The following is a 57,671-nucleotide window of genomic DNA, read 5'->3' as shown; positions in this document are numbered from 1 at the left end:
CGCGTTGGCTACAAAGTGGTTGACGGCAAGAAAGTCCGCGTTTCTAAAAAAACCGGCGAAACTCTAGATAAATAATTAAACGAGAAAGGAGGATCTTATAGATGAACCGCCTAAAAGAAAAATTTGTAAGTGAAATTACACCATCTTTGATGGAAAAATTTAACTATAATTCAGTTATGGAAGTTCCTAAAGTTGAAAAAATCGTCATCAACATGGGTGTTGGTGATGCGGTATCAAACACAAAAAACCTTGATAAAGCTGTTGAAGAATTAGCCTTGATCTCTGGTCAAAAACCAATCATCACAAAAGCTAAAAAATCAATCGCTGGTTTCCGTTTACGTGAAGGAATGCCTATCGGTGCGAAAGTAACACTACGTGGAGAAAGAATGTATGAATTCTTAGACAAATTAGTGACTGTGTCACTTCCCCGTGTACGTGACTTCCACGGAGTAAGCAAGAAATCCTTTGATGGCCGTGGTAACTTTACTTTAGGTGTTAAAGAACAACTGATCTTCCCTGAAGTAGATTATGATTTAGTTGATAAAGTCCGCGGTATGGATATCGTTGTTGTTACAACTGCTAAAACAGACGAAGAATCTCGCGAATTATTAACACAACTTGGAATGCCATTCCAAAAATAATCAAGGAGGCGAAAAAATTGGCTAAAAAATCAATGATTGCTAAAAACAAACGCCCTGCAAAACATTCAACGCAAGAGTATACTCGCTGCGAACGTTGCGGACGTCCACATTCAGTTTATCGTAAATTTCATCTTTGCCGTATTTGCTTCCGCGAACTTGCCTACAAAGGTCAAATTCCCGGCGTGAAGAAAGCTAGCTGGTAAAATAAACTCGCATAAAGGAGGTAAATAGTTCAATGGTCATGACAGATCCAATTGCAGATTTTCTAACTCGTATTCGTAATGCCAACATGGTAAAGCACGATACAGTAGAAGTACCTGCTTCAAAAATCAAACGTGACATCGCGGAAATCCTTAAACGTGAAGGTTTCGTACGTGATGTTGAATATATCGAAGATGACAAACAAGGCATGATCCGTGTTTTCCTTAAATACGGTAAAAATGACGAACGTGTTATCACGAACTTAAAACGTATTTCTAAACCAGGCTTGCGTGCTTATGTCAAAGCTGACGAAGTACCAAAAGTATTAAACGGTTTAGGTATCGCAATCATCTCTACTTCTGAAGGTTTAGTAACCGACAAAGAAGCAAGAGGTAAAAACGTCGGCGGCGAAGTGCTAGCTTACGTTTGGTAAGATCAAACAATCCATGAGGAGGTGTCTATAAGTGAGCCGTATTGGTAATAAATTAGTCGTTTTACCTGCAGGAGTTGAAGTAACTCAAAACGGAAACGACGTTACTGTTAAAGGACCTAAAGGTGAATTAACTCGTACTTTTTCTTCTGATATCAAAATGAGCATCGAAGGAAACGAAGTAACATTTACTCGTCCAAATGACAGCAAAGAAATGAAAACAATCCACGGAACAACTCGTGCAAACTTCAATAACATGGTTGTTGGTGTTTCAGAAGGGTTCCAAAAAGCACTAGAATTAATCGGGGTTGGGTACCGTGCACAATTACAAGGTTCAAAACTTGTATTGAACGTTGGTTACTCACATCCAGTTGAGATCGTAGCACCAGAAGGTATTACAATCGAAGTTCCTGCTAACACTCAAGTAGTTGTTAAAGGATCAAACAAAGAAGTAGTAGGCGAATTAGCTGCGAAAATCCGCGGAACTCGTCCTCCAGAACCTTATAAAGGCAAAGGTATCCGTTATGTTGGCGAATACGTACGTCGTAAAGAAGGTAAAACTGGTAAATAGTAGGTCAAACCTACACGCGGCTTAGGCCAGCTTAATTAAAGAGGTGACAATTGTGATTACAAAACCAGACAAGAATAAAACACGCCAAAAACGCCACATGCGCGTTCGCGGTAAAATTTCTGGTACTGCTGAGTGCCCACGCTTGAACGTTTTCCGTTCTAACAAAAACATCTACGCGCAAGTAATTGATGACGTAGCGGGTGTGACGCTAGCAAGTGCCTCTGCCTTGGATAAAGAAATTTCAGGTGGAACAAAATCTGAACAAGCACAAGCTGTTGGGAAATTAGTAGCAGAACGTGCATCAGAAAAAGGTATTAAGAAAGTAGTCTTTGACCGTGGTGGATACCTTTACCATGGCCGTGTAGCAGCTTTAGCCGAAGCAGCTCGCGAAAATGGACTAGAATTTTAGGAGAAGGAGGAACACCATTCATGGTTTATATCGATCCAAAACATTTGGAATTAGAAGACCGCGTTGTAGCGATCAACCGTGTTACTAAAGTTGTTAAAGGTGGACGTCGTCTACGTTTTGCAGCACTAGTTGTTGTCGGTGACAAAAACGGTCATGTAGGCTTTGGTACCGGTAAAGCTCAAGAAGTACCTGAAGCAATTCGTAAAGCAATCGAAGACGCTAAGAAAAACCTAGTCGAAGTACCAATGGTAGGAACTACGCTTCCTCACGAAGTTATTGGTGTATTCGGTGGCGGACGCATCTTGATGAAACCAGCCGTTGAAGGTTCTGGAGTTGCCGCTGGTGGACCAGTTCGTGCCGTCTTGGAATTAGCTGGGGTTGCCGATGTAACTTCTAAATCTTTAGGTTCAAACACACCAATCAACGTTGTTCGGGCAACTGTTGAAGGTTTAACTCAATTGAAAAAAGCAGAAGATGTTGCTGCATTACGCGGTATCTCTGTTGAAAACTTAGCTAATTAAGGAGGACGAATGAAATGGCTGAATTAAAAATTACTTTAAAACGCAGTATTATCGGACGTCCTCAAAACCAACGCGACACTGTTAAAGCGTTGGGTCTTAAAAAAATGAACAGCACAGTTGTTAAACCTGCCAATGATGCAATCAAAGGTATGGTCAACACAGTGTCTCATTTAGTGGACGTAGAAGAAGTTTAATCAATATTGATAATTTAAATCTAAGGAGGTGCCCAATATAATGAAACTTCATGAATTACAACCTGCTGAAGGTTCTCGTAAAGTTCGCAACCGCGTTGGACGTGGTACTTCATCAGGTAACGGAAAAACAGCTGGACGTGGCCAAAAAGGACAAAAAGCTCGTTCAGGCGGCGGTGTGCGTCTAGGTTTTGAAGGTGGTCAAACTCCTTTATTCCGTCGTTTACCAAAACGCGGATTTACTAACGTGAATCGTAAAGAATATGCTGTAATTAATTTAGATGTCTTAAATCGTTTTGAAGATGGATCTGAAGTAACTCCAGTTGCTTTAGTTGAAGCTGGAATCGTGAAAAACGAAAAAGCTGGGATCAAAGTTCTAGGAAACGGATCATTAGATAAAAAACTAATCGTTAAAGCAGCAAAATTCTCTAAACATGCTCAAGAAACAATTGAAGCTGCCGGTGGTTCAATCGAGGTGATCTAATGTTCAAACTTTTAAAAGATGCATTCAAAGTTAAGAACATCCGATCACGGATTCTATTTACCGTTTTAATGTTATTGGTTTTCCGGTTAGGTGCGCAAATCACCGTACCGGGAGTTGATGCGCGTGGTTTGCAAGGTTTGAGCGAAATGCCGTTTTTCAGAATGTTGAATATGGTGAGCGGCTCAGCCATGCAAAACTTCTCGGTCTTCTCAATGGGAGTTTCCCCATATATCACTGCTTCAATTGTTATTCAGTTGTTGCAGATGGATATCGTTCCTAAATTTGTCGAATGGTCAAAACAAGGGGAAGTCGGTCGTAAGAAGTTGAATCAAGCAACTCGCTATTTAACTTTAGTCTTGGCTTTCATTCAGTCTGTGAGTATCACGGCTGGATTTGACTATTTTGCTCAATTCGGTTTCGTACCAAATCGTAATGTTCAAACATTCGTTACGATCGGTATCATTCTTACAGCGGGTACGATGTTCGTGACTTGGCTGGGAGAACAGATTACTGAAAAAGGAATCGGTAATGGGGTATCGATGATCATCTTTGCGGGGATCGTTTCTGGTTTGCCACAAGGGATCAAAGATATTTACGATGATTATTTTGTAAACATCGATCCAAGTGATCTTTGGAAATCAATTATTTTTGTCGTAATTTTACTGATCGCGATAGTGTTAATCGTGTTCTTTGTAACATTTTTTCAACAAGCGGAAAGAAAAATCCCGATCCAATATACAAAACAAGTCGTTGGCGCTCCAACAAGCAGTTATCTACCATTAAAAGTAAATGCTGCCGGAGTAATTCCAGTTATTTTTGCCAGCTCGTTTATTGCTACACCAAATGCGGTGTTGCAAGCACTAGCTAGCCAATATAGCACGGAAGGCTGGTATGATGTTTTAACAAAATTATTTAGTTATAACACAGTTCCAGGTGCTGCGATCTATACAGTTCTGATCGTTGCCTTCACCTTCTTCTATGCATTTGTTCAGGTCAATCCTGAAAAATTGGCAGAGAACTTACAAAAACAAGGAAGTTACATTCTGCGTGTAAGACCAGGTAAGGGAACTGAAGAATACGTTTCTGCAATTTTGATGCGTTTGAGTGTGGTTGGAGCTATTTTCTTAGGTCTGATCGCATTGATTCCGATTATCGCACAAATGGTTTGGAACTTGCCTCAATCGATTGGTTTGGGGGGTACAAGTCTTTTGATCGTTGTCGGTGTTGCGTTAGAAACTGCGAAACAATTAGAAGGACTTATGCTGAAACGACGTTATGTCGGATTCATGGATGAAGAGTAGATTCGTGTGTTGAGGGATTTCCTCAACGCCGTTCTCACTTTTATGTTTAATGAAATCAGTTGCTAGTCTGGAATGAATAAGTTTTATGAATGAAATGGAATTCTTTTTTTGAATTCTTTGGTACTAATCTAGGAGGGAAAGTAATGAACCTGATCTTAATGGGACTGCCGGGGGCAGGAAAAGGAACACAAGCAGAAAGAATTGTTGCGACGTACAATATTCCGCATATCAGCACGGGGGATATGTTCCGAGAAGCAATCAAAAACGAGACAACACTCGGATTGAAAGCAAAATCTTATATGGATGCAGGGGATTTGGTCCCAGATGAAGTTACTAACGGTATCGTGAAGGAACGTTTAGCCCAAAAAGACACAGATAAAGGGTTTTTATTGGACGGGTTCCCTCGTACTTTAGATCAAGCCAAAGCATTAGCTGAAATGCTAACGGACTTGAACAAAAAGATTGATGCTGTGATTGATATTCAAGTAGCAGAAGAAGTGTTGGTTGATCGTTTGGCAGGACGCTTCATGTGCCGCAATTGCGGTGCAACTTATCATAAAGTCTTCAACCCTACGAAAGTAGAAGGAACTTGTGATCGCTGCGGGGGTCATGAGTTTTACCAACGTGAAGATGATAAGCCAGAAACTGTTAAAAATCGTTTATCTGTTAATGTTAAAAATAGTGAACCTATTTTAGCTTATTATGATGAAGAAGGTCTGTTGTATCCAGTTGATGGAGATCGTGAAATTGATGCCGTATTTGCGGATGTAGAAAAAATTATCAAAAAATAATTTGCCTACCGACTTGAGATGCAGTTTATCTTGCCAAGTTCGATGTTTTATGATAGAATTTGTCAGTCTGACTTCTAGCTTTTTTGGAAGTTAACTTTAGAATTAGGGTGGGAACTGCAGTTTCCGCCATTTTATCGTGTGAAAATGCGAAACAACTACAAGGAGGTACTCTGCGTGGCAAAAGAAGATATGATTGAAATCGAAGGAACAGTCGTCGAAACTTTGCCGAATGCAATGTTTAAAGTCGAGTTGGAAAACGGACACGAAGTTCTTGCGCACGTATCTGGTAAAATCCGGATGTATTATATTCGAATCTTACCTGGAGATAAGGTTACAGTTGAACTTTCTCCTTATGATTTGAGCCGTGGTCGTATTACCTATCGCTTTAAGTAAGTTGTACTCCGTAAAACTTCAGGAGGTATAATCATGAAAGTAAGACCATCAGTAAAACCAATGTGTGAACATTGTAAAGTAATTCGTCGTAATGGACGTGTTATGGTGATTTGCCCAGCAAACCCAAAACATAAACAACGTCAAGGATAATTGGAGGTGTAATTAAGTATGGCTCGTATTGCAGGAGTAGATATTCCTCGTGATAAACGCGTGGTAATTTCACTTACGTATATTTTCGGAATTGGAAATACTACAGCGAAACAAATTTTAGCCGATGCAGGCGTATCTGAAGATGTTCGTGTACGTGACTTAACAAACGAACAAACAGACGCTATCCGTGCTGAAGTTGATAAATTAAAAGTTGAAGGCGATCTTCGTCGTGAAACTAACTTAAACATCAAACGTTTGATGGAAATCGGTTCTTACCGTGGAATCCGTCATCGTCGCGGCTTACCTACACGTGGACAAAACACTAAGAACAACGCTCGTACACGTAAAGGCCCAGCTCGCGCTATTGCCGGCAAGAAAAAATAATTAGTGAAGGAGGTTTAAATCTTCATGGTAGCAAAGAAAGTCAATCGTAAACGTCGTGTGAAGAAGAATATCGAAACAGGTATCGCTCATATTCATTCGACTTTTAACAATACAATCATCATGATTACTGATGCAAGCGGCAACGCTGTCGCATGGTCATCTGCAGGTTCGTTAGGATTCAAAGGTAGTAAAAAATCAACTCCTTTCGCTGCTCAAATGGCTGCTGAAACTGCAACAAAAGCTGCAATGGAACATGGTTTGAAAAGTGTTGAAGTAACTGTTAAAGGACCTGGTTCTGGTCGTGAAGCAGCGATTCGTTCATTGCAAGCAACTGGTTTAGAAGTAACTGCAATTCGTGACGTGACTCCAGTACCTCATAATGGATGCCGCCCTCCAAAACGCCGTCGTGTTTAATGAGTGCCCAACTCTATGAGTTTTACAGGAACGTCATTGAACAAGACACTTTTCGTTTTGAAAGGGGTAAAAGACAAGAATGATTGAATTCGAAAAACCAAGAATCACAAAAATTGATGAAGACAGAGATTATGGCAAGTTCGTTGTTGAACCTCTGGAAAGAGGTTATGGAACTACTTTAGGTAATTCTCTACGTCGTATTCTACTTTCTTCTTTACCGGGCGCTGCCATTACAAATATTCAAATCGATGGGGTGCTACACGAATTTTCAACCATCAAAGGTGTAAGAGAAGACGTTGTACAAATCATTTTGAATATTAAAGGTTTAGCGTTAAAATTATTCGCTGAAGAAGAAAAAACCCTTGAGATCGATATTACTGGACCAGCTACGGTAACTGCCGGCGATATTATCGTTGACAGCGACGTTGAAATCTTAAATAAAGATATGTACATTTGTACTGTTTCTGAAGGTGCGACATTCCATGCCCGCCTAACGGTAAAACCTGGTCGAGGCTATGTTCAAGCAGACGAAAACAAAAAGGAAGATATGCCAATCGGTGTCCTTCCAGTCGATTCCATCTATACACCCGTTCGTAAAGTAAACTACCAAGTTGAAAATACGCGTGTTGGTCGTCGTGATGACTTCGATAAATTAACGATGGAAATTTGGACTGACGGATCGATCATTGCTCAAGAAGCATTGAGTCTGGCAGCGAAAATTTTAACTGAACATTTGGATATTTTTGTAAATCTTACTGATGAAGCGAAAAATGCTGAAATCATGGTCGAAAAAGAAGAAACACAAAAAGAAAAAATGTTAGAAATGACCATCGAAGAACTAGACTTGTCTGTACGCTCGTATAATTGCTTGAAACGTGCTGGAATTAATACGGTTCAAGAATTAACGAATAAGTCTGAACCTGAAATGATCAAAGTACGTAATTTAGGTCGTAAATCTCTTGAAGAAGTTAAGGCTAAATTAAATGATCTTGGTCTAGGACTACGTAAAGACGATTAATATTGTTGACAAAGGAGGGAAACCTACGTGAGTTATCGTAAATTAGGACGCACATCTAGCCAACGTAAGGCAATGTTGCGTGACTTAACAACTGACTTAATTATCAACGAACGTATCGTTACGACTGAAGCTCGTGCGAAAGAAGTTCGTTCAACTACTGAAAAGATGATTACCTTAGGAAAACGCGGGGATCTTCATGCACGTCGCCAAGCTGCAAGCTTTGTACGTAATGAAGTCGCTGATGTTCGCGAAGAAAACGAAGCAATCGTTGTTGAATCTGCATTACAAAAATTATTCAACGACATCGCTCCTCGTTACGCTGAACGCCAAGGTGGATACACTCGTATCTTAAAAACTGAACCTCGTCGTGGCGACAACGCCCCTATGGTTGTTTTAGAACTTGTATAATAATCACTCTTCACTTTATAGATGATTCTTTTAGAGTGTTATGATGTTGGAGATTTTCTCCGAGTCTAGCTCAGCGCCGCTTCCCAGATTGTCTGGGAAGCTGGCACTCATCATAAAGTGTTTTTTTATACCCAAAAATACTGTCAAGACAGGTCGGTATACAAAAGCATTTTATTGAGTATCAACGATTGATAAAACGTGGCTTTTTTGCTAGTCTTAGTACATATTTGCAAAGAAGTGGAAAGGTGTAACCATGGAGCCAATTATTGAGATCAGTCAAATTGAATTTAGTTATCAAGAAGAAGCAGCACCGGCATTAAAAGATGTCAGCTTTTCGATAAAAAAAGGTGAATGGATTGCGATCGTCGGGCATAATGGATCAGGAAAATCAACTTTAGCCAAAACGATCAACGGTCTTCATTTGCCACAAAAAGGAACGGTAACAGTCGGTGGAATGGAATTGTCTGAAGAATCTGTTTGGGATATTCGCCGAATGGTAGGAATGGTCTTTCAAAATCCAGACAATCAATTTGTCGGAGCAACAGTAGAAGACGATGTCGCCTTTGGTTTAGAAAACCAAGGGATTGAACGGAGTGAAATGCAGCGTCGAGTTCAAGACGCATTAGAAAAAGTCAAGATGCAAGATTTTGCGACTCGTGAACCAGCCCGCTTATCCGGCGGACAAAAACAACGGGTGGCGATTGCGGGTGTAGTGGCGTTGCGTCCAGATATTATTATTTTGGATGAGGCAACGAGCATGTTGGATCCTGAAGGACGCGACGATGTCATTTCAACGATCCAAAAGATCAAAGAAGAAAGTGATCTGACGGTTATCTCAATCACGCATGATATCGATGAAGCAGCTAGTGCCAATCGGATCTTTGTGATGCGAGAAGGCGAATTGTATCAAGAAGGAACACCGGAAGAAATTTTTTCTGCCGGGCCGGAGCTGGTCGCGTTAGGATTGGATCTGCCGTTTCCCGAAAAATTAAAAGCGGCGTTAAAAGCGCGCGGTGTGAATGTGCCGACCAACTATTTAGATGAAGAAGGGATGATGGACTGGTTATGGACATCCGTTTTGAAAAAGTAAGTTACGTTTATCAACCAGATACACCCTTTGAACAGCGTGCGCTGTATGATATCGATCTAAATATTCAAGAAGGTTCTTATACTGCTTTAGTCGGTCATACCGGAAGCGGAAAGTCGACTTTACTGCAACATTTAAATGCTTTGCTGAAACCAACGGATGGTCAAGTGATCATTGGGGATCGCCGGATTACACCCACGACTGATAATAAAAATTTGAAACCGGTTCGAAAAAAAGTCGGGATCGTTTTTCAATTTCCTGAGGCACAATTATTTGAAGAAACTGTCGCAAAAGACATTGCCTTTGGTCCGAAAAATTTCGGGATCAGTGATGAGGAAGCCCGAGTATTAGCAAAAGAAAATTTAAAATTAGTTGGTCTGGCTGAAGAATATCTTGAACGTTCGCCTTTTGAGCTTTCCGGCGGTCAAATGCGCCGTGTAGCGATTGCTGGGGTATTAGCCATGGAACCGGAAGTTTTAGTCTTAGATGAGCCGACAGCGGGCTTAGATCCGCTTGGACGTAAAGAAATGATGGAAATGTTTTGGCGGCTGCATCAAGAAAAAAATATGACGATCGTGTTAGTGACGCATTTGATGGATGATGTCGCAAATTTTGCTGATTATGTTTACGTTTTGGAAAAAGGTCATGTGGTAAAAGCTGGTGCTCCTCAAGTAGTCTTTGATGATGTGGCTTGGCTGAAAGAAAAACAATTAGGTGTTCCTCAAGCTAGTGCTTTTGCGGAAGAGATGCAGGCACGTGGAGCGATTTTTGATAAGCTGCCGTTGACCGAAAATGAATTAGCGGATTGGATCGTTAAACAAGCAGGAGGGCCTGCACATGATGAATAAATTGATATTTGGGCGTTTTATTCCCGGTGATTCTTTGATCCATCGACTAGATCCGCGCGCGAAACTAGTCGCTAGTTTCTATTTTATCGGGATCATCTTCTTGGCGAATAATTGGCAAAGTTATTTATTTTTAGCGATATTTACGATGGCTGCAGTTTTACTGTCAAAGATAAGTTTATCGTTTTTCCTAAAAGGAGTCAGACCGTTGATCTGGCTGATTATTTTTACCGTCGCATTGCAAGTGCTCTTTACGCGAGGGGGAACACTGTATTGGTCATGGGGCGTGTTCAGCCTTTCTTCTTATGGAATCCAAAATGGTTTGTTCATCTTTTGCCGATTTGTGTTGATCATTTTTATGTCAACACTGTTAACGTTGACGACACCGCCATTGTCGATGTCAGACGCGATTGAATCTCTGTTGAATCCATTAAAAAAATTACACCTGCCAGTACATGAGATTGCTTTGATGCTGTCGATTGCTTTACGGTTCGTACCAACATTGATGGATGAGACAGAAAAAATCATGAACGCTCAGCGGGCACGCGGCGTTGATTTTAACGATGGAAATTTGATTCAAAAAGTCAAAGCAATCGTGCCTTTGTTGATTCCGTTATTCGTCAGCAGTTTTAATCGAGCGGAAGATCTGGCGACCGCGATGGAAGCACGCGGTTACCGCGGCGGCGAAGGCCGCAGCAAGTATCGGAAATTGCAATGGCTAGCGCGTGACACGAGCGTCATCGGTGTTTTTGCAGCTGCAACAATTGTATTACTCTTTTTACGTAGCTAAGCTTGGAGCGATCCAAGCTTTTTTTGGGCTTAAAATTGATAGAAAAATTTTCTATCAGCAGGGATTACCCGATAGCCAAAGGAGCAAATACTGAATTTCAGTGCGTTGGAATCTGTCAGAAAAGCTGTTATAATGACTCCGGCAGAATTTTGTTGTGTTAAGGAGAAAAGAATGGTTAGATACAAAGCAGTGATTGCTTATGATGGTACAAATTTTAATGGCTTTCAACGGCAGCCGAATGGTCGAACAGTCCAAGCAGAAGTTGAAAAAACGCTGCAAAAAATGAACAATGGGCAAGCGATAACGATTTTTGGATCAGGACGAACAGATGCGGGGGTCCATGCGGTTGGGCAAGTGATCCATTTTGATTATCCGCAGGAACGTCCATTGGAGCGGATGCGTTTTGCGTTAGATACTCAAACACCGGATGATATCGCCGTCTCATCAGTAGAGATCGCAGCAGATGATTTTCATGCTCGTTATCATGTTGTGGAAAAGACGTATCATTTCAAAGTTCAGATCGCCAAACCGCGAAGTCCTTTTAGGCGCTACTATGCTGCCTATTATCCGTATCCGCTCGATTTAGAACTGATCCGCCGCGCGCTGTCGGATTTATTAGGGACGCATGATTTTACTTCATTTTGCGCCACTGGCGGGTCGATCGAGGATAAAGTTCGGACGATCTATCAAGCGGATTTAGAAGTAAATGAAGCAGAAACAGAATTGACCTTTATTTTTCGCGGAAATGGTTTTTTGTATAAAATGATCCGAATCTTAGTGGGAACATTGTTAAAAATCGGAAATGGCCGAATCCCAGCAGATAGTATTCCAGCGATCATTGCAGCGAAAGATCGCAATATCGCTGGACCAACGGCGCATCCAGAAGGTCTTTATTTAGTAGAAGTAAAATATGAATGATGGCAATCAGCTAAGAAAAAATAATCAACGAAAGCAGCGAGTTTATTCAAGTCCGCAGCTTTTCCGTTGATTATTTTTTTGAATAAGAAGAGGAGGTGTGATATTTTGTCACACCTCCTCTTTCTAAATAAAGGTTGTTTCAGTAGATTCTGTGTCAATCTCTTCAGTGGCGATGGCCTTTTCTTGGTTTTAATAGTCGCAAGTAAAGGAGAAACAGGCCGATTGAAAGGACAAATGAGACTGCGCCGATGATAAGGCCTTGCGGCAAGTAGCTAAAAGTTATTTTGTGTTTGCCTTTTGGTACGTGGATACTGATAAAGGCATCTTGGAACGCTTTTGTTTTTACTTTTTTGCCGTCGATCTTAGCAGTCCAGCCTTTATCGTAAGGAATGGTCGTTACCAGTGTCTGAGCTTTTTCAGCAGTGACAGTTCCTTCAGCACTCTGTTTGCCGATCTTCATACCTACGCTGTTCTCTTTGATTTTTTTAACAGCTAATTGATAGGCGACCGTATCTAAAGCCAACACTTGCGGATTTTGGAAACTGATCGATTTTGTTCCATAAAAACTAGCGGTAAAAGTAACGGTCGTGGCTTTTTGATAATAGCCTAAGTCGTAATATTGTCCGCTGATACTGATTTGTGCTTGGCGCGTTTGACCTGCCGCCGTAATAGTCGCTGTTGAGCTTTCGAGTTCTGAAAAATCATAAGGATAAAGACTTAAATACGCCTGTGTATTTGCTGGAACTTGAACTTTCCAAGTAACATCTTTTGAGACGTTGTTTTGTTTTTCTGTAATGGTCGTGATAGTACCGGCATTAGTGACAGTGGCATTTTTTGTCTCAACTTGTGTCATCGGCAAAAACTGGAAGTATTGGAATTGTTCTTGCGACAAGGCGTTGAACAATTGTGTTTGCGTGCCGAGGTTATCATTTGGCAAAGTCTGCAAGTTATCGATACTTGTCGGTGCCAAAAATGCTAGCGGCAACGCGTAATTATTTTCAAACAGATTGTACTCGCCGGAACTGTCGGTCTTCGTAAAGCCGTATTTATTTAAGTTTTTCGCTTTAGCGATGTTATATTTGATTCCGGTGAAGGTATCTGCTAACAGCGTATTGTTTTGATAGCGGATATTCAGGCTGGTTCCTCTTGAACGAAACCCTAATTGATCCATATAACCGGAAGAATGCCGATTACGGATTGAAGAAAACATACTGATCCCATTATAACCATAGTTAAAAGAATCATTAGCCGACACTGGATCTAGATTCTCAAGCCGGTAAAAATAGTCATTATCCGCTTTTGTTTCATCAACTAAAGTTTTGATCGCCGGATAAGGATCGGTATAAAGACTGCGAGAAGCATAGTTCCAATCTTTTAAAATACCACGGACCATGAAGTCACTATTGACTGCAGCTTCCGCACACATCAACAGTAAAAGCAGCAAACTGAGTGTTTTTACCGGGAGCTTGTTGGAATGAAAACCGGTAAAGAGGATCGCATAGATTGCTAAAAAGCCGATGGTAATATAAAGTGAGATCGGTTTGAGATAAGAATAGTCTTTTCCTTTCATGCCCCAAAAAATCGCAAAACAAGCGATCAATAAAAGACAGGCGGCGACTAATTGTAAAACATTTTCGCGGTCCAATTTTTCCCAGCCCCAGGCGGCGAGTGTGATCACTAAAAAGGAAAGCAAGTACGCATAACGGAATAAAAACATATTTGGCGCGTGCATACCATGCCAAAATAAATTCAGCGGCTGGATATAAAAACTAGCGATCAAGATCGCAGCGACTGCTCCGTAAAGAATTTTATTTTTCCAAGGGATCTTCTTGCAAATAAAGAAAAACAGGCACAAGGCCAACGGCAACAGACCGATATAAATAAACGGAATAGAACCGTATTTGGTTGTGTCATAGGAACCGATCAGATTTTTTGCGATAAAATCCCACCAGTCGGTCGCTTCAGTTTTGAAAGTCGTGATCTTGGTCAACTCTTCACCGTTTGTTCGCAAGTCTAACAGCGACGGCAAGATCATGATCATCGAGGCAAAACCAGCTAACAGCGAGGTGATTCCATAGGGGACGATGCTTTTTTTATACGCCTGCCAATTCGTGAGCAAACGCGCGATAAAATACAGTACGGAAAAGACACCAATCATAAAGCCCATATAAAAACTTGTCAAAAACAACATTAAATAGGAAACAAACAAGACAGTCAGCTTTTTAAAATCCATCACTCGGTTGATGCCCCAGATGATCAGCGGCAGATAGACAAAGGCATCCAGCCACATGATGATTTCTGAATGGGCGATAGCAAAGGACATCAACGCATAAGAGACGCTTAGCGCCACGCGCGACCAATCCGGCAGTTTGAAACTGCCTTTCGCATAAAACCAAAAGGCTAGTCCAGCAGATCCAATCTTCAGCAGTGTTAAAAAATACAGCGCATCCGGCATCAGCTGATTTGGAAAGAAAAGGACCAACGGAGTGAAGAAACCGCCGAGATAATAGGAAACCAAGGATAAATAATTCAGGCCCATCGAGGCGCTCCAATTATAAAAAAGTCCTTGTTTGCCTAAAAGCATATTGCGAAAACTTGCGTGGAAATTTGAAAATTGGGAAAAGGCATCACTAGCTAAGATACTGCGGCTCGAGCCGGGATAAATGCCGATTGTCAAATAGACGATCACCATGAGTACTAGCGGCAGAAAAAAACTAGCCAATAAGTACCAACGGTTTTTTTTAAGATAGTTTTTCATATAAAAATCACCAAACTTCTTTCAACAGAATATCCAAATTTTACCATAGATAGCGCAAAATATTGTGAAAGAGCTATGAAACTCAAACGAATATTTAAAAATTTTGTGATGGGAAAAGAGTCGAATAAAGATCCGTAAAATCGGGGTAGTCAGTTATTTTATAGGAAGAAAGCAGCTGGTGATTCGCGGCTGTTTTTATTTTTTGAGGAAGCGGCAATTCAAAAAAGGCAAGCCGGAAAATTCGGCCTGCCTTTTTTGATCAAGATTGTTTTATAAATGCTGCATCGTTTGAGGGCACAAAAAAACCGCTCGTAATCGAACGGTTTGGTTTGATTGGATAATATTAAACGCGCTCAACTTTTCCAGATTTCAAAGCACGAGTTGAGACCCAAACTTTTTTAGGTTTTCCGTCCACTAAAACGCGAACTTTTTGTAAATTAGGTTTTACAGTACGTTTTGTAGCGTTCATAGCGTGAGAACGGTTATTTGCACTTCTTGTTTTACGACCAGTAAAATAGCAAACTTTTGCCATATGATGTTTCCTCCTTTTGCCTTGATATTGGAGCGCTTCTTTGGCTCATACTAAAATAATTTAGCATAGATTAACAAGTTTAGCAAGTGAATTTTTTTAGAAAGATTGACATTCAAAGGATTTGCAGGTAAATTATAGACTGTTAGCGTAAAAATTTTTAACAAAAGTTTTGATGCAGGAAAGTTGGCGGGAATTTGCGGCAAGCAGGGAGCGCCCTATCAGCAAATCGCAACGGAACTTTCTTTTATTTGTCATAGGGCTATGATAAACTATTATAGTAGAAAAAATGGGCGAGTGTGCCTATTTAAGGAGGCTAACAACTATGGCTGTGAAAATTAATACACAGGCTGGTATGATCGAAATTTCAAACGACGTCATCGCGACGGTTGTCGGCGGTGCGGTTACTGACGTGTTTGGTATCGTCGGTATGGCTAGCAAAAATCAAATCAAAGACAATATTACAGAAATTTTAAGAAAAGAAAATTATTCACGCGGCGTTGTTGTACGTCAAGAAGAGAACGGAATCGCAGTCGATGTGTATACGATCATCAGCTACGGCACGAAGATCTCAGAAGTATCGCGCAATGTCCAAGAAAAAGTGAAATACAATTTAGAAACGATGCTTGGGGTTACAGCTAACTCAGTGAATGTCTATGTTCAAGGTGTGCGTGTTCTGCCTGACTAAAGGCAGCGTTCTTAAGGAGGACTAAGTAAGTGAAGGTAACAGAAATCAGCGCGAGTCAATTCCAAGAAATGGTAGAGGCTGGCGCTAAACGTCTGCAAGTCAATGCAGAATATGTCAATTCATTAAATGTATTTCCAGTACCAGATGGTGACACTGGAACCAATATGAACCTATCCATGACCAGCGGCGCGACTGCTGTTGTCAACTCTGCTTCAGAAAAAGTCGGCGAATTAGCGAATGTTTTAGCTAAAGGATTATTGATGGGAGCACGCGGAAATTCTGGCGTTATCTTGTCACAATTATTCCGCGGTTTTTCTAAAGCGATCTTAGAAGTCGATACGTTGAATGCTGAAGATTTAGCCAAAGCATTTGTTCACGGCGTGGAAACTGCTTATAAAGCAGTCATGAAACCAGTAGAAGGAACGATTTTAACCGTGGCGCGGGAATCAGCAAAAGCTGGCGAACGCAAAGCAAAACAAACAGATGATGTGATCGAAGTCATGACGACGGTTGTTCAATACGGGAAAAAAGCATTGGACAAAACACCGGATATGCTGCCTGTTTTGAAAGAAGTCGGCGTTGTCGATAGTGGAGGTCAAGGTTTGTTGTTCATTTATGAAGGCTTTTTAAGTGCATTAAATGGCGAATTTCAAGCGGATGATACGTATGAACCAAGTCCGGCTGAAATGGACGAAATGGTCAATGCTGAGCATCATCGCAGTATCCAAGGCCAATTAGCAACAGCTGATATCAAATTCGGTTACTGTACTGAAATCATGGTCCGCCTTGGTGAAGGTCCAACTGTTGATAGTCAGTTCGATTATGATACTTTCCGCAATTATTTAGATGGAATCGGTGATTCATTATTGGTCGTCAATGATGATGAGATCGTTAAAGTTCATGTGCACACGGAACATCCGGGTGAAGTCATGAATTACGGTCAAAAATTCGGTGCGTTGATCAAAGTCAAAGTCGATAACATGCGTTTGCAACATGAAACGATTTTGGAACACGACGAAAAAGCCGTCGTTGAAAAAACACCTGTCCAACGCAAACCGCAAGCGGTCATTGCAATCGCGGCAGGCGAAGGGGTTCAAGAATTATTCAAGAGTCTAGGGGCTGATTTTGTTATCAGCGGCGGACAAACAATGAATCCAAGTACAGAAGATATTTTAGAAGCAATCAAAGAAGTTCATGCAGAACAAGTCGTTGTTTTACCGAACAATAAAAATATCTTTATGGCTGCCGATCAAGCGGCAGAAGTTGCAGATATTCCTGTAGCAGTCGTACCAAGTAAAACAGTCTCTCAAGGGATGACCGCAATGTTGGCATTCCATGGCGATCAAAGCTTGGAAGACAACAAAACAGCGATGACTGACATGCTTGAATCAGTTGTTAGCGGACAAATCACGAATGCGATCCGTGATACGGCAATCGACGGCGTAGAGATCCACGAAGGCGACTACTTAGGCATGATCGACGGTAAAATCGTTCTTTCAGAAGCGGATAAGTATCAAGCTGCTTTCGATACGTTGAACAAAATGATCAATGACGATATTGAGATCATTACGATCATCATCGGTGAAGAAGGTACACAAGCAGAAGCTGAAAAACTAAGTGCGGCGATCGAAGCAAGCTATCCTGATTTAGAAGTTGAGATCCACGAAGGAAAACAACCAGTATATCCATACTTGCTTTCAGCGGAATAATCCTATAAAGTCGAAGTCGGGAATTCTTTCCCGGCTTTTTTTGCAGCTGCAATCAGAGCAGCAACAGCTCAAACAGCCAAAATTTATTTTTATTATCAAGAATTTTTAGAATTTAAAGAAGAATTTAAATAAAAGCCGAATGCTAAAAAAGTGAAAGGAGGCTAGTGATGGCAACGCAAGAAGCTGTATCGGTCTTGCCTGGTGTAGGACCTAAGCGGGCACAAACGTTAGTTGAATTAGGAATCGTGACGATCGAAGATTTATTGAGCTATTATCCGTTTCGTTACGAAGACATTCAAGAAAAAAATCTATTGGAGATCAACGACCAAGAAAAAGTAACTTTAAAAGGTGTGATCGTCTCAGCACCGGTCGTTAGCCGTTTTGGTTATAAAAAAAGTCGGCTGCAGTTTCGGATGATGCAAGATCACGCAGTTTTCATGGTCTCCTTTTTTAATCAGCCGTACTTGAAAGATAAAATCGAAGTCGGTGAAGAATTAGCCGTCTATGGAAAATGGGATGCGAAACGCAAGTCATTGACCGGGATGAAAATCTTAGGCGGCAAACAGACGGAAGAATACGCACCAATCTATCATGTGACGAAGTCAATCCGGCAAAGTACACTGGTCGATTTGATCAAAACAGCCTTTGATAAATTTGGTGAGCAAGTGACAGAAAATTTGCCGGATTATTTGTTAGAAAAATATCGATTGATGCCGCGCAAACAAGCGATGCGAGCGATGCATTTTCCTAAAAATCCGCAAGAGAGCCAGCAAGCCAAACGGCGAGTGGTCTTTGAAGAATTTTTCTTGTTCCAAATGCAAATGCAAGGGTTGAAAAAAAATGAGCGCAGTGAAAAAAATGGGATCGCGGTCCGTTACGATGTAGAGCGGCTAAAACAATTCACGCAAAAACTGCCCTTTGAATTGACGGATGCACAAAAACGAGTGACCAACGAGATCTGTTACGATCTGCGCAGTAAAAAACATATGCAGCGCTTGCTGCAAGGTGATGTTGGGAGCGGGAAGACAGTCGTTGCAGCAATCGCATTGTATGCGGCGATGACGGCTGGATTCCAAGGGGCGTTGATGGTACCGACCGAAATTTTGGCGCAGCAGCATTTAGAAAGTTTGAATCAGCTGTTTGATTCATTGGAATTGACGACGGCGCTATTGACCGGCTCGACGAAGACAAAAGAACGCCGCGCGATCTTGGCTGGATTGAAAAATGGGGAGATCGATGTGATCATCGGAACTCACGCGTTGATCCAAGACGAGGTCCAGTTTGCTAATTTAGGCTTGGTCATTACTGACGAACAGCATCGTTTTGGTGTGAACCAGCGTAAAGTATTACGCGAAAAAGGGTTGCATCCGGATGTTTTGTTCATGACGGCGACACCGATCCCGCGGACGTTGGCGATCACGGCATATGGCGAGATGGATGTTTCAATCATCGATCAAATGCCGGCGGGACGGATCCCGGTCAAAACTAGTTGGATCAAGCCAAAACAATTGGAGCACACATTGGATTGGGCGAAACAAGAATTGCAAGTCGGCCATCAACTGTACGTGATTTGTCCGTTGATTGAAGAATCCGAAGCACTGGATGTAAAAAACGCGACTGAAATTTATGAACATTTAAAAGAATATTACGCACCAACGTATCAAGTCAGTCTGTTGCATGGAAAAATGAAGAATACAGAAAAAGATGCGATCATGGAAGAGTTTAAAGAGAATCAAAGTCAGATCCTTGTTTCTACCACCGTGATCGAAGTGGGAGTCAATGTTCCGAATGCGACGGTGATGTTCATCATGGATGCGGATCGCTTCGGTTTAGCGCAGCTGCATCAATTACGCGGTCGGGTTGGACGCGGATCAGCTGCCTCGTATTGTATCTTAGTCGCTAGTCCCAAAAATGAAATGGGAAAAGAGCGGATGAAGATCATGACAGAGACGAATAACGGATTTGTGCTAAGTGAAAAAGATTTAGAGTTGCGTGGGCCAGGAGAAGTATTCGGCTTCCGTCAATCGGGGCTGCCGCAATTTTTGATCGCGGATCTTGTCAATGATGCCAATGTCTTAGAAGTTGCGCGTGATGAAGCCAATCAGATCTGGCAGGTGGATAATTGGCAGAGTCAACCAGCTTTTGCCGCGTTAGCAAAGGCATTAAAGCCGACGGAGACTGGCGAAACATACTTTGATTAATATGCTATACTGGAGAAAATCAAAAATGCCGTTTTACTGTTAACGAGTTTTGTTTGAACAGAGCGGTTTTTAGAAAATAAATCAATTGGAAAAAAGGAGAGAAGTTTCTCATGAGAATTGCTGTAGACGCGATGGGTGGCGATTTTGCACCACAAGCGATCGTTGAAGGTGTCATGTTAGCACAAAAAAAACATCCGGATATCGAATTTCAATTATATGGAAAAGAAGACGCGATCCGTCAATATCTTACGAATGAAAACAATATCACGATCATTCATACCGATGAAAAGATCAACAGCGATGATGAACCCGTCAAAGCAATCCGTCGTAAAAAAACGGCGTCGATGGTTTTAGCCGCGCAAGCAGTCAAAGAAGGCAAAGCCGACGCAATTTTTTCAGCGGGAAATACGGGAGCGTTATTAGCAGCTGGTTTATTCGTAGTGGGTCGGATCAAAGGAATTGAACGTCCAGGGCTGATGTCGACATTGCCGGTTTTAACAGGCGACAGCGGTTTTGATATGCTGGATCTTGGCGCGAATGCCGAAAATAAAGCGGAACATCTGCAACAATACGCGATCTTAGGTTCTTTTTATGCAAAACATGTCCGCGGGATAGAAAAACCGCGCGTAGGCTTGTTGAACAACGGAACAGAAGAAACCAAAGGCAGCGAGTTGACAAAAGAAGCTTTCAAACTATTGCAAGCTGAAGAGAGCATCAATTTTATCGGCAATGTGGAAGCACGGGAACTTTTGAATGGCGCTGCGGATGTTGTCGTAACCGATGGCTTTACCGGCAATGCCGTTTTGAAAACGATCGAAGGAACCGCGATGGGCTTGATGAACCTGATCAAAGGCAGCATCAATGACGCCGGCGTCAAAGGCAAATTCGGAGCTTTGATGTTAAAAGAAACATTATATGGACTAAAAGACAAATTGGACTATTCTGCTCATGGCGGGGCGGTATTATTTGGTCTTAAAGCACCAGTGATCAAAACACATGGTTCGACCGGTCCTGAAGCGGTGGCGAACACGATCGATCAGATCCATACGATGTTGGAAACGAATGTTGTTGGACAATTGGTCCAGTTTTTCGAAACACCTAAAGGCGAGTAAGCGCGCAAGCATTTTACCAAAAAAGCTAGACAAAGAAGCCAAACACCAGTAAAATGAGTGGTGACCTTCTGGTAAGACATAGACGAATATTAGTTGATCAAGTGGAGGTGAATGTTGTTGACTCGTGAAGAAGTATTTAGCCAAGTTGCTGAAATAATTTCAAATCACTTTGAAATCGATAAAGATAAAGTGACTCTTGAATTAAGTATCAAAGACGACTTAAATGCAGATTCAATCAGTATCATGGAATTTGTTTTAGAATTAGAAGATGAATTCGGAACAGAAATCTCAGATGAAGATGCTGAAAAGATTGAAACTGTTGGAGCCGCAGTTGATTACATTATGCAAAACAACCAAGCTTAACACAAAAAGTACACCAGCTTTTGCTGGTGTACTTTTTTGTCGCTTAAAGAGAGTGTTTTGGCACTAGCGAATTTTCTTTTTTTACAGCGATTTTTTTAATAAAGGCCAAAATTTCACGGATTCCTTGAAATTTTCTTACTATCACGACTTCTGATTTAAAATTTATAGAAAAAACAGTATAATAGAGCGTGATGGAAATCTCAAAAAAAGGAATGAGCCCATGGATACACAGTTAGTCAACGAATTGAAAGAAAATTACGGCATCGTCTTTCACGATGTCAACTTATTAGAACAGGCGTTTACCCACTCATCATATGTGAATGAACACCGTAACATGAATATTTCAGATAATGAACGGTTAGAATTTTTAGGAGACGCTGTCTTAGAGCTTCAAGTATCGGACTATTTGTATCATTATTATCCCAACTTGCCGGAAGGTCGTTTGACACGGCTGCGCTCGGCGATCGTGCGGGAAGAAAGTTTATCAAAATTTGCGAAAGAATGTCATTTTGATCAATATATTCTATTAGGCAAGGGCGAAGAAAATTCTGGCGGGCGCGCGCGCGCGGCGCTTTTATGTGATTTATTCGAAGCGTTCTTAGGTGCGCTGTATTTGGATCAAGGGTATGAAACAGCATTGCACTTTATCCAAACCGTTGTCTTTCCAAAAATCGAAGCGGGTGTCTTTACTCGTGAAATGGACCATAAAACGCGTTTGCAAGAAGTCTTACAAAAAGGCGGCGATGTGACGATCGATTATCGCTTAGTGGATGAAGAAGGACCAGCACACGAGCGGGTCTTCACGATCGCGGTCTACGCAGACAATCAAGTGATCGGTTCAGGACAAGGGAAATCTAAGAAATTGGCAGAACAAGATGCCGCTGAAAAAGCTTTAGCAAAAATCGCTGCAAAGTAAATCGATTCCCAATATAGTAGGCTGCCGGGGAATATTCCCTGTCAGTTGCTTGTTTGGAAAAGTGAGCGGTGCTGATCAGCCCAGCAGTCAGTCAAACCGCCAAAATTCAGACAGCCTTTTTTATGAAATTTTAGGAGGAACATTTTGTATTTAAAAAGAATTGAGATCGCCGGCTTTAAATCTTTTGCTGACCGGACGAAGATCGAGTTTGAGCAAGGAGTAACAGCGGTCATCGGGCCAAACGGCAGTGGAAAAAGCAACATCACCGAAGCGATTCGCTGGGTCTTGGGCGAGCAGTCGGCCAAAAGTTTACGGGGAGGAAAAATGCCGGATATTATTTTTGCCGGCTCCGACTCGCGAAAACAGCTGAATCTCGCAGAAGTAACGGTAGTATTGGATAATACCGATCACTATTTGCCGTTGGCGTTTAGTGAAGTGAGCGTCACGCGGCGTTATCGCCGATCTGGCGAAAGCGACTTTTTCATCAATAAAAAGGCGTGCCGGTTGAAAGATATCCAAGATCTATTCATGGATTCGGGTTTAGGGAAAGAATCTTTCTCAATTATTTCTCAAGGGAAAGTCGAAGCTATTTTTGCCAGCAAACCAGAAGACCGCCGCGGGATTTTTGAAGAAGCTGCCGGCGTTTTAAAATATAAACAGCGCAAGCGCAAAGCAGAACAGAAACTTTTTGAGACAGAAGACAATCTAAGTCGGGTCCAAGATATTGTTTATGAATTAGAAGATCAGCTGACTCCTTTAGCTGCGCAAAGCAAAGCGGCCAAGGAGTTTTTGACGTTTAAAGAAGAGTTGACCGCAGCCGACGTCAGTTTGACCGTAGCAAAAATCCAACAAACTCGCGAGACTTGGCAAGCAGCCAAGGCTGAATTTGATGAGCTGTCGAAAACCGTTGAAGAAAAAGGCCGTTTTATCCAACAAACCGAAAGTCAGTTGGGCGGATTGCGTGAAAAGCGGACATCGTTAGACGAACAGATTGAGACGGGCCAACAGCAGTTATTGCATTTAGCGGAAGCGTTGAAACAAGCAGAAGGCCAAAAAGAGTTGTTGAGCGAACGTTCAAAAAATACACAAAAGTCCAGTACTGAATATCAAACGATGCTGGCTGAACAGCGGAAGAAAAAAACAGCGGCTCAATTGGATCTGCAAGATGTTCAAGCACAACAAGCCAGCAAACAAACAGAAAAAACCGCATTGGAAGCTGAAATTCAACAGCTGACCGAAAAAGCGGAGAAATACCGAAAATCACCCAAAGAATTATTGGAAGATCTGCGGGGAACATACGTTGAGCTGATGCAGGAATCTGCAAACGTCAGCAATGAATTGAAACATTTGGAGCGTCAATACACACAAGAAACTACGAAAAATCAACGAAGCGTCACACGCTTTGAAGCGTTGCGGGAACAGTTGACTGAATTGACTACTCAGCAAAATACCGCAAAAGCCAAGACACAAGCATTGGAAGTTCGCTTAAAAGAAGAGCAGGAAAATTACCACAGCTTGACCGAAGAAAAAAATGCGGCGCAACAACAGCTGCAAAAAGATCAGCAACAGATGTATGACTTGATGAGCCAAGTCCAGCAAGCTCGCGCACGACAAAAAAGTCTGCAAGAGATCCAAGAAAATTACAGCGGTTTTTATCAAGGGGTGCGAAGCGTCTTACAGCACAAAGAGCAGCTTGATGGCATCGTTGGAGCTGTGGCGGAGTTGATCCAAGTACCGCAAGAATACACGTTAGCGATTGAGACCGCGCTAGGAGCAGCAGCCCAGCACATTATCGTGGAAAACGAAAAAAATGCGCAGCAAGGAATTACTTTCTTGAAACAACAGCGCAGTGGACGCGGCACATTTTTACCATTAACAACGATCAAGCCGCGTAGTTTAGGTGCGCATCAATATCAAGCGATCAAAGATGCGGACGGTTTTTTAGGATTGGCTAGCGAATTAGTCTCCTTTTCAGAAACGGTCGCGCCCGTCATGCAAAATCTATTAGGCGCAATCGTCATCGCGCGGGATTTGACGAGTGCCAATCAACTTGCAAGACAATTGCGTTATCAAGTTCGTGTCGTTTCGTTAGAAGGCGACGTGATGAATGCCGGCGGTTCTATGACCGGCGGTGCAACCAAACAAGGCAATCGCGGGAATTTATTCAATCAAGGTCATGAGTTGGCGGAATGGACGAAGCGCCACGAAGCGATCAATCAAGCTTTGCAAGTAAAAGAACAAACTGTTCGTCAGCTGCAGAAAAAAGTCGCGGAACAAACGGAAGCAATCGAAGTTTTGCGAACACAAGGTGAACAGACGCGTCTTGCTTATCAAGAAGCGCAAAGTAGCGAAGAGCGGGTCAATACAGAATTGACGCGTTTGCAAAAAGAACAAGCGCTGTTCTCTTATGAAGTCAAAGAGTTGGAAAGCTTTTTAACGGACTATCAAGAGCAAAAAGAAACTTTAGAGATCCAACAAGTCGAATTGAAAGTCCAACAAGATAAAATCAATCAAGAAATTCGACAGTTGAATGAAGAAAGTGACCAGTTAGAAGAAAAACGTGCCAGTATCAATACTCAGTTGAGTCGTTTACGTGCCGATCATGCGGTCTTAGACGAACGGCTGATGTATTTGGAGCGGCAGGCGTTGAGTTTTGAAGGGCAGATCAATGAGTTAGACGGTCAGATCACGAGCTTGGAAAATCAACTGTTGGCACTTTCCAGTGATTCGACGGGTCATGAAGAGACAGAAGAAAGTTTGAATCAACGTTTGACCGAGTTGAGTGCCGCGCGTAAACAGCTGCAAGAACAGCTAACGGATTGGAAAGCAACACGCCAAACGTGGCAGCAGCAAATCGACCAAGCAGATCAAGCGTTGACACAAGTCAATCGGGAACAAAAACAATTGTTGGCACGTCAGTCACAAGCAGATGTCCAAAAAAATCGTTATGAACTAAAACTAGACAATGCCTTGACGTATTTGCAAGAAGAGTATAGTTTGACTTTTGAAGGGGCGAAAGCTCAAGCGGACCTTGAGATCGATCAGCAAGCGGTGCAAGCAGAAGTCACTCGCTTGAAAGCAGCAATCGAAAACTTAGGCCCCGTCAATCTCAATGCGATCGAACAATATCAGCAAGTCGAAGAACGGTATGATTTTCTTACGACCCAGCGCGATGATCTATTATCGGCTAAAGAACAGCTGTTTGAAACGATGGGTGAGATGGATGATGAAGTCAAAGCGCGTTTTTATAAGACGTTCCAAGCCATTCGTGAAAAATTCAATCTAGTCTTTCCGAATATGTTCGGCGGCGGTCGGGCGGAATTAGTTTTAACGGATCCTGATGATTTGTTAAATACCGGGATCGAGATCGAGGCGCAGCCGCCAGGTAAAAAATTGCAAAACTTATCACTGCTTTCCGGCGGTGAACGGGCGCTGACGGCGATCGCGTTACTGTTTTCGATCATTCAAGTTCGCCCCGTACCGTTTTGTGTTCTGGATGAAGTCGAAGCGGCGCTGGATGAAGCCAATGTCACACGTTTCGGCCGCTATTTAAGTTCTTTCCAAAATGATACACAGTTTATCGTAGTTACGCACCGAAAGGGTACGATGGAAGCGGCGGATGTACTTTACGGCGTAACAATGCAAGAATCCGGGGTTTCTAAAATGATCTCGGTCCGGCTTGAAGAAGTAAAAGAAGACGGAAAATTCCAAGTAAAAGAAAGGGACTCTATAGAATGATAAAATTAATTGCGATTGATTTAGATGGTACATTGTTGACGGATGCAAAGACAATCTCCGATACAAATAAGAAAATATTAGCAGAAGCAAAAGCACGCGGCGTAAAAATCGTGATCTGTACAGGTCGTCCGTTAGTTGCGATCAAAGATTATTTAGCGGAATTGAATTTACTTGATGCAAATGATTATTCGATCACGTTCAATGGCGGATTGATCCAAACGAATACGGGCGAAATTTTAGGTAAATCAGCGATGCCGCTGGCAGATGTGAAAGATATTTATCAACTACTGACGAAACTTGATTTACCGATGGATGTTTTATCAGACGCGTTGTGTTTCCAATTTGAGACAGCCACAGATCACCCTTCGATCTATCCACGGTTGAACAAGGCATTGACTTTTGTTCCGAAAGCGATCGATGCGTTGGAAGAAGATACGTTGTACAATAAAGTCGTGGCGGCGATCGACGCAGAATATTTGGATCAGCAGATTGCTTTGATCCCAGCTGAAGCTTATGAACGCTATGAAATCTTCAAGACGCGGCCAAATTTATTGGAATTCATGCCTAAAGGTGTAACGAAAGCTTTTGGTTTGTCAGTTTTAGGCAAACATCTTGGAATCGAGACCCACGAAATGATGGCGTTAGGCGATGAAGCCAATGACCTTTCAATGATCGATTATGCCGGCATGGGTGTGGCAATGGGCAATGCGACCGACGGAGTGAAAGTTGCTGCCAACTTTATAACTGGAACGAATCAAGCAGATGGTGTTGCTTATGCTATTCAAAAATTCGTCTTTGATGAATTGAATTAAGGGGGATTTAGATGGGATTATTTGACCGTATAAAAAAAGCCTTTACCGGTGAACAAAAAGAAACTGAAAAGCCAGAAGAAGTCATCGAAGAGCAAGAAGCTGTTGATGCTGATGTTGAAAAACCAAAAGAAGTTATTGAAGACCGAGAATCAACTGATGTCACCGACACTGAAAAAGCAGAACCGACTGAGCTGACCGAACCGACCGAATCAACCGAGAAGTCTGTTGAGCCGAGTGAAGAAGCTGTAGAAACAATTGCTACGCCAGTGGAATCACCGGAACAATCAACCGATCTTCCTTCAGAAGTTTCAGCTGAACCAGAAAGTTTTGAAGTAAAACCGGATGTTTCTGCTGAACAACCAGAAGCAGAAAATAAAAGGGAAGAAGGATTGGAAGAAACACCAGCAGAAACAATTCCAGCAGAGCCGCAAGCAGTCTCGTCTGAATCGGAGAGTCCGGCAGAAGTAACTGTTCAAGAAAAATATGACAAAGGATTAGAAAAGACCCGCAAATCATTTGGCGAACGAATGAATGAATTGTTTGCCCGCTTCCGCCGAGTCGACGAAGACTTTTTCGAAGAATTAGAAGAAACGCTGATTGGTGCCGATGTCGGTTTTGATACGGCGATTAAATTGACGGATTCGCTGCGGCAAGAAGTAAAATTAAAAAATGCTAAAAAGCCGGCTCAAGTTCAAAATGTCATCATCGAAAAATTGGTGGACATCTATGAAGCAGAAGGAATCAACGAAAATAATGCGATTAATTTGCAACCTGGCTTGAGTGTGCTCTTGTTTGTCGGAGTGAATGGCACAGGAAAAACGACCAGTATCGGGAAATTAGCAAAGCAATACAAAGCAGAAGGCAAAAAAGTTCTATTGGCAGCGGCGGATACTTTTCGGGCCGGCGCGATCGATCAGCTAGTCGTTTGGGGCGAGCGCTCTGGCGTGGAAGTAGTCCGCGGCAATGCTGGCGGCGATCCAGCCGCAGTCGTTTTTGATGCGGTGGATAAAGCTAAAAACGAAAATTATGATATTTTGTTGATCGATACAGCGGGACGTTTGCAAAATAAAGTCAACTTGATGAATGAATTGGAAAAAATCAAGCGAGTGATCCAACGAGAATTTCCAACAGCACCACATGAAGTGTTACTAGTTGTTGACGCGACGACCGGACAAAATGCGTTGGTTCAAGCACGTCAGTTTAAAGAAACGACCGATGTCACAGGTTTGGTCTTGACTAAGCTCGACGGAACAGCAAAAGGCGGGATCGTTTTAGCAATCCGCAATGAACTGCATCTGCCGGTGAAATTAGTTGGTTTAGGCGAAGGCATCGACGACCTTGAAGTGTTTGATTCAAATGATTTTGCGATCGGATTGTTCAAAGGATTATTAAAAGAAGAATAGTTGATTCTTTCAAAATTCAGCTACAAAAGGCTGCGGCAGATGTCGCGGTCTTTTTTTCTATTACTTGAGATACAAATGCACAAGGAGTTCTGAGCGAAATCTGCTGGGAGTATTTTTAGTAAGAATCTGCATTAGGAAATTTTCAATTTCTTTTCTAAGCATTTCCGTTCTGTTTCTGGAGGTTCTTCTATATAATGTAGCATGGGAGGCTATGGACAAATGAATACAAAAAATATGATGGTACAAGAAAAGGTCAAACCTTTTTTGCTGCAAGCACGCTATGGAATTGAAAAGGAAAGTCAAAGAGTTTCACTGGAAGGCAATCTAGTACGGACCGATCATCCAGCTTCGGTAGGAAGTCGGAGCTTCCACCCTTACATCCAGACTGACTTTTCTGAAACACAATTAGAATTGATCACACCAGTTACTGAATCAGTGGCTGAAGTGTTAGCAAGTTTAGAAGCAATCCACGATGTAGCTCAACGAAGCATGCCGAAAGATGAAATGATGTGGCCATTTTCGATGCCGCCAGCACTGCCTGAAAAAGAAGAAGACATCCAGATTGCAAAATTAGAAAATCACGCGGATGTTTTGTATCGGCGCTACTTAGCACGGGAGTACGGCAAGCGAAAACAAATGGTGAGCGGAATTCATTTCAATTTTGAATACGGCTTAGATTTAATCAAGCAATTGTTTTTGGCACAGACAGAAGAAGCTTCTATGGAAAACTTCAAGACTCGGATATATATGAAGACTGCCCGTAATTTTTTACGGTATCGCTGGTTGATTACTTATTTATTTGGTGCCAGCCCGCTGAGCGAAGCGCGCTATTTTGATGACGCTGACCGCCCGAAAGAACCGGTGCGCAGTATTCGAACGAGCCGCTACGGGTATGTAAATAAACCCGATGTAAAAGTTTCTTATGAAACGCTGGCACGCTATAGTGAAGAATTGGCGGAAAACGTTGCACAAGGGCGTTTGTCTGAAGAAAAAGAATTTTATGCACCGATTCGGATGCGCGGCGGGAAAAAAGTCGCCGATTTATTCCATACTGGAATCCGTTATATAGAATTGCGAAATATCGACTTGGATCCTTTTGAACGTGTGGGGATCAACTCAGATGAGATCGAATTTCTACATTTATTCATGCTTTATTTGTTGTGGACCGAAGAAAAGTTAGCAGCCGATGAATGGGTAGCTGAAGGCAATCGTATCAGTGATGCTGTTTCATTAGAACGGCCGACAGAGAAGTCTGCATATTCAGCAGAAGGCCATGCCATTTTTGCAGAGATGCTGCAAATGCTCGATGAGTTGGAATTGACGGGTGCCGACTTATTGAAGAAATATCAACGTTGGTTGGATCATCCGGAAGAAACGTTGGCAGCTAGAATCTTAGCTTTAGATGAAGCTAAGGGACAGGCGACAGTTGCGCTGGAACTGGGGCAGCAGTTTTATGAACAAGCTTGGGCACGTCCTTATCAATTGGCTGGTTTCCAAGAAATGGAATTGTCCACGCAGAACTTGTTGTTTGACGCGATCCAAAAAGGTATTGAAACCGAAGTATTGGATCGGCAAGATCAATTTGTAAAATTACAGCATAAAGATCATCAAGAATTAGTTAAAAATGGGAATATGACCAGTAAAGATACGTACATCGCACCTTTGTTGATGGCGAATAAAACAGTGACTAAAATCGTATTGGCGCGGGCCGGTTTCCATGTTCCGCAAGGCGAAACATTCGCTTCGATAGCGGAAGCACAAAAAGCCTATCCACGTTTTGCCCAAAATGCGTTTGTCATTAAACCAAAAACGACGAATTACGGTTTAGGGATCACGATCTTTAAAGGCGAAACCGCACTTGCCGATTACAATGCTGGCTTAGCGATCGCCTTTGCTGAAGATGATGAAGTGATCATTGAAGAATTTTTGGCAGGAACGGAGTATCGTTTCTTTGTAATCGATCACCAAGTGAAGTCAGTTTTATTACGGACACCTGCCAATGTTACCGGCGATGGAAAACGAACGATCGAAGAACTGGTCGCTGAAAAAAATGCAAGTCCGTTGCGGGGGATCAATCACCGGTCGCCGTTGGAAAAAATTCAATTAGGCGAGCTGGAACAATTGATGCTGAAAGAACAAGGACTGCGGATCGACAGCATTCCTGAAAAAGATCAGCAAGTCTTCTTGCGGGAAAATTCAAATGTCTCAACCGGCGGCGATTCGATCGATGTGACTGATGAGATGGATGAAAGCTACAAACAATTAGCAATCGAGGCAGTCGCTGTTTTAGGAGCCAGCATCAGCGGGATCGATTTGATCATCCCGGATAAAGATAAACCTTATGAAACAGCCGCCGATTATGGAATCATCGAAGCAAATTTCAATCCGATGATGCATATGCACATCTATCCATATATTGGCAAAAGCCGCCGTTTGACGACGGATGTCTTGCGCTTTTTATATCCTGAAATGAATATCTAAAAAAGTGTTCTAGTCGCTTCTTTAGGAAATAAGCTGAAATTTCACAAAAGTTCAAGCAGTAATTTCGAAAATCCTTTCTTATTTCTTAAAGCTGTCCACTTCTGGAATAATCTTAAAAAAATGACCCGTGCTTTTGGCACAGGTCATTTTTGGTTGTGCGTATGGATGAAGGCATCGATTTCAATCAAAGAGTTGGAAAACAAAACGAGCTGCCGATCTTTTTTTGATAAAAAGGCTTGTTCGACCATCTGATCAAAAAAAGTTTGCAATAAATCATAATAATTTTTTACATCAAAAAAGATGCAAGGGTTCGCCGTTTGTCCGACCCGCAGCCATGAATAGGCTTCACTGATCTCTTCTAATGTACCGACACCGCCAGGCAGAGCAAGACAAACATCTGCCAGCCGCATCATAGTTTTTTTGCGTTCGTCTAAATCGTTTACAGTGATCAAACGCGTCAATTTAGGATGGACACGTTCCTCGTCGTACAAAAAGCGCGGCATGATCCCGATCACTGTCCCGCCATTAGTCAGCACACTGTCTGCGACTGTTCCCATCAAACCCAGTTTACTGCCGCCGTAGACGAGCTCGTAATTCTGTTCGGCAATCCAGCCGCCCAATTCTTGCGCGGCTTTTTGATAGGCTGGGTCAGTCCCGAGATGCGCTCCGCAATATACAGCGATACGCATTCGATCGCCTCCTGATTCATTCAAGCTCTTGCGTTTCGGATAAATTACTCCGCTAGTTCGATCGTCTGTTTTGTTTCTTCGACAATCAATCCCGTTTTTTCTTCCCACCAAACTTTCATTTCTTTTTCGTGATCATTTGGGAAACGATCGACGGTCTCCATTAACGGCTCGCCTTGGATCTTAGCATGCGGGAAGCTCATTGCCAGATTAAATTTTAATTCTTTCAAGAGACAATAATATTGGAACATCATGTAGTACATTTCCTCGTCGTCGCTGCTGGCTAAAACCAACGGTGCACGATCGAGCATAAAGCCTAAACTGCGCATCATGAATAAAAATCCCGGCAGTTCTTCTTTTTCAATATCATCGACTTCTTTTAAGATATCGATGTGTAAATCAAGCGCTTGCAATAAATCGGTTTGCAAATTTTGATAAGTGACCATCAAAGTTCCCTCCTTAAATATCTGTTAATTAAGTATAGCACATCTGTAAAAATCCTTGCCGTCAGATCAGCATTTGATTCGCATTATTCCAACGATTTGTGTACAGTAAACGAGAAGGAGACGGTTAAAATGGGAAATTTAGCTGTGATGACAGATTTACATGCAGATATCAATCATTTCAACGAACAAGAGTTGGAAATGCTTCTTAGTGTGCTGAACGAACAACAGGCGACCCGTCTGCATTTTGCGGGCGATACGGCCAATCAGATCACGCAAACATTGGCGGTCAATCAATTTTTCCGTCGTCGCGGCTTACCGACAACGTTTAATCTAGGCAATCATGAGATGGGTAGGCTCAAAGGTGAGCAGATGATCGAACATTATCCAGACAGTCATTTTTTAAATCTGCGTTACTTGCCGCTGAATCCGCGTACGGTTTTGCTAGGTTTTAACGGCTGGTATGATTATAGTTTTTCTGAATCGAAAGATCCGCAGAAGAACCGTTCAATCAAAAATATTTATTGGTTTGATCGGATCATTGAGCGTTTTTCGGATGATCAGACAGTCAATCAAGTGATCTTGCGGCAACTGCGTGAAGTGTTAGATGATTTGGCGCGTAAAAATTATCAAGTGATCTTAGCGACACATTTTGTTCCTAAAACAGAATTTGTGATTCGTCAAAGCGGTAGCTACCAAGTCTGGAACAAATTAAATGCTTTTTTAGGTTCACAAGCGTTAGGAGAATTATTGGATCAATACCCCAATATTCGGCAAGTTGTCTTTGGGCATACACATCGCCGTTTTGAAGATCAAACATTTCACGACACGATCTACAGCTGTCGGCCGTTAGGTTATTATTATGAATGGAAAATCACACGAGATTTTGTTTTAGCGAATCAACTGGCAGAAGTGTATCTTCCTATGAAGATGCGCAGTTTGCTAAAAAAACACCAAGCAGAATTTGCCGCGTATAAAGAGCAGCACTTGATTGAAGAATTTCGCCAAGCAGTCACGCTGATTCCTTATTAGAAAAACAGAATCGCATTGGCTACAATAAAATTTTTTTCGCCGAACAATTCAGGAAGTTTTCGCTAACCAATTGATTGACCACAACTAACAAATGCTTAAATTTTTTGCCAGTATCGCTTGCAACCTGTTGAGATCCTTGCAACAATGAAGAGAGAAAAAGTCTCAAACAAGGAAGTGAGACTTGGTTAAGTGGAGAGGTTGATAAACATATGCGTTTGATCATTGATGGTGATGGTTCGCCAGTAAAAGATACGACGATCGCCGTCGCTGGAAAATATAAACTGCCAGTAGTGATCGTCACGAGTATCGATCATTATTCAAAAAAAGAATACCCCGATTTTGTGACATTTATTTATGTCGATCCCGGTTCAGATTCGGCTGATTTTAGAATCGTATCAGTTATTCAGCCAGAAGATATTTTAGTCACGCAAGACTATGGATTGGCATCTTTGACATTAGCCAAAGCGGCGCATGTTTTACATCAGAGCGGGCTGGAATATACTCAAATGAATATCGACGCGTTATTGACTCAGCGCTTTATCGGTAGCAAGATGCGGCAAGCCAAGCAGCGCACAAAAGGCCCTAAACCCTTCACAAACGACGACCGCGAGCATTTTAAAGAAGTTTTAGAAAGTCTGATTCGACGGTCTTTAATGTAATCAAAATGATAAGCTTTGTAATACTTGTGAAATTTCTTTTTGGGGATTTTGATTTTTGTGCTAAAATATTAAGGATTAGAAAGTAACGGAGGATATTCATTTGAAAATTATTTTACTTTATGGTGGGAAAAGTCCAGAACATGATGTTGCGATTTTGTCGGCCTTTTCAGTTATTTCTGCGGTTTATTTTGACTATTATCAAGTACAACTTATTTATATCGATAAAACCGGTCAATGGGTCCAAGGCCCATTATTAACGGAAGCACCAGAAACAGACGAAGTATTGCGTTTGACTTGGGATACAGCCGGTCATGAAGTCGAAGGATTCAGCGGCAAGGTCATTGCTCCTGGCGATATCAAAGAAGACAACGCGATTGTTTTCCCAGTTTTACATGGTCCTAACGGCGAAGATGGAACAATCCAAGGATTCTTAGAAACATTGGATATGCCGTATGTTGGTGCCGGTGTGATGACTAGTGCTTGCGCGATGGATAAGATCATGACTAAATATATTTTGCAAGCTGCTGGAATTCCGCAAGTCCCTTATGTGCCGGTATTGAGAAATCAATGGAAAGAAAATCCAAAACAAATTTTCGATAAATGCGAAGGAACTTTGTTATACCCAATGTTTGTCAAACCAGCCAACATGGGCTCAAGTGTCGGCATCACCCGAGCAGAAAATCGCGAAGAATTACAAAATGCACTGCAAGAAGCGTATCGTTATGATTCGCGGGCACTGGTAGAACAAGGAATCGACGCGCGTGAGATCGAAGTTGCTGTGTTAGGCAACGATGATGTACGGACGACGCTGCCTGGCGAAGTTGTAAAAGAAGTCGCTTTTTACGATTACAATGCCAAGTATATCGACAACACGATTCAAATGGCGATACCAGCAGAAGTACCGGAAGACGTCATGCAAAAAGCGCGTGATTTTGCGAAACTAGCATATACGATGTTAGGCGGATCAGGACTCAGCCGCTGCGACTTTTTCTTGACTAACAAAAACGAATTATTCTTGAATGAATTAAATACAATGCCTGGCTTTACAGAATTCAGTATGTACCCATTATTATGGGAAAACATGGGGCTGAAGTACGGCGACTTGATTGAAGAATTGATTCAATTAGGACTGAAACGTTACGAACAGCAAGCTGCTTTTGAATAATCAGACAGCTTAATCACAGGACTTGAGACATGATTCTGGATGAATGATGCCTCAAGTTTCTTTTAATGGATCAAACAAGCTGACTGCTTGATTAAAAATTCGCGCGTTTGCGTGGTCTTTTTAAAGTCAGAAACCAAAAAATGGGAGGAACACCATGAATTTTACAACGACAATCATCGGCAAGGCCGTTCAAGGTGAAGTATTGACGGAAAATGAGGTGACCGTTACTGGTGTCGAATTCGATTCACGAAAAATTGAAGCAGGCGATTTGTTCATCCCGTTGCAAGGGACAAATGACGGCCATGATTTTGTAGCAAAAGCGATCGAAAATGGCGCAACGGCAACACTTTGGAGCCAAGCTGCTGAAACGGCGCCTGAAGGAATCGCAGTGATCTTAGTCAAAGATACGTTGTTGGCTTTTCAAGCGTTAGCGAGCTATTATTTGTTGGAAGAAAATCCAGATGTGATCGCGATCACGGGCTCAAATGGTAAGACTACGACCAAAGATATGACGGAAGCGGTTCTTAATCAAAAATTCCGAACTTATAAAACCCAAGGCAATTACAATAATGATATCGGCTTGCCTTACACGATCTTGCATATGCCGGAAGGAACCGAAAAATTGATTTTAGAAATGGGCATGGATCATGCCGGTGAAATCAGTGTATTATCCGAATTAGCTGAACCGGATGTTGCCGCGATCACGATCGTTGGGGAAGCCCATATCGAAAACTTAGGCTCGCGAGAAAAAATCGCGGATGCCAAAATGGAGATCACAACTGGACTGGCAGCAGATGGTCTGTTGATCATTCCAGCAGATGAACCATTATTAGCAGAACGCACGCGGTCATTATCGCAAACAGTCAAAACAGTCGGCATCCAAAGCGGCGAACTGTCTGCTACGATCTTGAATGAAAGCAAAGGCGCGACTGTTTTTTCTGTAGAAGACAACGGTTATCAAATTCCTTTGCCAGGCAGCTACAATGTTCAAAATGCATTGATCGCAATGGCAATCGGCCGCTGGTTTGAGTTGAGCAATGACGAGATCTTCCAAGGCTTGGCGTATGTGCAAGTTACTCAAAATCGGACACAGTGGTTGAAAGCGGCGAACGGCGCGGATATTTTGAGTGATGTTTACAATGCCAACCCAACAGCGATGGGGTTAGTATTGGATACATTTGCAAAATTACCGACAGAAGGACGTCGGTTAGCAGTCTTAGCAGATATGTTAGAGTTAGGCGCAGATTCTTTTTCATTACACACCAGCATGGTAAATCATATCAATGAGCAAGATTTTCAAGAGATCTTTTTATATGGTGAAGACATGAAGGGATTGAAAGTCGCTTTGGCAGATCGTTACCCGACATTAGCCGTTCACTATTTCAATAAAGCAGAAAAACAGCAAATGATGGAAACTGTAAAAAATAGTTTGCAAGCAGACGACAGCGTTGTTTTAAAGGGCAGCAATGGAATGGGCTTATTAGAAGTTGTTGAGTTTTTACAGAAGTAGTGAAAAGTTGCAGAAAATGAAATGATGTGCTAGAATGAGCCATTGCCGAGAAATGAAGTAATGATTGAATGAGTCATCCAATAAATTAAAGATTCGCTAGCGAATAGTTCGCTGGCTTACCAATTATTTTTGAGAAGCGGTTGGGGCATTTTTCAATTGAACGATGTCTCAACCACTTTTTGTGAGAGATGATCCTTCCGCCTGACTTCGCGGAGCGGTTTTTCGGTAGTATCGCTAAGGACGGCAACTAAGGGACAGTTGCAGACCAAACGCAGATACCAGACCATACGCTCTAAATGATAAGGTCAACAGACATTAGGAGGATATCATTTGAAATTCAAAGAACTAAAATTATCACCAGAACTATTGCTCGCGGTTGAACGCGCAGGTTTTGAAGAAGCGACACCGATCCAAGCACAAACAATTCCTTTAGCTTTAGATGGAAGAGATGTTATTGGACAAGCACAAACAGGTACCGGTAAAACCGCAGCTTTTGGGTTGCCGATGTTAGACAAGATCGACACAACGAACAATGCGTTACAAGGATTAGTCATCTCACCAACTCGTGAACTTGCGATCCAAACACAAGAAGAATTGTATCGTTTAGGCCGCGACAAAAAAGTTCGCGTTCAAGCTGTTTACGGCGGTGCCGATATCGGTCGCCAAATTCGCGGACTGAAAGATCGTCCACATATCGTTGTTGGAACACCCGGTCGGATGCTCGACCATATCAATCGTCACACGTTGAAACTAGAAACAGTGGAAACATTAGTCTTAGATGAAGCAGACGAAATGTTGAACATGGGCTTTTTAGAAGATATCGAAAAAATTATCAGTAAAGTCCCTGCAGAACGCCAAACATTGTTGTTCTCAGCTACAATGCCTGATGCAATCAAAAAAATTGGCGTTAAATTTATGAACAATCCCGAACACGTGAAAATCAAGACTAAAGCAATGACAGCTGATTTGATCGATCAATATTATGTTCGCGGAAAAGATTATGAAAAATTCGATATCATGACTCGTTTGTTTGATGTGCAAACACCAGACTTGGCGATCGTCTTTGGTCGTACTAAACGTCGTGTAGACGAATTGGCTCGCGGACTTGAAGCTCGCGGTTATAAAGCTGAAGGAATCCATGGTGATTTGTCACAACAAAAACGAATGAGCGTTTTGCGTTCATTCAAACGCGGAGATCTTGACATCTTAGTAGCGACAGACGTTGCCGCTCGCGGATTAGATATCTCAGGTGTTACCCACGTGTATAACTACGATATTCCACAAGATCCAGAGAGCTACGTTCACCGGATCGGTCGGACGGGTCGTGCGGGTAAAGGCGGGATGTCCGTTACATTCGTTACACCAAATGAAATGGGCTACTTGCATGTCATTGAAAACTTGACGAAGAAACGGATGGAACCACTGCGTCCACCAACCGAAAAAGAAGCATTCAAAGGGCAATTAGGCGCAGCGATGGAACAAATCCAAAGCCAAATGGAAGAAAATTCCGATAGCCTAGAAAAATACACCGAATCAGCAAAAGAATTATTAGCAACTTATTCGCCGGAAGAATTAGCAGCGATGCTGTTGAAGACGACTGCAAAAGATCCTGCTGATTCAGTACCCGTAAAAATCACGCCAGAACGTCCATTGCCTTCAAATAAAAAAGGTGGCTTCAATCGTGGTAACGGCGGCAAACGCGGAGGCGGCAACAATCGCAGCGGTGGCAACAACAACCGTGGCGGCGGCCGTGGCAAAGACAACTATCGTAAAGATCGTGACCGCAACAGCAGCACCAACAAAAATAAAAACTACGGCGGAAGCAAACAACACACTAACAACAAAAACACAAACCGCAGCAATGATAAAAAACGCGGTTTTGTGATCCGTACGAACTCGAACGATTAATTTATCAGCAAAGCCATCGATCTTTTTGATTGATGGCTTTTTGTATGGGTAGAGAGATTTTTTGGAAGAATTCTTTTAAAAAAACATAGCATTTAAATAAGTCTTTGGTAAAATAAAGATGTTGCGGAAAGGGTTGAGAGCATGATCAAAGGAATCGGGATCGACGCGACGGAGCTGAAACGAGTCGCAAAAATTATTGAACGACGACCGCATTTTGTCGAACGAATATTAACTCCAGCAGAACAGACCCTTTTTGCTAGTCATTCTCCGCATCGTCAGGTAGAATTTTTAGCAGGACGGTATGCATGCAAAGAAGCTTTTTCTAAAGCCTGGGGAACCGGCATCGGAAAAGTCAGCTTTCAAGATTTAGAGATTTTACGAAATGACAATGGTGCCCCCGCCTTTACAAAATCACCTCACCAGGGAAAAGTTTTTGTCAGCTTGACTCACACAGAGGAACTAGCAATTGCGCAAGTATTGCTGGAGGAATAGAAAGAAGGACACTTAGTTTATGGTTGTAACCTATCATCGACCAACGAGAGCTATCATACATAGGAAAGCAATGAGCGAAAATATTAAAAATGAGGTGGCGCGTTTACCAGAAGCGGTAGAATTATTTGCAGTAGTCAAAGCCAATGGTTATGGGCATGGTGCAGTAGCCACAGCACAGCAAGCCTTAGCTGCCGGCGCGACTGGTTTTTGTGTCGCGACTTTAGACGAAGCAATCGAATTGCGTGAAGCCGGTATCACTGAACCGATTTTAGTATTGAGTGTTGTTTTTCCAAGTTATTTATCATTAGTTGTCGACTATGATCTATCGATTACAGTAGCAACAAAAGAGTGGCTGATCGAAGCGCAAGAAGTATTAAAAGATTTAACTAAAACGACTACGCCGATAAAGATTCACATCAAAGCCGATACAGGGATGGGACGGCTCGGGTTTCAAACATCCGCAGCAGTCAAAGAGGCAGTCGAGATCATCGAAGCTTCGCCAAATCTGCTTTGGGAAGGTTTGTTTACTCATTTTGCAACGGCAGATGAACAAGACACGACCTATTGGCATAAACAAGCAGATCGTTTCAACACAGTGATCGCTGCACTTGATCACTTGCCGCGGTATGTGCATTCCAGCAACAGCGCGACCGCTTTGTGGCACGCTGAAGAAATGCCGGGGAATATGATCCGCTATGGAGTCGGGATGTACGGGTTGAATCCGTCTGGTCATGAATTGACTGAAACGTATCCATTAAAGCCGGCGATGGAATTAGTTTCTGAATTGATCCAAGTCAAAGAACTGCCTGCTGGCGAAGGTGTTGGCTATGGAAAAACATATGATACATCTAAAAAGGAATGGATCGGCACTGTTCCAATCGGTTATGCAGACGGCTGGCTACGAAAGATGCAAGGTTTTTCGTTATTAGTAGAAGGTGAATTTTGCGAGATCGTCGGCCGTGTTTGCATGGATCAATTGATGATTCGACTGCCGCGGGAATTTAAAGTCGGAACAAAAGTGACTTTGATCGGTAAAAGTAAGGATCAAGAAATCACGATGCAAGACGTAGCGGATCATCTTGGGACGATCCATTATGAAGTTTGTTGTATGCTTTCGGAACGGGTACCAAGAATTTATCAAGAATAAAGCGAAGTAAGATATAATTTAACAAGGGTAAAAAGTGTTTGGAAAATTCATCTACAGCGGGGTCATTTTTCATTAGGAAAACGGCTACTTAAAAAGGGGTAAGGAGAATAGTATGGTTAAGCGCGGTGATATCTATTTCGCAGATTTATCGCCAGTTATTGGTTCTGAACAAGGAGGGATTCGCCCGGTGTTGGTAATCCAAAATAATTTAGGCAATCATTTTAGTCCAACAATCATCATCGCCGCAATCACAGCAAAAATGGCGAAACCTAAATTACCAACACATATTGGAATCAAATCAAATGGTACTGGGATCGAGCGGGATTCGGTCATTTTATTGGAGCAAATTCGTACGATCGATAAAACTCGTTTGAAAGAAAAAGTCTGTCACTTAGACAATTGTCTGATGGCAGAAGTAGATGCGGCTTTGCGGATCAGTGTCGGAATTGAAACGATGTCTGCAGCTGCACCAAATCTTACATAAAAATCAAATCAAGTTTGTTGGTTCGAAGAGGTTGTGACAGAAGTGGGCAGCTTCAAGAAATAAAAAGAAATTACCGAAAATGGATTCTCCAATTTTTGTGAAATTTCGGCTAATTTACGAAGAAGCTGCTTCTCACTGTTTGTTCGAAAAAAAGGGGGTATGACAAGATTTTTTGTCACAACCCCTTTTTGAGTTGTTCGAATCATTTCATCGGTACAGTAAAAAAATTATTGGCTGGATTTTTTATTGCAATTAGCAAGTTTTGACGGGTAAATCGTTAAGGTCAGAGTAAAAAGTATAAGCAAAAATAACAATCGTGATTTTTAACTATCTTAAGTGACCATTCAGGCATTTTTGAGCTGTCATTTTATGATATGATAACAAATGAGTATCGTAGAATAAAAATGGAAATGCTGTTGGCAGTGTAATAGTAATGTAGTTAGGAGGGACTTTTGTGCGGAGATTACTTAAAAATACAACTCAGCGGCGGTTGGCCATCATTGGTGTGTTGCGTGATTTGATTGGGTGGCAGAATCCAGAAATGATCGCAGACTTATTAGATTGTTCAACAAAAACGGTCTTGTCTGATGTGGAAGCAATCAATCAATTTTGGGGAGAGCATGTTGGAATAGAGTATTCTCGCACGAATGGATTACGGTTGAACGACGCACTACATAATAAGACACGGCAACTCGCCGGAAATTTGATGAATGAATCTGAAGCGTTTACTTTTTTGGAACGGCTCTTTTTTCAGCCAAATGAAGACGCCGATTATTGGATCAATGAACTGTACATCAGCGAAGCGACCTTTTATCGAATGATCAAGCAACTCGATAAGGTCTTAGGTGAAAAAGGGTTGATCCTTGAACGTCGGCCGTTCCGGATAACTGCTCCAAATGAACGATGGGTTCGGACTTTTTACGTTCAATTATTTTTAGAAAAATATGGGTTGAATGACTGGCCATTTGATTTAGAGCGGAGAAAGATCATTGCGTTTATTAGCAGCGCCAATCGTTCGTTTGCTATTTTTTATAATGATCGGGAAACATTGGAAAGCAGCTACTTATTGGCGGTTATCATTGTCCGAAGTTCGCAAGGATTCATCTTGTCTGAAGGGGAAAGATTGGTGTTAGACCAAGCAGTGATCGCTAAAATTTTGTCTTTGCGTTCGGTGGCGGATCAAATTGTGCAAGATTCAAAATATATCGTGACTGAATATTGGTATTATGAAGTTGCGAATAGTTTGTTTTGTACCTATTTTATTACCAAACTTGAACCAAGCTGTCAGGAGACTGCGCGCCTGTTAGCGAATTTTTTAAAAGAGATCGAATTGGTTTATGAAACAGTTTTACCAAAAGAGCAGCGGAGAAATATTTTACAAAAATTGCTACAGATTCAAGCGGCGTATCAAGTCTGCCCGTATCCGCGGTCAATCTTATTTGATTCAGCGGCCTATTTTTCAAGGAATGCGAAGCTGCAATATCCGCACTTTACGAAATATGTTCATCAATTATTATTGAGTATGGAACGCGGAACGGGAGATCCGTGGTTCAGTCAATTTTATTTTTCAGTGTTGACCATTTTATTTAAAGAATGGAAAGGGTTGGCTCACTCGTTAGACATCCATTCAGCCAAAGTAAAAATCTTTGTAGTGAGTGATTCAGGGGAAGGTCATGCCGCGATGCTGGCTGAGCTGATCCGCAGCCGGTTCTATTATCGGGTGGCGATTGAAACCCATCAAGGCTCGGTCTTGGATTTTGCTTATGATGAAAGTTTCAAGAAATATGATTTGGTCATCGCAAATTATCCGATCAAAAATTATTCTTACAGTAATTTAAAAATTGTCGATGATTTTTTGACGGAAAGCGATCTTTCTTCGATCGGTTCGGTTGTAAAAAATATTCGCTAGAAAGTGGAACGGCTGACTTTGATTGTGGCTGAGCGTGGGCTGTTTTTAAGGTCGGCAGAATTTGATGGTTCAACATTTTTTGCTAAAGGATCAATGCCTTTTTTATTTTAGCGAAAAGCTGACGTAGCTTTTTAAAGGCAGCTGCTGTTTGAGAAAAGTTATTGATAGAGAAAATACGCTTTGCAACAATTCTTTTTGTCGGAAAAGAGCGAATTTATTAGAAATTTCAAGAAAAAGTCTCTATACTATAGTAGGCAATTATTAATGCAAGAATGAAAGGACGTGAGTGTGTGTTAAAAAAATTACTGGCAAATGTCGGTGAATACAAGAAGCAGAGTTTGCAAACTCCGCTGTTTACCATGGGAGAGGTCTTGATGGATGTGATCATGCCGTTGATCATGGCCGGTTTGATCGATCATGGAATCGAAAAAGCGATACGAATACGATCTTGCGTTATGGCGGATTGTTGTTTTTGTGCGCGCTGTTTGCATTAGTTACAGGAACATTAGGAGGACGAACGGCTGCGGTCGCTTCGGCGGGATTTGCTAAAAATCTGCGGCATAATTTGTTTGAACGGATCCAAAGTTTTTCTTTTTCAAATATTGACCGTTTTTCCAGTTCAAGTTTGATCACCCGTTTGACAACTGACGTGACGAACGTACAAAATGCCTACCAAATGGTGATTCGGATCTTAGTCCGTTCCCCGTTGATTTTGATTTTTTCTTTAGCGATGACCTTTCATATCAATCGGGAATTATCAATGATCTATTTAGCGATCGTGCCGATCATGGTTATCGGACTAGGCTTGATCATTCGGTTTGCTCATCCATTATTTGAAAAAGTTTTTCGTACATATGACCGTTTGAATAGTGTCGTCCATGAAAATCTTCAAGGGATTCGAGTAGTGAAATCTTATGTACGGGAAGAATATGAAGAAGAAAAATTTAGCCGAGTATCAAAAATGGTTTTTGATAACTTTACAAAAGCCCAAAGAATCGTTGCTTTCAATATGCCGCTGCTGCAAGTCGCTGTCTATACGTGTATGCTGCTGCTTTCATGGCTGGGAGCCGAATTGATCGTGGATAAAGGCAGTTTGACAACTGGTGAATTAGTCAGCATGTTCAACTACACGATGCAAATTTTGATGAGCTTGATGATGATGTCGATGACGTTTGTTCAATTGATGATCGCTCGTACTTCTGCCGAACGGATTACAGAAGTACTCAGCGAAGAAAGTGATTTGAAAAATGGCGCTGAACCGTTGACTGAAGTACCCGATGGCTCGGTAGAATTCCAAGACGTTTGCTTTAGTTATAAAGATGACATGAATAAATTAGTTTTAGAAAATATCGATTTGAAGATCGCATCTGGTGAAGTGATCGGGATCGTCGGCGGGACTGGGAGCTCAAAATCGAGCCTCGTCCAGTTGATTCCGCGGCTTTACGATGTGACAAATGGAAAAATCAAAGTCGGCGGTCATGACGTTCGTCACTATGATTTAGCAACACTGCGCGATCAAGTTGGGATGGTTTTGCAAAACAATGTTTTATTCAGCGGGACCATCACAGAAAATCTCCGTTGGGGAAATCCGGAGGCGACTGAAGAAGAAGTCATCCATGCCGCAACGATCGCACAGGCGGATCCCTTTATTCAAGAATTCCCTGACAAATACGAAACGATGATCTCTGAAGGCGGGAATAATGTTTCTGGCGGACAAAAACAACGGTTGACGATCGCCCGCGCATTATTGAAAAAGCCGAAGATCTTGATCTTGGATGATTCAACGAGTGCGGTCGATACGAAAACAGATCGGGCGATTCGTGAAGGCTTAGTCAAGGAGATTCCCGGCACAACCACATTTATTATCTCGCAACGGATCAGTTCGATCCAAGACACGGATCGGATCATCGTGTTGGATGATGGGAAAATCAATGGCGTTGGGACGCATGATGAATTGTTAGCAGACAACGTGATCTATCAAGAAGTCTTTGATTCGCAACAGAAAGGATTTGGTGAACGGGATGAATAAAAAATTTGCTGCTGAATCCAGTCCGCTAAGAACGATCAAACGCTTGCTGAAGATCATGGCAAAAGAACATAAGGCGCAACTGATCGTTGTCTTTTTCATGATCTTAATCAGCGCGTTTGCCAATGTCCGTGGCTCGCTATTCCTGCAAGTCGTGATCGATGATTATGTCACACCGTTGATTGGACAAAATAATCCGAATTTTACCGGATTGCTAAAAGCGATCTTAACGATGGCATTGATCTATGCTGTCGGGATTGTCGGGACGCTTTCATATAATTTGATCATGGTAAAAGTATCAGAAGGAACACAGAAAAAAATCCGTGATCAGATGTTTAATCACTTAGAGACATTGCCTTTACGCTATTTTGATTCAAATGCGGATGGCGATATCATGAGTCATTTTACCAATGATACCGATACGCTACGACAGATGATCTCGCAAAGTATTCCTAACTTGCTGATGGCGCTCGTGACTTTTGTCTCGGTTTTCATCGCAATGTTTTCATTGAGTGTGCCTCTAACTTGTTTTGTCCTTGTTTCAGTCACACTGATGTTTGTGATCTTGCGTTTCATCACGAATCGCAGTGGCCGCTATTTTGGCGAACAACAACGTTCTTTAGGCGCAGTCAATGGCTATATCGAAGAAATGATGCACGGTCAAAAAGTGGTGAAAGTCTTCAATCACGAAGCAGCAGCGATCAATGATTTTGATGAAATCAACGATCAGTTGCAAGAAAGTGCCACTAAAGCCAATGCTACAGCAAACACGTTGATGCCGATTATGATGAATCTTTTGAACATCCAATATGTTTTAGTTGCAATCATCGGCGGGCTATTTGCCGTTTATGGTGTTTCCGCGCTGACAGTCGGAATGATTGCCGCATTCTTGCAGCTTAGCCGATCATTGAATGGTCCGATCAGCCAAATTTCCCAACAAATCAATTTCGTGATCATGGCGTTGGCCGGATCAGATCGGATCTTCCAATTATTAGATGAAGAATCAGAAGTTGACGATGGTTATGTGACCTTAGTCAATGTCAAAGAAGTCGACGGGGAATTGATCGAGACGAATGAACGAACTGGGATCTGGGCTTGGAAACACCCTCACGAAGATGGTACGATCTCGTATGTCCGCTTGACCGGTGATGTTCGTTTTGAAGATGTCAACTTTGGATACAATGAGGATCATTTAGTGTTGCGTGATATTAATCTTTACGCCGAACCTGGACAAAAAGTTGCCTTTGTCGGCGCGACCGGTGCCGGTAAAACGACGATAACGAATTTGATCAATCGTTTCTATGATATTCAAGAAGGTAAGATTCGTTATGACGGAGTCAATATCAAGAAGATCGAAAAAAATTCTTTGCGTTCTTCGTTAGGGATTGTCTTGCAAGATACACATTTATTCACTGGCACAGTCAAAGAAAATATCCGTTACGGGAATTTAAGTGCGACGGATGAAGAAGTTTATCAAGCGGCTAAACTTTCAAATGCCGATACGTTTATCCAACATTTGCCGGAAAAATACGATACGGTGATCACCGGCGATGGCGAAGGCTTGTCGCAAGGACAGCGCCAATTATTGGCGATTGCCCGAGCAGCAATCGCTGATCCACCAGTGATGATCATGGATGAAGCGACTTCTAGTATCGATACTCGAACAGAAAGTATCGTTCAATCGGGGATGGATCGCTTGATGGAAGGTCGGACAGTATTTGTTATTGCCCATCGGTTATCAACAATTCAAAATTCAGATGTCATTATGGTGATGGATCATGGTCGAATCATCGAACGCGGCGATCATGAAAGTTTATTAGCTGAACATGGCATGTATTATCAATTGTATACGGGAAAAGTCGAATTAGATTAACGCTTATCAAAAAAGGTGTGTCTTGCATATGCGAGACACACCTTTTTGTTGGAACAAGTAAGCGATAATCGCTACAATAGGGATAAAGATTTTGGGGAGGAAGCGATTCCAATGAAGAGTTTGAGTTTATGAAGCGCTTGTCGGCTGAATCTAAAGCTGAGGAAAAAGTTTATGAGTTTTGACGGATTGGTTGAGCAAAAATGAATGACTTAGTTGTCGATCAAAAAATGACGCAAGAAGTTATTTTCAGCAGTTAGAGAGGATGGATAAAGGTGAAACGATTCGCATTAAAAGACTACGGAACAGCCAAAGATGTATTGATTGAGATCCAAGCGGAAGCTCGGCCGGTCGACGAGACACATGTTCGAGTAGCGCTGACAGCTTTTGCAATCAATCCGTACGATGTCGCCTTGCGTCAAGGAGCGATGCGCGACTTTCGAACAGTGAAATTTCCTTATGTGCTAGGAAATGATGGCGCAGGGATCGTGACTGAAGTTGGTGCTGCCGTCACTCATGTAAAAGTCGGCAATGAAGTGATCGTTCATGCAATCAGCGGGACTTACGGCGAAGAAATCGTGGCTCCAGGAAAGAAAGTTGTAAAAAAACCGGCTGCTTTATCGTGGGAAGTTGCAGCAGGCATGGTGACACCGTGGCTGACGACTTATAATCTAGTCACGCATTTATTAGGTGATACGATCGGTCAAACCGTCATGGTACAAGGAGCTTCCGGGGCGGTTGGTTCATTATTGGTCCAGTTTTTGAAAAAACAAGGCAAAACCGTACTTGCTTCAGCTTCTAAACGAAACGAATCATGGGTCACCCGATTGGGCGCAGATCAGTTCGCAGCTTACGATCAAGCAGATGCTGGAAAAGTATTTGCCAATCAAGCAGATACTGTGATTGATGCGACAAAAGGCGGAGTTGCTGGAGAAGCGGGCGTACAGATCATGAAAACCGGCGGAAATTTTGTAGCATTGAATGCTTTACCGAAGGAACAAACGAAAACTGGAAATTATTTGGCGTTTGGACCATCAAAAGAATATTCTGATTTTGAGGCGTTAACAGCTTTAACAGAAGTAGCTGATGAAATCCAGTTAAAGATCGCGGAAGTTTTGCCGTTTACTCTAGCAAGCGTGATTTACGGACATGAAAAATTAGAAGGACACCCATCGGCGGGAAAAATTATTATAAAAAAGGAGTAAGAACATGGATCAGAAGAAATGGTCATTAGTAAAAGCAAATTATGGTGGCACAGAAGATCTGGCTGACGGCTATTATCGGTTGCGGGAGATCGAAGACGGGTATCAATTGGCCTATTTAGCAGCCGGTCCTTGCGGCGAAAAAGTTCCGCATCCAGAAGTGACCTTGCGGCAAGTGGACGATCACGTTGAACCGATTCGTTTGCGTGATTTGGAAGAGACACCGATTTTAAACTTAACACAAGCAGATTCAGCTAAAATCGAGGAGTTGACCGAACTGCTATTGGAGCGCTTCATCATGAGAAAAAATCTTGAGTTTTAAGCATTTCTTTAGTATTTATTGATTGAAAAGGGATACAATTATGACAAATCGTTAGGAATGTCAAAAAAGCAGATTCCAGACACTCACTAGAATTGAAATTTGCTGAAAATCCATGCTACAGTGGTTCAGCAAGAAAAAATAGTAGGTGAAATCAATGAACGTTTTTCAATCGCTTAAACATACATGGAATCTCTTTAAATTAGATTGGCGTCGGATTTTTAGAAATCCGATCGCCATTTTTCTGATGGCAGCTTTAGTCATCATCCCATCCCTTTATGCTTGGTTTAATATCAAGGCGTTGTGGGACCCGTATTCGAATACTGGCGAACTGCCGATCGCGGTCTACAGTGCGGATGCAGGCGCCACTTTTGAAGACAAAGATATCGAAATCGGAAATGAAGTGGTCAAAAATCTGCATAAAAATAAACAACTCGGCTGGCGCTTTGTCGACTCGAAAAAACAAGTCGTTGAAGGCGTAAAGTCAGGAAAATATTATGCGGGAATTTATTTGCCGAAAAATTTTTCTAAGGACTTATTGAGTTTTACTTCTGGCGAGATTCAAAAACCAAAAATTGAGTATTATTTGAATCAGAAAATCAATGCAATCGCTCCTAAAATCACAGACAAAGGGGCCAGCTCGATTCAACAAGAAATCAGCCAAGAATTTATTAAGACTGCCAGCTCGACGTTACTGAAAGTTTTTAATGAGATTGGTTACGATATCGATGCCAATTTGGTAAGCATCAATAAAGTGAAAAATTTGATTTTGACGACCAATGATAATTTAGACGAGATTGATAAATACACGCAAGAAGTCGTCGAAGTGCAAGGCAAGATGCCTGAGCTGAAAGAAAAATTAGCTAAGGCAAATGAACTACAAGCGTATTTGCCGCAAGTTGACGCGATGGGACAAAAATTGATCAGTCTGAATCAAAAAATGCCGGAGATCAAAAAACAAGCCGGTGTTATCTTGACGTTGCAGCAAAAAATCCCTGAGATCCAGCAAGCCGGCGATCAAATCGCGCAAGTCGATAGTGATTTTTCTGAAATCGAAACGACCATGAATGATGGGATCAATGAAGCCAAACAAGGGCTGAACATCATTCATCAAGTGCAGACGATCTTGCCGGACATTCAAAAGCTTGGCAATCAAGCCAACGATTTTGCGAATACGACAAAAGACGGTGCAGAAAAACTCCAAACGGCCATACCAAGCATTTCAAGCAGCGTTCAAGTTACGTTGGAATCCATCCAGCAAATCACTGCTACTACAGATTCATTAGTCGGAACGCTTCAAGAATTAATGGATAAAAACGAACTGACTAGTCAAGATAAGCAAAATATTGCAAAATTGATTGGTGACTTTCAAGCCGATATCGCACAACAAAAAACAGCTATTGATAAATTAGCCTCGTTCTTAACGGATCTGAAAAAGGTAGCAGATGATAATGGAAATACAACTGCCAGCAATGTATTAAGCACGTCGCTTGAGCATTTAAATGATCTTCAAGCCGTTTTAACTGATTTGAGCAATCATGCTGGAAGAATCAATGATGCTGTACAAGCAGGAAACTTAGAGTCAGCTCGACAACTGCTCAAACAAGTTACTGATTTTACAGATAAAATCGATGCAATCATCAATCAAATCAACGTCCAGCAAATTACAGAGACAGTCAGCACGGTTCTAAATAAGTTGATTGCCATGATCAACACGGCTCAAGGTGTCTTGAACCAAGCACAGCAAATCGATTTTGCATCGCTTTTGAATTCAACTGAAGGCACGGTCAGCAACGCAATTACTTTCTTAGAAAAATATCAAAAACAAATGCCGGCGATTGGTCAGGAAGTCCATGACGCGAATGTATTATTGAACGGCCATATGACGGACATCGTGAATGGTATCAATACGGGCGCGGATCTTTACAACAATGAATTGCCAGTAGTGGAACAAAAATTGGCTTTGGCCGCAAACTTCATGCAAAATGATTGGCCAGGGGTGAAAGAAGATTTGACCGGCGGGTTGAAAATCGCAAATGATAAAATGCCAGAAGTCGAACAAGCGTTAGATCTTGCCACCGATTTGATCCAAAACGATTGGCCAACACTGCGAGCAGGGATTCAAAAAGCCGCGAATGCGATCCAGCAAGGAGATCAAACAGTTGACCTTGGTCAAGTTTTGAAATTGTTGAAATTGGATGCTCAAAAGGAAAGTGATTTCTTCACGACGCCAGTGGAACTACAAACGAACGCGATGTATCCAATCGCAAATAACGGTTCAGCCAGCACACCATTTTATACAGCATTGTGTTTATGGGTCGGCGCGGTACTATTTTCAAGTGTCACGACTACCGAATTCTTTTTGGATAAAAAAGAGCGCGGCAAATACACAAAACGGGAACAATTTGGGGCACGCATGCTGACTTATTTAGCGGTCAGTGTTGGGCAAGCCTTGATCGTAACGTTGGGAAATATTTTCTTGCTGGATGTTTACGTAAAAAATCCAGTGTACAGTGTTCTATTTGCGGTCTTAGTGGCGTTAGCCTTTATGATGATCGTTTACACGCTCGTGGCGCTTTTTGGAACAGTCGGCAAAGGGATCGCGATCATCATCCTAGTGCTCTCTATTTCCGGCGGCGGCGGGAACTATCCGATCCAAGTATCCGGCAAATTTTTCCAAGCCGTCAATCCATGGCTGCCATTCACGCACGCAGTCAATTTATTACGCGAGAGTGCCGGCGGGATCTATTGGCCAAACGCGACTCAAGATATCATTATTATGATCGTTCTTTTCATCGTATTTGGGATCTTAGGAACGTGGGCTTATCCCATTTTACAACCGCATCTGAAAAAATTGACGAAAGTCGCACACGAAAGCAAAATATTCCATTAAAAAAAGACAGGCAAGACGACAGCAGATCGCTGTTTTCTTGCCTGTTTTTGGATTTTTTTCTACTCATGAAAAGTCATTGAAAAAAACATTGACATTTAGATAGAGTACGAGTAATATTCGCTTGTTGTATTTTATTAAAGGAGTGAGTCTTAGTGGATTATCTTAAACGTTTGCTGGTTGGACGGCCACTGAAATCATCTGAAAATGATGATCAAAATCTGTCGCGTTTTGCAGCTTTAGCGATGCTTTCTTCAGATGCATTGTCTTCTGTAGCTTATGGAACAGAACAGATCGTAGTCGTTTTAGTTACCTTGTCAGCAGCGGCGATTTGGTATTCGTTGCCGATCGCGATCGTCGTTTTAGTTTTGTTAACGTCATTGATTTTATCTTATCGTCAAATTATCCATGCCTATCCTCATGGCGGCGGCGCGTATGTCGTCAGCAGTGAGAACTTAGGAAAGAATGCCGGATTGATCGCAGGAGGCTCACTTCTTGTCGATTATATGCTGACCGTAGCCGTATCCGTCTCAGCTGGTGCCGAAGCCATCGCTTCTGCGATCCCAGCGCTTTATCATCATCGTGTTTTGATTTCTGTCATTATTGTTTTATTATTGATGCTGATGAATTTACGCGGGTTGCGCGAAAGTGCGGGGCTGTTGATGCTGCCGGTCTATAGTTTTATTGCAGTCATCACAATTTTGATCATTGTCGGTCTCGTGAAAATCCTAACTGGCACAGTACCTCTACATGCGACAGCTCAAGTTGGCGCAGTTGTTCCGGGAATTTCTATGGCGCTTTTGTTGCGGGCTTTCTCATCAGGCTCGTCTTCATTGACCGGGGTCGAAGCAATCAGTAATGCCGTTCCATTTTTCAAAAAACCGCGAGCAAAAAATGCGGCCGGCACTTTAGCCATGATGGGCTTGATACTAGGCTTCTTCTTTACTGGGATCACATTCTTGAACTATTGGTACGGAATCGTTCCTACAACAGAAGTTACCGTGTTATCACAAGTCGGTGAATCGGTTTTTGGTAAAGGGATCATGTATTATGTTTTACAATTTGTTACGGCCTTGATTTTAGCAGTAGCTGCGAACACAGGCTTCTCAGCGTTTCCTGTCTTGGCTTACAACTTGGCTAAGGATAAGTTCCTGCCACATCGTTACCAAGATCGTGGTGATCGTTTAGGCTACTCTAACGGGATCATCACTTTGGCGCTTGGTTCGATCGTCTTGCTTTTTATTTTCCAAGGTTCAACTGAACGTTTGATTCCATTGTATTCAGTTGGGGTATTCATTCCATTTACCTTGTCACAAACTGGGATGGTCTTGAAATGGCGCAAAGAAGGAGCGCATTGGCTTAAAAAATCGCTTGCTAACATTATTGGCGCAGTGATTTCTTTTGCGATCGTTTTGATTTTATTCATCTATCGCTTGCCGGATATTTGGCCATTCTTCATCATCATGCCAATCTTGATTTTTGGTTTTTATAAAATCCATGAACACTACAAAAATGTGGCGGAACAATTACGTCTGGTCGATGATGTGGAATTGCATGAATATGATGGGAATACAGTCATCGTATTAGTCGGAAATGTGACGCAAGTAAATATCGGAGCAATCAATTACGCGCGTTCGATTGGTGATTATGTGATCGCTATGCACGTTTCGCTAGAAGAAAATGAAGAAAAAGAACGGGAGATTCGTCACGAATTCCGTGAGAAATTCCCAGACGTCCGGCTCTCTGTCGTTCGTTCACCGTATCGTTCAATCGTCAATCCAGTCAGCCGCTATGTTGACCGCGTAAGTAAAAATGCACGACAACATAACTACACTACGACTGTTTTGATACCGGAATTTGTACCGAATCGTACATGGAAACGTTCGCTGCACAATCAAACAGCGATGCGTCTGCGCTTCCGGTTATCTTATCGTGATGACATTATTGTCGGCACATATAACTACCATCTAAAAAAATAATTTCACCAAAGAGGTTGTGGCAAGATTTTTGTCATGGCCTTTTTCTGTTTACAGCTCGATGCAAATCAACATTTGGTCTGTTGTATCCGTGGAAAAATTAATGCGAAAAAGCATTTTTTTCCGTTTTAAAAAAATTATTTGCCGCTCGTTAAATCGGTCGGTTTTCTCTGCTTTTTTAAGAAAAAAACAAAATATTAAAATTTGAAACGTATTCATTTATTTTTTGATTCAAAAGGGTTGATTTTTATTTTTATTAGCAGTAATATCAAACAGCATTAATTACTAATACTATTAGGTATTAAGTGGGCATATGTTTTTCGAAAGGAGGAAATTGATGACTTTTGCAGAAGATGCTGAACACGAATTGACCCAGATGATGGTCAAAAATCGTCATGGTGCATTCAGCAAGATCGAAAAAAGCAGTAAAGGCGCAAATATCGTCATTAAAGTGCTCGATCGATTAGGGGAACCCACCAATCCAAAGTATCTGGCTGAGGCGCTCAACTTATCGACGGCTCGAATCGCAGCTGTGCTTGGAAATTTAGAAAAGCGCGGGTTAATCATCCGAACGATGGATCCGGATGATCGGCGCCGAATCAATGTCAGCTTAACAGAACGCGGAAAAAAAGTAGCGAAAGCTGAAAAGCAGGAGATGCGGAACAAAGTTGTTCGAGTATTTGAACTGATGGGCGAAGAAGATACTAAAAAATACCTCGAATTGACTGCGAAGTTTATCAGCTACTCTAAGAAAATATCCATGGAAGGGGAAAGTGATCAATAGTGAAGATTTTTAAATATCTTGGTAAATACTGGTATGCGATTATTGCCGTGTTATTACTATTAATTGTACAAGCATCGAGTGATTTGAGCTTGCCAGGCTTAACGTCGGATATTGTCGACGTCGGTATTCAACAAGGAGGACTTGAACGATCGACTCCTGATAAAATCAGGAAATCAACGCTTCAAGGAATCGAATTGTTTATGACCGATGAAGAGAAGCAGATCGTCAATGATAATTATAAAGAAGCAACACGAACCGTTGACGGAAAAAAAGTTGCTATTTATGAATTAGATCTTCAAAAAGGTATGACTAAAGATAAGTTGGCTAAAATCTTTAATTTGCCGATGCTGATGATTGCTTCCACTCAAGCAGAAGATTCAAGTAATACGAATAAGGAAATAACAGATGTCATCACCAGTTATACCGCACTTTCAAAAGATGCTAAAAAAGCACAGACGCTAGGTGCAGAAGCTAAGACACTGGGCGAACAAGCACAAGCTGTCGGTAAAGAAGCCGCCGCAGCAACGGATGCGGCAACTGCCGCTGCTAAAGGTGCTGAAGCACAGAAATTAGCTGCTGAAGCACAAGCAAAAGGCGCCGAAGCTCAAAAACTTGGCGCTTCAGTCAAAGAAACTAACGATGCAATGCCTGAAAAAGTAGCAACTGCACGTGAAGCGACAAAAGAAGGTTTAGGCAGTGTCGGCGAAGATACTTTGAAATCAGTCGGGATCCAACTGACATTAGCTGAGTACAAAGATCTGGATATGAATACGAAAAAAATTCAAACAGATTATATCATTAAAACCGGCGCTAAAATGGTCGGTTTGACCTTGGTGTCTGCAGTTGCCGCGATTATTGTCGGCTTGATTGGTTCATTGGTCGCCGCGACAGTCGGGAAAAACTTGCGGGTCGGTCAGTACGAACAAACATTAGCCTTTTCGAATAATGAAATGGAAAAATTCTCACCCGCTTCATTAATCACTCGAAATACCAATGATATCCAGCAAATCCAAATGGGACTTGTCATGATCATGCGAATCGTTTTATACGCACCAATCTTAGGAATCGGCGGTATTTACAGAGTATACAAAACCGGAACTGGGATGGGTTGGATCGTCGGAGTTGCGGTGGCCGCAGTTTTAGTTTTAGTTTTGACATTGTTGCTGACAACGATGCCGAAATTCAAAGCTTTGCAAAACTTAGTGGACCGTGTGAACTTGGTTTCTCGTGAAATCATTACCGGTCTACCCGTTATTCGAGCTTTCTCACGGGAAAAATTTGAAAATGAACGCTTCGATGTAGCGAATACGAAATTGATGAAAACACAAATGTTTGTCAACCGTGCGATGTCGTTGTTGATGCCGATCATGATGTTGTTAATGAACGGTATTTCCGTCTTGATCGTTTGGGTCGGCGGACAAAACATGAGCAACGGTCAAATGCAAGTCGGGGATATGATGGCATTTATTACTTACACGATGCAAATCGTCATGGCCTTCATGATGTTATCGATGGTCTCAATCATTTTACCGCGGGCAAATGTTGCAGCGGCTCGTGTCGATGAAGTATTGAACACTGAACCAACGATCAAAGATCCTGAAAATCCAGAAGATAATCATAACTTTAAAGGTGAAGTGAAATTTGAAGGGGTTCAATTCCGTTATGGCGATGCGGATGCAGATGTTTTGCATCACATCAATTTCACGGCGAAGCCTGGTGAAACGACTGCCTTGATCGGTTCGACTGGTTCAGGAAAATCAACGATCGTCAATTTGATTCCGCGGCTGTTTGATGTAACCGGCGGACGGATCACGATCGATGGAATCGATATTCGCAAAATGAGCATGCACAAACTGCATGAAATCATGGGCTTTGTACCGCAAAAAGGAGTACTGTTCTCTGGAGATATCGCTTCGAATATCAAATTTGGTGATGCGAAAATATCCGATGAACAAATGAAAAAAGCTGCTGAGATCGCACAAGCAACTGAATTTATCAACGCCAATGAAAAAGGCTTTGACCGAGAAATCTCTCAAGGCGGGACAAATGTTTCCGGTGGACAAAAACAACGGTTGTCGATTGCTCGGGCGTTAGCGAAAAATCCTAAGATCTTGATTTTTGATGATTCATTCTCAGCGCTTGATAATAAGACGGATGTCACATTGCGCAGAGCATTGGCAGAAAGTGTCAAAGACGTGACTCAAATCATCGTCGCACAAAAAATCTCAACGATCTTGCATGCAGATAACATTATCGTCTTGGATGAAGGGCGTGTCGTTGCCCAAGGTCGTCATGAAGAATTGATGAAATCATCAGCGGTTTATCAAGAAATCGCTCAGTCACAATTAAGTAATGCTGAACTAGGCATAGAAGAAGCGGATTAAGGAGGAGCGAAAAAAGAATGGCAGATAAACAACAAAATCGCCCTCGTGGTGGCGGACATGGACCTATGGGCGCGGCACCAGTAGAAAAAGCCAAAGATTTCAAAGGAACAATCAAAAAATTGATCTCTTATCTTGGCGCATATAAAATTGCAGTTTTTCTAGTAATGATTTTTGCGATCGCCTCAACGATCTTCAACATTTGGGGACCTAAGATCTTATCAAAAGCAATTACAGAACTGTTTACTGGTTTAACTAAGAAATATGAAGGAACCGGCGACATCAACTTTGAGAAAATCGGCAGTGTCTTGCTCTTTATGTTGGGCCTGTACGTGCTGTCTTCTCTATTTGGAGTCATCCAAGGTTGGATCATGTCGACGATTTCCCAAAAGATCACGTATCGGATGCGGAAAGAAATCTCTGAAAAAATCAACCGGATGCCGATGAATTATTTTGAAAGCCGTACGACAGGTGAAGTATTGTCACGGATCACTAACGACGTGGATACTTTGGGACAATCATTGAACCAAAGTTTGACGCAGTTGATCACTTCGACCTTTACGATCGTCGGGGTCATCGTCATGATGCTTTCAATTTCAGTACAAATGACCGGGATCGCGATTCTGATCGTACCGCTTTCATTATTACTGATCATGATCGTCGTGAAAAATTCGCAAAAATACTTCCAGACACAACAAGAATATCTGGGTGTCATCAACGGGAAAGTCGAAGAAACAATCGGCGGCTATACGATCGTCCGTTTGTTTAATGAAGAAGAAAATTCATTGAATGAATTTAAAAAACAAAATGATGTCTTGTTCAAATCTGCTTGGAAATCACAATTTCTTTCTGGTTTGATGCAGCCGATTATGAACTTCATCGGTAACTTAGGATATGTCGGTGTAGCGATTGCCGGCGGGATCATGGCGTATAATGGAGCCATCACTGTTGGGGATATTCAAGCGTTCATCCAATATGTTCGTAATTTGACGCAACCGATCGCCCAACTTGCACAAGTATCAAATATGTTGCAATCAATGGCAGCTGCCGCTGAACGGGTCTTTGAATTCTTGAATGAAGACGAAGAAGATCAAACAGCTGAACATCCAGTTCAAATTGATAAGGCTGAAGGAATGGTCGACTTTGATCATGTTCAATTCGGTTATACACCGGATAAAATTATCATCCAAGACTTTACCTCGCATGTTGATCCTGGCCAAACGGTCGCTATCGTTGGACCGACAGGCGCTGGGAAAACAACGATGGTCAAGCTGTTGATGCGTTTTTATGACGTCAATTCTGGAGCAATCAAGATCGACGGACATAACATCCAAGATTTCAACCGTGCCGATCTGCGCAAAAATATCGGGATGGTCTTGCAAGATACTTGGTTGTTCAAAGGAACGATCATGGACAATCTTCGTTATGGCCGATTAGATGCGACTGATGAAGAAGTCTACGCAGCTGCGAAAGCCGCCCGTGTCGATCACTTCATCAAAACATTGCCAGGCGGTTATGAGATGGAATTGAATGAAGAATCGTCCAACATCTCACAAGGTCAAAAACAATTATTGACGATCGCGCGTGCGATCTTAGCAGATAAACCGATTTTGATCTTAGATGAAGCAACTTCATCCGTCGATACGCGGACTGAAGAATTGATCCAAGAAGCCATGAATAATCTAATGGCTGGCCGGACTTCATTCGTTATCGCCCATCGCCTTTCAACGATCAAAGATGCAGATAAGATCTTGTATATGCAAGATGGTGACATCAAGGAACAAGGGAACCATGAAGAATTATTAGCTCAACATGGACTCTATGCCGCATTGTATAATTCTCAATTTGAAGAATTAGCAGAATAAAAATTAAGTATGAAAAGCTGTACTAGTTGAAAAATTTTTAACTAGCACGGCTTTTTTATATTTTTTTTTATAAAATCTACTACTGAAAAGATTAAAGGCAATATAGAAATCGGTCAGTAGTGGATTTGAGTCAATATCTTGGACATATTTTAGTAGAGACTGCTAAGACATTTTCTCTGTTTCTAAATCTGGATTTGAGTCAATATCTTGGACATATTTTAGTAGAGACTGCTAAGACATTTTCTCTGTTTCTAAATCTTCAAACT

The 57,671-nt window shown here is 42.0% G+C and carries 52 protein-coding genes and 1 pseudogene (1 of these 53 running past the window's edge); 49 read left to right on the top strand and 4 right to left on the bottom strand.

The window, feature by feature from the left end; genetic code table 11:
• From rplX to truA, 21 genes are all read left to right on the top strand, one after another.
• Positions 1-75, top strand: the final stretch of a protein-coding gene (rplX, locus tag FFM63_RS03245) for a 50S ribosomal protein L24 (protein ID WP_137608905.1). Its footprint begins 237 nt before the window's first position; only the last 75 of its 312 coding nucleotides appear in the window; its start codon lies beyond the left edge, outside the window; it ends in the stop codon at positions 73-75.
• Between the two features lie 26 nt (positions 76-101).
• Entirely contained in the window at positions 102-641 is a 540-nt protein-coding gene (rplE, locus tag FFM63_RS03240) for a 50S ribosomal protein L5 (RefSeq protein ID WP_137608904.1), read from the top strand.
• A gap of 17 nt (positions 642-658) precedes the next feature.
• Complete coding sequence (locus FFM63_RS03235) at positions 659-844, top strand: type Z 30S ribosomal protein S14 (protein ID WP_028020384.1); 186 nt, start codon at positions 659-661, stop codon at positions 842-844.
• 32 nt (positions 845-876) lie between these two features.
• Complete coding sequence (gene rpsH, locus FFM63_RS03230) at positions 877-1,275, top strand: 30S ribosomal protein S8 (protein WP_016179477.1); 399 nt, start codon at positions 877-879, stop codon at positions 1,273-1,275.
• 31 nt (positions 1,276-1,306) lie between these two features.
• Positions 1,307-1,843, top strand: coding sequence for a 50S ribosomal protein L6 (gene rplF, locus FFM63_RS03225; RefSeq protein ID WP_137608903.1), 537 nt, complete (start codon positions 1,307-1,309; stop codon positions 1,841-1,843).
• A gap of 52 nt (positions 1,844-1,895) precedes the next feature.
• Entirely contained in the window at positions 1,896-2,252 is a 357-nt protein-coding gene (gene rplR / locus FFM63_RS03220; protein ID WP_137608902.1) for a 50S ribosomal protein L18, read from the top strand.
• A 20-nt stretch (positions 2,253-2,272) separates the two neighbouring features.
• Entirely contained in the window at positions 2,273-2,773 is a 501-nt protein-coding gene (gene rpsE / locus FFM63_RS03215; RefSeq protein ID WP_137608901.1) for a 30S ribosomal protein S5, read from the top strand.
• A gap of 14 nt (positions 2,774-2,787) precedes the next feature.
• On the top strand, positions 2,788-2,967 hold the full coding sequence (rpmD, locus tag FFM63_RS03210; protein ID WP_010747202.1) for a 50S ribosomal protein L30: 180 nt from the start codon (positions 2,788-2,790) through the stop codon (positions 2,965-2,967).
• Positions 2,968-3,007: 40 nt separating this feature from the next.
• Positions 3,008-3,448 carry a 50S ribosomal protein L15 gene (rplO, locus tag FFM63_RS03205; protein ID WP_137608900.1) on the top strand — a complete coding sequence of 147 codons (441 nt, stop codon included), beginning with the start codon at positions 3,008-3,010 and terminating at the stop codon, positions 3,446-3,448.
• Complete coding sequence (gene secY, locus FFM63_RS03200) at positions 3,448-4,749, top strand: preprotein translocase subunit SecY (RefSeq protein WP_137608899.1); 1,302 nt, start codon at positions 3,448-3,450, stop codon at positions 4,747-4,749. The genes rplO and secY overlap by 1 nt, the downstream gene beginning before the upstream one ends.
• 143 nt (positions 4,750-4,892) lie before the next feature.
• The gene (locus FFM63_RS03195; RefSeq protein WP_137608898.1) at positions 4,893-5,540 is read left to right on the top strand and encodes an adenylate kinase; all 648 of its coding nucleotides are present in this window, start codon (positions 4,893-4,895) and stop codon (positions 5,538-5,540) included.
• A gap of 174 nt (positions 5,541-5,714) precedes the next feature.
• On the top strand, positions 5,715-5,933 hold the full coding sequence (infA, locus tag FFM63_RS03190; protein ID WP_010742771.1) for a translation initiation factor IF-1: 219 nt from the start codon (positions 5,715-5,717) through the stop codon (positions 5,931-5,933).
• A gap of 33 nt (positions 5,934-5,966) precedes the next feature.
• The gene (rpmJ, locus tag FFM63_RS03185; RefSeq protein WP_010742772.1) at positions 5,967-6,083 is read left to right on the top strand and encodes a 50S ribosomal protein L36; all 117 of its coding nucleotides are present in this window, start codon (positions 5,967-5,969) and stop codon (positions 6,081-6,083) included.
• Between the two features lie 18 nt (positions 6,084-6,101).
• Entirely contained in the window at positions 6,102-6,467 is a 366-nt protein-coding gene (rpsM, locus tag FFM63_RS03180; protein WP_084133244.1) for a 30S ribosomal protein S13, read from the top strand.
• A gap of 24 nt (positions 6,468-6,491) precedes the next feature.
• The gene (rpsK, locus tag FFM63_RS03175; protein WP_010742774.1) at positions 6,492-6,881 is read left to right on the top strand and encodes a 30S ribosomal protein S11; all 390 of its coding nucleotides are present in this window, start codon (positions 6,492-6,494) and stop codon (positions 6,879-6,881) included.
• Between the two features lie 79 nt (positions 6,882-6,960).
• A complete protein-coding gene (locus tag FFM63_RS03170) occupies positions 6,961-7,899 on the top strand; it encodes a DNA-directed RNA polymerase subunit alpha (protein ID WP_137608897.1) in 939 nt (312 codons plus the stop codon).
• A 27-nt stretch (positions 7,900-7,926) separates the two neighbouring features.
• Positions 7,927-8,307, top strand: a complete 381-nt coding sequence (rplQ, locus tag FFM63_RS03165) for a 50S ribosomal protein L17 (RefSeq protein ID WP_137603757.1) — start codon at positions 7,927-7,929, stop codon at positions 8,305-8,307.
• Positions 8,308-8,560: 253 nt separating this feature from the next.
• Entirely contained in the window at positions 8,561-9,397 is an 837-nt protein-coding gene (locus FFM63_RS03160) for an energy-coupling factor ABC transporter ATP-binding protein (RefSeq protein ID WP_137608896.1), read from the top strand.
• On the top strand, positions 9,373-10,242 hold the full coding sequence (locus FFM63_RS03155; protein WP_137608895.1) for an energy-coupling factor ABC transporter ATP-binding protein: 870 nt from the start codon (positions 9,373-9,375) through the stop codon (positions 10,240-10,242). Before FFM63_RS03160 ends, FFM63_RS03155 begins: the two co-directional genes overlap by 25 nt.
• On the top strand, positions 10,232-11,029 hold the full coding sequence (locus FFM63_RS03150; protein ID WP_137608894.1) for an energy-coupling factor transporter transmembrane component T family protein: 798 nt from the start codon (positions 10,232-10,234) through the stop codon (positions 11,027-11,029). The genes FFM63_RS03155 and FFM63_RS03150 overlap by 11 nt, the downstream gene beginning before the upstream one ends.
• A gap of 171 nt (positions 11,030-11,200) precedes the next feature.
• Complete coding sequence (truA, locus tag FFM63_RS03145; protein ID WP_137608893.1) at positions 11,201-11,947, top strand: tRNA pseudouridine(38-40) synthase TruA; 747 nt, start codon at positions 11,201-11,203, stop codon at positions 11,945-11,947.
• Positions 11,948-12,110: 163 nt separating this feature from the next.
• On the opposite strand, the gene FFM63_RS03140 is transcribed toward truA, so the two are convergent.
• Both FFM63_RS03140 and rpmB read right to left on the bottom strand, forming a co-directional pair.
• Positions 12,111-14,705, bottom strand: a complete 2,595-nt coding sequence (locus FFM63_RS03140; protein ID WP_137608892.1) for a YfhO family protein — start codon at positions 14,703-14,705, stop codon at positions 12,111-12,113.
• A gap of 343 nt (positions 14,706-15,048) precedes the next feature.
• A complete protein-coding gene (rpmB, locus tag FFM63_RS03135) occupies positions 15,049-15,237 on the bottom strand; it encodes a 50S ribosomal protein L28 (RefSeq protein WP_010747188.1) in 189 nt (62 codons plus the stop codon).
• 322 nt (positions 15,238-15,559) lie between these two features.
• Here rpmB and FFM63_RS03130 point away from each other — a divergent pair, with 322 nt between their 5' ends.
• The 10 genes from FFM63_RS03130 to gshAB all read left to right on the top strand — a co-directional run bounded on the left by FFM63_RS03130 (position 15,560) and on the right by gshAB (position 30,657).
• A complete protein-coding gene (locus tag FFM63_RS03130; RefSeq protein ID WP_137603751.1) occupies positions 15,560-15,922 on the top strand; it encodes an Asp23/Gls24 family envelope stress response protein in 363 nt (120 codons plus the stop codon).
• A 29-nt stretch (positions 15,923-15,951) separates the two neighbouring features.
• On the top strand, positions 15,952-17,631 hold the full coding sequence (locus FFM63_RS03125; protein WP_137608891.1) for a DAK2 domain-containing protein: 1,680 nt from the start codon (positions 15,952-15,954) through the stop codon (positions 17,629-17,631).
• A 167-nt stretch (positions 17,632-17,798) separates the two neighbouring features.
• Positions 17,799-19,832 carry an ATP-dependent DNA helicase RecG gene (gene recG, locus FFM63_RS03120; RefSeq protein ID WP_137608890.1) on the top strand — a complete coding sequence of 678 codons (2,034 nt, stop codon included), beginning with the start codon at positions 17,799-17,801 and terminating at the stop codon, positions 19,830-19,832.
• Between the two features lie 110 nt (positions 19,833-19,942).
• Complete coding sequence (plsX, locus tag FFM63_RS03115) at positions 19,943-20,944, top strand: phosphate acyltransferase PlsX (RefSeq protein ID WP_137608889.1); 1,002 nt, start codon at positions 19,943-19,945, stop codon at positions 20,942-20,944.
• 117 nt (positions 20,945-21,061) lie between these two features.
• Positions 21,062-21,307: an acyl carrier protein gene (acpP, locus tag FFM63_RS03110; RefSeq protein ID WP_137609056.1), complete on the top strand. Its 246-nt coding sequence runs from the start codon at positions 21,062-21,064 to the stop codon at positions 21,305-21,307.
• Positions 21,308-21,527: 220 nt separating this feature from the next.
• Positions 21,528-22,223: a ribonuclease III gene (gene rnc / locus FFM63_RS03105; RefSeq protein WP_137608888.1), complete on the top strand. Its 696-nt coding sequence runs from the start codon at positions 21,528-21,530 to the stop codon at positions 22,221-22,223.
• Positions 22,224-22,367: 144 nt separating this feature from the next.
• The gene (gene smc / locus FFM63_RS03100) at positions 22,368-25,961 is read left to right on the top strand and encodes a chromosome segregation protein SMC (protein ID WP_137608887.1); all 3,594 of its coding nucleotides are present in this window, start codon (positions 22,368-22,370) and stop codon (positions 25,959-25,961) included.
• Positions 25,958-26,773, top strand: a complete 816-nt coding sequence (locus tag FFM63_RS03095) for a Cof-type HAD-IIB family hydrolase (RefSeq protein ID WP_137608886.1) — start codon at positions 25,958-25,960, stop codon at positions 26,771-26,773. Before smc ends, FFM63_RS03095 begins: the two co-directional genes overlap by 4 nt.
• Positions 26,774-26,784: 11 nt before the next feature.
• Positions 26,785-28,176, top strand: coding sequence for a signal recognition particle-docking protein FtsY (gene ftsY, locus FFM63_RS03090; RefSeq protein WP_137608885.1), 1,392 nt, complete (start codon positions 26,785-26,787; stop codon positions 28,174-28,176).
• Positions 28,177-28,395: 219 nt separating this feature from the next.
• Positions 28,396-30,657, top strand: a complete 2,262-nt coding sequence (gene gshAB / locus FFM63_RS03085) for a bifunctional glutamate--cysteine ligase GshA/glutathione synthetase GshB (protein WP_137608884.1) — start codon at positions 28,396-28,398, stop codon at positions 30,655-30,657.
• 143 nt (positions 30,658-30,800) lie between these two features.
• Here gshAB and FFM63_RS03080 read toward each other — a convergent pair whose 3' ends face one another.
• Together FFM63_RS03080 and FFM63_RS03075 are read right to left on the bottom strand one after the other, a co-directional pair.
• Entirely contained in the window at positions 30,801-31,346 is a 546-nt protein-coding gene (locus FFM63_RS03080; protein WP_137608883.1) for an LOG family protein, read from the bottom strand.
• Positions 31,347-31,390: 44 nt separating this feature from the next.
• Positions 31,391-31,789, bottom strand: coding sequence for a hypothetical protein (locus tag FFM63_RS03075; protein WP_137608882.1), 399 nt, complete (start codon positions 31,787-31,789; stop codon positions 31,391-31,393).
• Positions 31,790-31,918: 129 nt separating this feature from the next.
• Between FFM63_RS03075 and FFM63_RS03070 the strand changes: the two genes are divergently transcribed.
• The 18 genes and pseudogenes from FFM63_RS03070 (at position 31,919) to FFM63_RS02985 (ending at position 57,405) form a co-directional block, all read left to right on the top strand.
• Entirely contained in the window at positions 31,919-32,818 is a 900-nt protein-coding gene (locus FFM63_RS03070; RefSeq protein WP_137608881.1) for a metallophosphoesterase, read from the top strand.
• Positions 32,819-33,027: 209 nt separating this feature from the next.
• Positions 33,028-33,477 (top strand): YaiI/YqxD family protein, encoded by a 450-nt coding sequence (locus tag FFM63_RS03065; RefSeq protein ID WP_137608880.1) that lies wholly within the window; start codon positions 33,028-33,030, stop codon positions 33,475-33,477.
• A 100-nt stretch (positions 33,478-33,577) separates the two neighbouring features.
• Entirely contained in the window at positions 33,578-34,642 is a 1,065-nt protein-coding gene (locus FFM63_RS03060; protein ID WP_137608879.1) for a D-alanine--D-alanine ligase, read from the top strand.
• A 154-nt stretch (positions 34,643-34,796) separates the two neighbouring features.
• A complete protein-coding gene (locus FFM63_RS03055) occupies positions 34,797-36,152 on the top strand; it encodes a UDP-N-acetylmuramoyl-tripeptide--D-alanyl-D-alanine ligase (RefSeq protein ID WP_137608878.1) in 1,356 nt (451 codons plus the stop codon).
• Between the two features lie 330 nt (positions 36,153-36,482).
• A complete protein-coding gene (cshA, locus tag FFM63_RS03050) occupies positions 36,483-38,060 on the top strand; it encodes a degradosome RNA helicase CshA (protein ID WP_137608877.1) in 1,578 nt (525 codons plus the stop codon).
• 141 nt (positions 38,061-38,201) lie between these two features.
• Positions 38,202-38,552, top strand: a complete 351-nt coding sequence (gene acpS, locus FFM63_RS03045) for a holo-ACP synthase (protein WP_137608876.1) — start codon at positions 38,202-38,204, stop codon at positions 38,550-38,552.
• A gap of 19 nt (positions 38,553-38,571) precedes the next feature.
• Positions 38,572-39,699, top strand: coding sequence for an alanine racemase (alr, locus tag FFM63_RS03040; RefSeq protein ID WP_137608875.1), 1,128 nt, complete (start codon positions 38,572-38,574; stop codon positions 39,697-39,699).
• 112 nt (positions 39,700-39,811) lie between these two features.
• The gene (locus FFM63_RS03035; protein WP_137608874.1) at positions 39,812-40,183 is read left to right on the top strand and encodes a type II toxin-antitoxin system PemK/MazF family toxin; all 372 of its coding nucleotides are present in this window, start codon (positions 39,812-39,814) and stop codon (positions 40,181-40,183) included.
• Positions 40,184-40,637: 454 nt separating this feature from the next.
• A complete protein-coding gene (locus FFM63_RS03030) occupies positions 40,638-42,092 on the top strand; it encodes an AcpB/EbpR/MafR family transcriptional regulator (protein WP_137608873.1) in 1,455 nt (484 codons plus the stop codon).
• 290 nt (positions 42,093-42,382) lie between these two features.
• Positions 42,383-44,121, top strand: a pseudogene (locus FFM63_RS03025) (ABC transporter ATP-binding protein).
• The gene (locus tag FFM63_RS03020; RefSeq protein ID WP_137608872.1) at positions 44,114-45,991 is read left to right on the top strand and encodes an ABC transporter ATP-binding protein; all 1,878 of its coding nucleotides are present in this window, start codon (positions 44,114-44,116) and stop codon (positions 45,989-45,991) included. The pseudogene FFM63_RS03025 and the gene FFM63_RS03020 overlap by 8 nt, the downstream one beginning before the upstream one ends.
• A 272-nt stretch (positions 45,992-46,263) precedes the next feature.
• Positions 46,264-47,193, top strand: a complete 930-nt coding sequence (locus FFM63_RS03015) for an NADP-dependent oxidoreductase (protein WP_137608871.1) — start codon at positions 46,264-46,266, stop codon at positions 47,191-47,193.
• A gap of 4 nt (positions 47,194-47,197) precedes the next feature.
• Positions 47,198-47,512 (top strand): hypothetical protein, encoded by a 315-nt coding sequence (locus FFM63_RS03010; RefSeq protein ID WP_137608870.1) that lies wholly within the window; start codon positions 47,198-47,200, stop codon positions 47,510-47,512.
• A gap of 154 nt (positions 47,513-47,666) precedes the next feature.
• Positions 47,667-50,402 carry a YhgE/Pip domain-containing protein gene (locus tag FFM63_RS03005; RefSeq protein WP_137608869.1) on the top strand — a complete coding sequence of 912 codons (2,736 nt, stop codon included), beginning with the start codon at positions 47,667-47,669 and terminating at the stop codon, positions 50,400-50,402.
• A gap of 152 nt (positions 50,403-50,554) precedes the next feature.
• The gene (gene kimA, locus FFM63_RS03000) at positions 50,555-52,378 is read left to right on the top strand and encodes a potassium transporter KimA (RefSeq protein ID WP_137608868.1); all 1,824 of its coding nucleotides are present in this window, start codon (positions 50,555-50,557) and stop codon (positions 52,376-52,378) included.
• Positions 52,379-52,712: 334 nt separating this feature from the next.
• Positions 52,713-53,159 (top strand): MarR family winged helix-turn-helix transcriptional regulator, encoded by a 447-nt coding sequence (locus tag FFM63_RS02995; RefSeq protein WP_137608867.1) that lies wholly within the window; start codon positions 52,713-52,715, stop codon positions 53,157-53,159.
• A complete protein-coding gene (locus FFM63_RS02990; protein ID WP_137608866.1) occupies positions 53,159-55,543 on the top strand; it encodes an ABC transporter ATP-binding protein in 2,385 nt (794 codons plus the stop codon). Before FFM63_RS02995 ends, FFM63_RS02990 begins: the two co-directional genes overlap by 1 nt.
• Positions 55,544-55,560: 17 nt before the next feature.
• A complete protein-coding gene (locus tag FFM63_RS02985; protein WP_137608865.1) occupies positions 55,561-57,405 on the top strand; it encodes an ABC transporter ATP-binding protein in 1,845 nt (614 codons plus the stop codon).
• Positions 57,406-57,671 lie beyond the last annotated feature (266 nt).

The sequence above is a fragment of the Enterococcus pingfangensis genome, assembly GCF_005405205.1.
In the GTDB taxonomy this organism is placed as follows: Bacteria; Bacillota; Bacilli; order Lactobacillales; family Enterococcaceae; genus Enterococcus_A; species Enterococcus_A pingfangensis.
The sequence above is the reverse complement of the archived record's forward strand: the minus strand, read 5'-3'. Positions and strand labels throughout refer to the sequence as shown.

Excerpts from the sequence above, each read along its gene's own strand:
- rplE (WP_137608904.1), top strand. The coding sequence starts at position 102 with ATGAACCGCCTAAAAGAAAAATTTGTAAGTGAAATTACACCATCTTTG.
- rpsH (WP_016179477.1), top strand. The coding sequence starts at position 877 with ATGGTCATGACAGATCCAATTGCAGATTTTCTAACTCGTATTCGTAAT.
- rpsE (WP_137608901.1), top strand. The coding sequence starts at position 2,273 with ATGGTTTATATCGATCCAAAACATTTGGAATTAGAAGACCGCGTTGTA.
- rpmD (WP_010747202.1), top strand. The coding sequence starts at position 2,788 with ATGGCTGAATTAAAAATTACTTTAAAACGCAGTATTATCGGACGTCCT.
- rplO (WP_137608900.1), top strand. The coding sequence starts at position 3,008 with ATGAAACTTCATGAATTACAACCTGCTGAAGGTTCTCGTAAAGTTCGC.
- secY (WP_137608899.1), top strand. The coding sequence starts at position 3,448 with ATGTTCAAACTTTTAAAAGATGCATTCAAAGTTAAGAACATCCGATCA.
- FFM63_RS03195 (WP_137608898.1), top strand. The coding sequence starts at position 4,893 with ATGAACCTGATCTTAATGGGACTGCCGGGGGCAGGAAAAGGAACACAA.
- rpmJ (WP_010742772.1), top strand. The coding sequence starts at position 5,967 with ATGAAAGTAAGACCATCAGTAAAACCAATGTGTGAACATTGTAAAGTA.
- rpsM (WP_084133244.1), top strand. The coding sequence starts at position 6,102 with ATGGCTCGTATTGCAGGAGTAGATATTCCTCGTGATAAACGCGTGGTA.
- rpsK (WP_010742774.1), top strand. The coding sequence starts at position 6,492 with ATGGTAGCAAAGAAAGTCAATCGTAAACGTCGTGTGAAGAAGAATATC.
- FFM63_RS03170 (WP_137608897.1), top strand. The coding sequence starts at position 6,961 with ATGATTGAATTCGAAAAACCAAGAATCACAAAAATTGATGAAGACAGA.
- FFM63_RS03160 (WP_137608896.1), top strand. The coding sequence starts at position 8,561 with ATGGAGCCAATTATTGAGATCAGTCAAATTGAATTTAGTTATCAAGAA.
- FFM63_RS03155 (WP_137608895.1), top strand. The coding sequence starts at position 9,373 with ATGGACATCCGTTTTGAAAAAGTAAGTTACGTTTATCAACCAGATACA.
- FFM63_RS03150 (WP_137608894.1), top strand. The coding sequence starts at position 10,232 with ATGATGAATAAATTGATATTTGGGCGTTTTATTCCCGGTGATTCTTTG.
- truA (WP_137608893.1), top strand. The coding sequence starts at position 11,201 with ATGGTTAGATACAAAGCAGTGATTGCTTATGATGGTACAAATTTTAAT.
- FFM63_RS03140 (WP_137608892.1), bottom strand. The coding sequence starts at position 14,705 with ATGAAAAACTATCTTAAAAAAAACCGTTGGTACTTATTGGCTAGTTTT.
- rpmB (WP_010747188.1), bottom strand. The coding sequence starts at position 15,237 with ATGGCAAAAGTTTGCTATTTTACTGGTCGTAAAACAAGAAGTGCAAAT.
- FFM63_RS03130 (WP_137603751.1), top strand. The coding sequence starts at position 15,560 with ATGGCTGTGAAAATTAATACACAGGCTGGTATGATCGAAATTTCAAAC.
- recG (WP_137608890.1), top strand. The coding sequence starts at position 17,799 with ATGGCAACGCAAGAAGCTGTATCGGTCTTGCCTGGTGTAGGACCTAAG.
- plsX (WP_137608889.1), top strand. The coding sequence starts at position 19,943 with ATGAGAATTGCTGTAGACGCGATGGGTGGCGATTTTGCACCACAAGCG.
- rnc (WP_137608888.1), top strand. The coding sequence starts at position 21,528 with ATGGATACACAGTTAGTCAACGAATTGAAAGAAAATTACGGCATCGTC.
- FFM63_RS03095 (WP_137608886.1), top strand. The coding sequence starts at position 25,958 with ATGATAAAATTAATTGCGATTGATTTAGATGGTACATTGTTGACGGAT.
- ftsY (WP_137608885.1), top strand. The coding sequence starts at position 26,785 with ATGGGATTATTTGACCGTATAAAAAAAGCCTTTACCGGTGAACAAAAA.
- gshAB (WP_137608884.1), top strand. The coding sequence starts at position 28,396 with ATGAATACAAAAAATATGATGGTACAAGAAAAGGTCAAACCTTTTTTG.
- FFM63_RS03080 (WP_137608883.1), bottom strand. The coding sequence starts at position 31,346 with ATGCGTATCGCTGTATATTGCGGAGCGCATCTCGGGACTGACCCAGCC.
- FFM63_RS03075 (WP_137608882.1), bottom strand. The coding sequence starts at position 31,789 with ATGGTCACTTATCAAAATTTGCAAACCGATTTATTGCAAGCGCTTGAT.
- FFM63_RS03070 (WP_137608881.1), top strand. The coding sequence starts at position 31,919 with ATGGGAAATTTAGCTGTGATGACAGATTTACATGCAGATATCAATCAT.
- FFM63_RS03065 (WP_137608880.1), top strand. The coding sequence starts at position 33,028 with ATGCGTTTGATCATTGATGGTGATGGTTCGCCAGTAAAAGATACGACG.
- FFM63_RS03055 (WP_137608878.1), top strand. The coding sequence starts at position 34,797 with ATGAATTTTACAACGACAATCATCGGCAAGGCCGTTCAAGGTGAAGTA.
- acpS (WP_137608876.1), top strand. The coding sequence starts at position 38,202 with ATGATCAAAGGAATCGGGATCGACGCGACGGAGCTGAAACGAGTCGCA.
- alr (WP_137608875.1), top strand. The coding sequence starts at position 38,572 with ATGGTTGTAACCTATCATCGACCAACGAGAGCTATCATACATAGGAAA.
- FFM63_RS03035 (WP_137608874.1), top strand. The coding sequence starts at position 39,812 with ATGGTTAAGCGCGGTGATATCTATTTCGCAGATTTATCGCCAGTTATT.
- FFM63_RS03020 (WP_137608872.1), top strand. The coding sequence starts at position 44,114 with ATGAATAAAAAATTTGCTGCTGAATCCAGTCCGCTAAGAACGATCAAA.
- FFM63_RS03010 (WP_137608870.1), top strand. The coding sequence starts at position 47,198 with ATGGATCAGAAGAAATGGTCATTAGTAAAAGCAAATTATGGTGGCACA.
- FFM63_RS03005 (WP_137608869.1), top strand. The coding sequence starts at position 47,667 with ATGAACGTTTTTCAATCGCTTAAACATACATGGAATCTCTTTAAATTA.
- FFM63_RS02995 (WP_137608867.1), top strand. The coding sequence starts at position 52,713 with ATGACTTTTGCAGAAGATGCTGAACACGAATTGACCCAGATGATGGTC.
- FFM63_RS02985 (WP_137608865.1), top strand. The coding sequence starts at position 55,561 with ATGGCAGATAAACAACAAAATCGCCCTCGTGGTGGCGGACATGGACCT.